Source organism: Streptomyces sp. NPDC048484 (assembly GCF_040651415.1).
In the GTDB taxonomy this organism is placed as follows: Bacteria; Actinomycetota; Actinomycetes; order Streptomycetales; family Streptomycetaceae; genus Streptomyces.
This window is the reverse complement of the sequence record NZ_JBEZJY010000036.1, coordinates 56318-105139: the sequence shown is the minus strand read 5'-3', so window position 1 is coordinate 105139 and position 48822 is coordinate 56318. Positions and strand designations below refer to the sequence as shown.

Genomic DNA, 48822 nt, shown 5'->3' with positions numbered 1-48822 from the left:
ACCCGCCGTCGACTATGCCGAGCACAACAGCCGCCGCGCAGCCCGCGATCACGCTTGCCGGCAGCCTTCTCGGCATAGTCGCGGTCTCGGCATAGGCCCATGAAGATCTTGGCGGGTGAGGTGTTCCACCACAGGAACCCGATGCAGGAACCCATGAGGGCGGAGGCGACGACGGCGAGGTCGAGCGGATCACGCACCTCGATGCAGGAGCCGGGGTCGGTGAGGTTCATCGCGTTGGCGCACGAGTTCTGGAACTGCCACAGACCGATGAAGGTGTAGCCGGCGAGCACCATGGCCGAGGCGCCGGTCGCCAGTCCGTCGAGTCCGTCGGCGAGGTTCACCCCGTTGGACATGGCCAGGATCATGAACAGGGCCCATACGACGAACAGCACCGGTCCGATGGTCCAGCCGAAGTCGATGACGAACGACAGCTTCTGTGAGGCCGGTGTCAGGCCGCGGGCGTCCGCGAACCGGATGGCCAGTACGGCGAACAGGATGCCGACGATCAGCTGGCCGGCCATCTTCGCGCCGGCCCGCAGCCCCAGCGAACGCCGCTTGACGATCTTGATGTAGTCGTCGAGGAAACCGACCACTCCCATGCCCGCCATCAGGAACAGCACCAGGACACCGGGGAACGTCGGACCCTCACCGGTGATGACCTTGGTCAGAACGTACGCGACGAGGGTGGCGAAGATGAAGGCGATGCCGCCCATGGTGGGTGTGCCGCGCTTGCCATGGTGGCCGCGGGGGCCGTCGTCACGGATGAACTGGCCGTAGCCCTTGCGGGCCAGCAGCTTGATCAGCAGTGGTGTGCTGCCGAGAGTCAGGAACAGGCCTATGGCCCCGGCGAACAGGATCTGGTTCATCGTACGGAGGTTTTCCCCTCGGTGCTGTCCCCGTGCGGGACTGCCCAACTGGCATGGGTGGTTGTCACAGCCCACACCTTATGCACAGGGACGATCTCCGTACGCCGGTGGGTAGTTGACACGAAACGACGTGAATCGAGCGGCTGTGCGGCTATGACGTCGTCGTGTCTGTGATGGTCGTGCACGTGATGTGCGCGGCAAGTGCGCCGAGGAAAACCACACGCTCGGCGTGCCCCCGGACACCTACCGCCGCAGCGCCGACGCCCTGGTCGATATCTGGTACTGCGACCACCTGGGCGAGTACTTCCTCCCGGCCGGCCCCAACTGCCGCCGGGGGGCTGCCAGCAGGGCGGAGCCGGGGGGCAGCCGGAGCGAGAAACGTCCGCCCAGCACCTAGCGTGCTGGTACATGACGTCGCAGGGACCGCACCGAACGGACCGGACCACCACCCCACGCCGCACCGTACTCGCGCTCGGCACCGCCGCGGCCGCCACGCCGTTGCTCGGCGGAGCGCCTGCCCAGGCTCACGCGCACAGCGCCGCACGGCATGCCTCGACCACAGAGCTCGACGAGCTGGGCATCAGCGAACTTCGCCGGCTGATGGCCGACGGACAACTCGACGCCGAACGGCTCACCCGCCACTACCTGGACCGCATCGAACGCGTCGACCCGCTTCTGCACGCGGTGATCGAGGTGAATCCCGACGCGCTGCGAGAGGCCCGGCGCCTGGACGCCGAGGGGGACCGCCGCAGACCGCTGCACGGCATGCCCATCCTGCTCAAGGACCTGGTGGAGACGGCGGACCGGATGCACACGACGGCCGGATCACTCGCCCTGCGGGGCCTGCGTCCGGCAGCCGACGCCACCGTCGCGGCCAGACTGCGCGCGGCCGGTGCGGTCATCCTCGGCAAGACCAACCTGAGCGAGTGGGCGGGCGGCATGTCCCTCACCCACCACGCGGGCTGGAGCGCCCGCGGCGGCCAGACCCGCAATCCGTACAAGCTCGACAGGTCACCGAACGAGTCGAGCTCCGGCAGTGCGGTCGCCGCCGCGGCCGGTCTGTGCGTGGCCGCGATCGGCACCGAGACCAACGGCTCGATCATCGACCCGGCCTCGGCCAACTGCGTCGTCGGGGTGAAGCCGACCGTCGGACTGGTCGGGCGCGGCGGCGTCATCCCCGGTGTGCCGAGCCAGGACAGCGTCGGCCCGATCGCACGCACGGTCCGCGACGCCGCCATTTTGCTCGGCGTCCTCGTCGGGGTCGACGACCGAGATGGGGCGAGCCGCGGCCACTTCCACCGCGACTACACCCGTTTCCTGGACTCCGACGGGCTCCGGGGAGCGCGTATCGGCGTACCTCGGACGGTGTACTTCGGCTACAGCCACCACGCCGACGACATCGCGGAGCGGGCGATCGCCACCCTGCGCGAGGCCGGGGCGACCGTGGTCGACCCGGCGGACATCCCGACGGCCGAGCAACTGGAGGACCTGCCCAGCTCGATGGTCGTCCAGGCGTACGAGATCAAGCGCGCGCTGAACGGCTACCTGGCCGGCGCCCCCGGTGACCACCCGCGCAGCCTGGCGGAGTTGATCGCGTTCAACCGCGAACACGCCGACCGCGAACTGCGCTATGTGCGGCAGGACGGGCTGGAGGCGGTGCAGCGACTGGACTTCAGCGAACGGGAGTACCGGGAGGCGCTGGCCACCAACCACCGGCTCTCGCGCGCCGAGGGCATCGACGCGGTGCTGCGCCGGTACCGCCTGGACGCACTGGTGATGCCGACCACCGGGCCGCCGGCCAAGATCGACCTGATCCGCGGGGATAGCTACGGCGGCGGCGCGTCGACGCCCGCCGCACTCGCCGGCTACCCCGCGGTCAGCGTTCCGGCCGGGTTCGCGTTCGGCCTGCCCGTCGGTCTGACGTTCATGGGCACGGCGTGGAGCGAGCCGGTCCTGCTCCGCCTCGCCCACGCCTACGAACAGGCCGGCCGGGTCCGCCGCCCGCCGACCTACCGACCGGCCGACGTCGGCTTCTGACCCGGCGGATGCCGGTTTCTGATCCGGCGGACACGGCTCGCCGTGCCGACGCCGGAGGGCGGGCGCGTGACACGGACTCTCAGTCGCGCAGGGTCGTCACCTTCAGGGACGGGTCGTTCGCTATCTCCGCCGCGGTGAAGCGTTCGGTGACCCACTGCTTGCGGGAGAACAGGCGGGTCTGGTCCGTGTAGTGGGGCGAGGCCGGGTTCGTCGACTGACCGTAGGTCAGGAGGGTGGTGGTGCGGGGGCCGTCGGGGGTCAGTTCGACGGCCATCAGGAAGCTGCTGCCGAAGGCCCCCGAGGGCGGTGTACCTGTGCCGGAGTCGGGGCCCGCCTCCAGGACGTTGAAGCAGCCCTCGTCGCCGTTGCAGCCGGGCAGCGGGATACCGGCCCACTTCTGTACGGTGCCGAGCTCGGCGTCGACCGGGATGTCACGGGCGGTGAAGTCCTGCACGGCGTCGGCCAGGGCGCGTCGGACGCGTTCGTCGTCGCCCTTGATACCGCGCGGCGTGGTGAGGGGCCGCGCCGGATCGTAGGGGACGCGGCGCCAGGTGTCGGACGGGCCGGCTCCGAGGAGATGGTCGAAGAAGGTGATCCACAGCGGGGCGCCCCGGCTGCCGGTGCCGGCGCGGGTGTCCCAGCGGGCGAGGGTCGCGCAGGCCTTCCTCACGTCGACCTCCTGGCCGTCCGTGGCGGTCAGGCGGGGCCGGGCGCGGCACATGCCGACCACATCGGCGCGGCCCGTCTCGGCCGACAGGACACGGTTGCCGAACATCGACGCGCGCAGGGTCCGCGCGGTGAAGCCCGGGGCACCGAGTCCGTCCGTACCGGCCATACGTTCCCCGATCATGCGCAGGCCGAGCTGGGCGCGCTGACCGAGACGGGGTTCACTGTCGTAGCTGCCCGGGAAGCCGGTGAGAGGGGCTTCGGGGTTGGTGTACCGGGGCCCGTTGTTGGAATTGGCGACATAGTCCGTGCGGGTCAGTTTCGGCTGGTGGGACGGGCCGTGCACGCCCGGCACGAGCGCGTCGGGATCACTGCCCCAGGCGCAGGCCGATGTCGAACCGTCCAGGGCGGTCGGCCCCTCCTCGCTGCTCGGGAGGGTGCACCGCGTGAGCTGTTCGTCGGTCAGGTGCGGGACGAGGGAGGAGTCGGTGAAGTACGTCGCGCCGCTGGTGTCGGCCGCGAGGGTGTAGGTCCAGGGCATGCCCTGATAGGTGTCCTGGGCGGCGCGCACCTGACCGAGGTTCCGGGCCTTGCCCATGGCCAGCCAGGTGTTCATGGAACGCAGGTTGTCGGCGTTGGCGTCCCGGACGGCGTAGGCGGTCTTCGCGGTCCAGCCCAGGGACAGGACTGGGCCGAAGCGTGAGGTGTACAGCGTCCGCTCGACGGTCGACAGCCCGCCGTTCTTGTCGCGGACGGTGACCGGGACCGTGCGGCGTTCCATCCGCTCGGTCCTGCCGTCGACCACATAGCTGGTCGGGTCACCGGGCACGAGCTTCAGTGCGTAGAAGGAGGCGTGCTGGGCGTCGCTCGCGGTCTGTGTCCAGGCGACGTTCCGGTTGTGGCCGATGAGGACCAGGGGCGTGCCGTACAGGCCGGCGCCGGACACGTCCAGGGTGCCGGGGATCGTCAGGTGCACCTGGTAGAAGTGGAAGTTCCCGCCGACCCAGGGGAGATGCGGGTTGGCGAGGACCATCGCGTTGCCGCCGCGGGTGGCGTCCCGGCCGAGTGCCCAGCCGTTGCTGCCGAAGTCGGCCGCCCCGGGGCTCTGTCCGCCCTGGGCGAAGGTCGCCGCGGTTTTCGGATCACGGGTGCCCAGGGCGGGGGCCTCCGAGGCCGCCGTGCCGTTGCCGCCCGCCGCCGCCGGCGGCTTCGCGTCCCCGACCGCCGGCGCCAGCGGCACCTCTCCGGTTGCCCTGTTGACGTCGTACACGAGGCCCCACAGGTCCAGCGGCGTGATCGACCGGACCCACGGCTCGCCCTTGCAGCGCGGGTCCGGCAGCCTGTCTGCGCCCGTGTCCCGCAGATAGCGGTTGTAGCCGGCGGCGTACCCCTCGACCATCCGGCGCAGCTCCGCCGTCGGCCCGAGCGGCGCCTTTCGATCGAGCAGCCGCCGCACGGTGCCTGCGCGCAGCTGCCCCTGGTAGTACGTGTCGCTCGCCAGGTTGGAGCCCTCGCCGGGCTCGTCCCCGTCGGCGCCGAAGAACCGGGACCGTTCACCTCGCAACGTGACCACCTGGTCGGCGAGTTCGCACACGTTGTCCTGAGCGAACGCGTAGCCGTAGCCGTATCCGAGCCCGTCGAAGTCCCGCGCCCGGATGTGCGGGATCCCGTACTCGGTTCGGCTGATGTGGGCCGTGCGCCCGCCCTCGGCCACTCTCTCGCCCGTCCCGGTCCCGGTCCCGGTCGCGGCGGACGAGGGGACGGGTTGCAGAGCCATGGTGGCCGAGGCGCATTCCCCGCCCGCCCCGCTGTCCGCCCCGCTGTCCGTCCCGTCACGACGGACCGTGTGTCCAGGCGCCGGCGAGCAAAGTGGCGTACACCGGCATCTCACGCAGCGTGCGGGCGTCCGCGGTGAGCGGGTCGGCGTCGGTCACCACCAGGTCGGCACGGTCGCCGACCCGGATCAGCCGCCGACCCTGGGACGAACCGGCGAGGGCGTCCGCCACCGGAATCCGCTGCTCCGGGTGCCACGGAGGGCGCTCGTCGCCGGTCCGGGTCACGGCGGATGCCAGGGTCAGCCAGGGATCGAGCGTTGCGACGGGGGCGTCGGAGCCCAGCGCCAGGACGGCCCCGGCGGCGAGCAGGTCGGCGAAGGCGTAGGCCCGGTGGGTCCGGCCCGCCCAGTGCCGGTCGGCGACATCCCGGTCGTCCACCGCATGGGTGGGCTGGACGCTCACGGTGACGCCCAGTTCGGCGAAGCGGGGGATGTCCTTGGGCGCGAGCAGCTGACCGTGCTCGATCCGGCCGTGGCAGCGCACCGCCTCGAAAGCGTCGAGGGTCATCTCGTTGGCGCGGTCCCCGATCGCGTGAATGGCGGGTTCGATCCCGTGGGAGGAGGCTCGGCGCAGCAGGGACACCAGCTCCCGCGGGGGCAGCATCTCCAGTCCGTGGGAACCGGGCTCGCCGGGCATCACGCCCGGGTACGCCTCGTGGCACAGCGCGGTACGGGTGTTGAGCGAACCGTCGGTGAGCAGCTTGAACGGCCCGACCTCCAGCCGCCCGCCGGGGTCCAGGGGCTGGCCGGTGCGGAGCCCGCGGTCGATCGCCGCCTCCAGGTGCTGGGGCCAGATGGAGGCCGACACTCGGAGCGGCACGGCGGCGCCGTTCATCCGGCGGGTCCAGTCCGCGATGTTGTCGGCGTACTCGAAGTCGACGATGCCGGTGATCCCCCGCGCGGCGGCGGCGACGCAGGCTTCCCGCACCCACTGGTCCGTCAACTCCACCGAAGCGATGGGGAGTTCGGCCACGGCCCGGATGCACTCGTCCTCGCGCAGCAGCCCGGTGGGGTGGTCGCCGCGGTCCACCAGGGCGAGTCCGGCCGAGTTGAGCCAGGCGGAGTGCAGATCCATGCTGATCAGCATGGAGGGGCGGTCCGGGACCAGGGCGTCGAGCAGATCCTTGTGGGGCGCGTCCGGCCACAGCCCGTCGCGGAAGCCGTGGCCGATCATCGGCTCACCGGGCGGCAGGGTGGCGGCCCGCCTGCCGGCCGCGTCCGCGGCCTCCCGCGCCGAACCGGCGCCCGACACGTCGAGCCGTCGACGCAGGCCCGCCCACTGGACCATGTGGACATGCGAGTCCCACAGCCCCGGGAGCAGGGTGCGGCCGTCGAGATCGAGGCTCTGCCCGTCGGCGCGCGGCGACTCGCCCGCCGGAAAGACAGCCCGGACGAGACCGGACTCGACACGGACATCGCTCAGCGGCCCGCCCGCGCCCAGGTGGACACGGCGCAGAGTGAGCGGCTCGGCGGCCGACGGGGTGCCGGATACTGCGGTGGTCGTGGTGGTCACGGCTTCCTCCGGATGTCGCGCATGGCGCGGGCGAGTTCGGGACTGGCGTACGGTCGGCCGGATTCGAGGGCCCTGGCAAGGCGGAGGACGACCTCCTCGCGCTCGTCCTGGCCGAGTTTCGCCTTGGCTGTCACCTTCGTGGCGGGCAACCGGAATCCGGTGACTGCGGCGGCGATCCGACGGGCGTGGCTCTCCACCCGGGCCAGCCGCCATGGCTCGGGAAAGCGGTCCTCGAAGTGGTCGACGGTGGCGGACAGTACACCGTAGGTGTCCGCCGGGCCGAGGACCTCGGGACGGCCGTGGACGTGCAGGACCGTGAAGTTCCAGGTCGGAACGTGAGGTGTCTCCTCGTACCAGACCGGCGAGATGTAGCCGTGCGGTCCCTGGAGCACGACGACGACCTCGTGGGAGCCCAGTTCGTGCTGTTCGGCGTCGGCCCTGGCGAGGTGACCGATGAGCGTGGGGCCGGCGCCCCCGGTGTCCCCGGTACCCCCAATGCCCCCGGTGTCCTGTCGTGAGTCGTCCACCAGGACCGGCAGGTGGGAGACGACCAGCCCGTGGCGGGCGGTGTGACTGACCAGGGTCGCCCAGGGATGGGCGCGCGCGAGATCACGGATCCACCCGGAGTCGTCCACCCGGAAGACCTCCTGCTGCAGCATGTGCTCTGTTCCGTCCTGTAAGTACTCGCCGGACTCACCAGCCGGTACTCGCCGGTCAGTTCTCGGGAAAGTGGCAGGAGACCTGCCGTCGTCCGTCGGCCGTCGGCGCGGTCGGCACCGGTCGTTCCGCGGCGCAGAGCTCCTGGCTCTTCCAGCAGCGGGTGTGGAAGGCGCACCCGGTGGGCGGCCGGGTCGGGCTGGGAGGGTCGCCCTGCAGCACGATGCGGCCGGCGGCGCCCCGACGGCGCGGGTCCGGATCGGGAACGGCCGAGAGCAGCGCCCGGGTGTACGGATGCGCGGGGCGGGAGTAGACGGTGTCGCGGTCACCGCGCTCGACGATCCGGCCCAGATACATGACGGCGACCTCGTCGGCGACGTGCCGGACCACGGCCAGATCGTGCGCGATGAAGACGTAGCTGAGCCCGAACTCGCGTTGCAGCTCCTTGAACAGGTTGATGACCTGCGCCTGCACGGACACGTCGAGCGCCGACACCGGCTCGTCGCAGACCAGGACCTTCGGGCGCAGCGCGAGGGCCCGGGCGATGCCGATGCGCTGGCGCTGCCCGCCGGAGAACTGGTGGGGATGGCGGTGCGCGTGCCCGGGGTCGAGCCCGACCATGTGCAGCAATTCATGGGTCCAGGAGGCGCGTTCCTGCTTCGGCATCAGGTCGCGGTGGATGTCGAGCGGTTCCCGGACGATCTCCAGCGCCGTCATCCGGGGATCGAGGGAGGTGTACGGGTCCTGCATGACCAGTTGGATGTCGCGTCTGCGGCGGCGCAGCTCGGCCGACGGCAGTGCGAGCAGGTCCTGGCCCTCGACGAGCACGGTGCCGGAGGTCGGCCGGTCGAGGGCCATCAGCAGGCGGGTGAGGGTCGACTTGCCGCATCCGGACTCGCCCACGAGGCCGAGGGTCTGGCCGCGCCGCAGGGTCAGGTCGACGCCGTCGACGGCCTTGACCGTGGTCCGGCGCCGGCCGCTGACGGGCAGCCCGCCGGACCGGTAGTGCTTGACCAGGCCGCGGGCCTCAAGCAGCGGGACACCGGGCGGGACGTCATCGGGCACCGGAGACCTCCAGTGGGTGGTGGCAGGCGACGAGGCGCCCGGGCGGGGCGGAGCGGGCCGGGAGCAGCATCGGCGTCTGCGTCGCGCACAGCTCACCGGCGTCGGGGCAGCGCGGATGGAAGGGGCAGCCGGAGGGCAGCAGGCCGGGTCCTGGCGGGCTGCCCGGGATGGGGGTGAGGTCGTCGGCGTCCCCGCCGAGGCGGGGTACGGCGGCGAGCAGCCCCCGGGTGTAGGGGTGCGCGGGCCGGTCGTAGAGCTCGTCGACCGGTGCCTGTTCCAGGATGCGTCCGGCGTACATGATGGAGACCCGGTCCGCGGTGCCCGCGGCGAGTCCCAGGTCGTGGGTGATCAGCAGCAGGGCGGAGCCCGTCTCCTCGCGGAGTTCGGCGAGCAGTTCCATGATCTGCGCCTGAACGGTGACGTCCAGGGCGGTGGTGGGTTCGTCGGCGATGAGGACGTCGGGGCTGAGGGCCACCGCCATCGCGATCATGATCCGTTGCCGCATACCGCCGGAGAACTGGTGTGGATGGTCGCGGTAGCGCCGGGCCGGGTCGGGGATGCGGACCCGGGCCATCAGCTCGACGGCCCTGGCACGGGCCTCGCGGCGGCCGACGCCCTCGTGGGCCCGGATGGTCTCGGCGATCTGGAAGCCCACGGTGAGGGTGGGGTTGAGGGCGGACAGGGCGTCCTGGAAGACCATCGCGATGCGCTTGCCGCGCAGGGCACGGAACTTGTCCGGAGGCAGCGTCAGCAGGTCCGTGCCCCGGTGGCGGACACTGCCGCCGACGCGGGCGGTGGTGGCGGGGAGAAGACCCATGACGGCCATCGCGGAGATGCTCTTGCCGGACCCGGACTCACCTATGAGCGCGAGGGTCTCCTCCTCGTGGAGGGCGAACGAGACTCCGTGGACGACTCGTTGGCCGGCGCCGGACCGGGACAGCACGTCGACGGTAAGGTCCTGGACGTCCAACAGCGGGGCGTTCAGCGGGGCTTTCACAGGCGTGTGGTCCATGGTCGTGTGGTCCATGAGGGAGTCACCGGCCTCTCGGATCCAGGGCGTCGCGCACGGTGTCGCCGAAGGTGATGAGCACGAAGACGGTGAAGGACAGGAACAGACCGGGGAAGATCAGCAGGTGCGGGTGGGTCTGGAAGGAGTTCTGGGCCCCCGCGAGCTGAAGTCCCCAGGAGATCGAGGGAGGTTGGAGCCCGACGCCGAGGAAGGTCAGCGCGGCCTCGGCGACGATCACACCGCCGACGGTGATGGTGGCGAGGACGAGGACCGGCGTGAGGGCGTTGGGCAGGACGTGCCTGCATACGATGTGCCACTGGCTCGCGCCGAGACTGCGGGCCATCACCACGTAGTCGGCTTCGCGCACCGATCGCACCGACGCCCGCACCACCCGGGTCATGGTCGGCCAGCCGAACAGGGCCAGTACCCCGGCCACCGTCGGCACGTCCCGGGTGGCGACGCTGTTGAGGACGACGATCGCGCCGAGCAGGAACGGGAAACCGAGGAAGACATCGGTGATCCTGGCGATCACGCTGTCGACGAGCCGCCCGGCCATCCCGGCGAGGCAGCCGAGGACCAGCGCGACGGCCAGCCCGAGACCGGTGGCGAGCAGACCGACACCGAGCGAGGCGCCCGCTCCATGGATGACGTTGGCGTACAGGTCACAGCCCTGGACGTCGTATCCGAAGGGGTGCCCGGAGGCCGGGCCCCCGGCGCTGTGGCCGAGGTCGCAGACCGTCGGGTCGCCGTGGCCGAACCAGCCCGCGAACAGCCCCGGCGCGGCGGCGAGCAGCAGAAGCAGCAGAGCGCAGCCGCCGGTGAGCAGGAACACCGGCCTGCGGCGCAGCTCCCGCCAGGTCCCGCGCCGGCCCCCGTACGAAGCCTCGGGCGAAGCCCCGTGTGTTCCGTGAGTTCCGTGTTTCTCAGGAGAGAGAGCGGTGTCAGTCATGGCGGATCCTCGGGTCCAGGAGGCTGTTGAGGAGGTCGACCAGCACGCTCGCGGCCAGGAAGATCAGGATCAGCGCCGTCGACACCCCCACCACCGTCGGCCCGACGTGCGCGCGGATGGCCTGGAAGAGCAGCTGGCCGATGCCGGGGAGGTTGAAGACACCCTCGATGATCACGGTGCCGCCGAGCAGGTATCCGAGGTCGATGGCGAGATAGGTGACGGCCGGGATGAGGGAGTTGCGCAGGACGTGGACGCCGACCACCCGGCGCCGGGTGAGACCCTTGGCGACGGCGGTGCGTACGTAGTCGGCCCGCAGGTTCTCGATCACTTCGGCTCTGACCAGCCGGGACACCGACGCCAGTCCGAAGGCCGCGACGCACAGCGCGGGCAGCAGATAGCTCGTCGGCCAGCCGTCGGTGTTCCCGGCGACCGGAAACCACCCCAGCCGCACGCCGAGGACGACCTGCGCGGTGTACGCGAGCACGAACACCGGTACGGAGGTGGCGCCGATCGTGAACGCGAGCACCGTACGGTCCGTCCAGGTCCCCTGGCGCAGCGCGGCGAGCACCCCGAGACCGATGCCGACGACCGCCTCGATCCCCCAGGCGGTCAGGGCCAGCTTCAGGGTGACCGGCCAGCGGTCGGCCATCTGCTCGGATACCGGGCGCCCGCTGAAGTCCGTCCCGAGGTCGCCGTGGAACAGACCGGCCAGATAGTGGCCGTACTGGACCAGCAGCGGATCGTCGAGGTGGTGCTGTTCGCGCAGGGCCCGCGCCACGCTCGGGGCGAGCGGCCGGTCGCCCGCGAGCGCGGCGATGGGATCGCCCGGCAGGACGTACGTCATCGCGTAGATGACCAGGCTGATGCCGAAGAAGACGAGCAGCGCCTCCAGCAGGCGGCGTATGAGGTACGTCATCCGGGGTCCCCCTCGAGGCCACGGGTGCGGGCGTGGTCCGCGGCGGCCAGCAGCGCCCCGTACTGGATCCCGGCCAGCGTCGAGATCGCGATCGGGTCGCCCGTGACCGGGCCGGCCTCGCGCTCCCATGTCTCGTACGTGGCCAGCAGCTCCCGGTGACACCGGCGCACCTCGGGCGTGGCGGTGCCCGCGACCACTTCCGCGTTCAGGGCGCGCAGCAGCATGCCCCCGAAGCGGACGCGGAGGCTGTGCACGCCGGCTTCGCAGTCGAATTGTTCGGACACCGTGGCGGCCCGGTCGGGCAGTTCGTCGGCGCGGGCCGACTCCATGGTGGCGAGTTCGGCCAGCGACGGTACGAAGTCGCGGACCGCCCGCAGGAAGGGGGACCGGATGGTCAGGTGCGGGTTCGCCGCGTCGAGGATGCCTCCCAGGAACGTCCCGGCCTCTCCCAGCGCCCGCGCCCGGCCCCGGACCGCGTCGGCGTGGCGCTGCTCGGTGGGCGTGTTGTCGTCGGCGTCGGGATGGCTCCAGTGCGGGACCTCGGTGACGAAGTAGAAGGTGCCGTGGCGCTCGGCGTACGCGGCGCTCGACGAGCCCGCGATCTTGGTGGCGGCGTCGACGCCGAGCCCTTCGAGATAGTCGTACGCGTCCTTCATGTCGATGCAGCCGTAGACGGCGGGGGCGTAGACCGGGGCGTGGGCGGCCTCGGGTTCGCCGGTCGCCAGCGGCATGCCCAGGGAGGTCGGGATCGCGGCCAGGACCTCGTACAGCTCGGGAGCCGGCCGGTTCATGTAGTAATAGACGCCGCCCGCCTCGCAGTTGTGCAGGGTGGTCAGGAAGCAGGGGCGGGTGGCGTCCAACAGCCGCATCAGCGCCAGGGTTTCGGGCAGTACGCGGTCGAACCACGCCTTCTTGTAGGCGAACGGGAACGTCCACTCGACCTGCTCGTTGCCGGCGGGCCGGTAGAAGTGGCGTCCGTAGTTGCGCTTGTCGGTCGGGGTGGCGAACCAGCCCTCGTTGAGGCGGGCCCCGTCCGGGTCGACGCAGGGCACGATGTGCCAGGCGCCGCCGAAGTGCCCGCGCAGTTCCGGGCTCTCGCACAGCGCCGTGGCCAGGTGCAGGGCGGTCACCGCGCCGACCGGCTCGTTGGGGTGCACCCCGCCGACGACGACGTATCCGCCGTCCTCGTCGCTCGCCGGGCTCGCGGGGCCCTCGCCCACCGTGAAGCAGCACAGGGGTTCGCCGAGGGTGGAGGTGCCGATCCGGCTTTCGGTCACCAGGTCGGGATGGGCGTCGGCCAACGTCCGGAAGGAGGCGAGGAGGTCGTCCACGGCCGGGTAGGCGCGGGTCTCGGGGACGGTCGACGCGTGCCGTACCCAGTCCCCGGGGGACGGCATGGCGGGGGCGGACTGCTCGGATGTCGCGGCGGTCATGCGGGTGCGTGTCTCCGGTGTATCGGGGGCGGGGGTACGCGTACGTGCCAGGGCCGGCTGGGCGGCGGTCAGCCGGTGACGGATATCCGGCTGAGTTCGACGTCGGCCGGGCCCACGGTCACCCCGGAAACCCTGTCGGTGCCGGCGTAGATGTAGCTGCCGTAGAAGAGCGGGATCACCGGGAAGTCCTGGAGGATGCGCTTCTGGGCATCGTTGTAGAGCTTCGCGGCCGAGGCGGTGTCGGCCGCGCTGTCGGCCTGCTGGAGCAGCTTGTCGACGTCGCCGTCGCTGTAGTGGCTGCACACCTGGCAGCCGCCGGCCTTGGTGAAGATGCCGCGCAGAGTCGCCTGCATGCTCGGATAGAGGGCGCCCCAGTGCGAGTGGTTGAGCCCGTCAATCTTCCCGGCGAACGCCTTCTCGCTGAACTCGGCCCAGTCGGCGGTCGGTTCGGCCTTGACGACGCTGATGTCCAGGTTCTGCCTGAGCTGGTTGGCGACCGCCTTGTAGAGCTCGTCGAGGCCGAGCCCGCCCGGGTAGGTGAGGGTCAGCTCCCCGGACCAGCCTCCCGCCTCCTTGAGAAGTTTCTTCGCCGCGGCGGGGTCGAACGCGCAGGCGTCGCAGATGTCCGTCTCGGCGCCGACCTCGGAGGGCGGGGTGAGGGAGGTGGCAGGGGTGTAGAGGCCGCCGAAGATGGCCTTGTTGACCGCGGACCGGTCGATCGCCATGGACAGCGCCTTGCGCAGTCGGACGTCGTCGAACTTCTTGCCCTGCAGCGGAAGGCCCATGAACTCCAGCGACGGCGCGTCGTAGGTGTACAGCCGGTCCCCGAAGTCGGCCTTGGCCTGGCCGTACTTGCTGACCGGTACGTAGGCCAGGTCGACGTTGCCGGCCTGCACGTCGGTGTACGCGGTGTTGAGGTCGGCGTAGCTCCTGAAGGTGATGGCGGACGACTTCGGCTTGGGCCCCCGGTAGGCCGCGTACGCGCTGACCGTGGTGCCCTCGTCGGCCTTCCAGGCGGAGGTCATCTTGAACGGGCCGTTGCCGACCGGCTTCCTGTCGTAGCTCTTGGGGTCCGTGAACGCAGCCTTCGGCAGCGGATAGAAGCCGAGCTGATTCGGGGTGAGCTGGAGCGGGAACTGGCTGTCCGGACTGGTGAGCGTGACCTCCAGCGTCGTGGCGTCGACGACCTTCAGGCCCGAGAGGGTCTTGGTCTTCGGCTTGCCCTTGGCCGGGTTCAGCGCCGCGTAGCCCTCGATGCCGGCGAGCTGGCCGTTGCCGGCCCAGCCGTTGGGGGCGTAGGCGGCGGCGTTCCAGCCGTCGGCGTAGCTCTGTGCGGTGACCGCCTCACCGTTGTGGAACTTCCAGCCGGAGCGGAGCTTGACGGTCCAGTGCCGGGCATCGGTGGAGGTCACCGATTTCGCCTGTACGTAACTGATCGCGCCCTTGGCGTCGACCTTGACCAGAGGGGCGAAGAGCACGCGCAGCTGATCCCAGCCGACGGTGCTGCGGCCCGGAGTGAGATGGTCGGGTTCGGCGACGGCGACCGTGAACCCGCCGCTCTTCGCCGAACCGCCGCTGTCTTTCGTGCCGCCGGAGCAACCGGCACCGGCCAGGGCGAGGACGAGTGCCAGCGATAGGCTCGCGGGGGCTGTGAACATGGGTGATCTGGGCAAGACGACTCCACGGGAGAGCAGGGGCGCGCCATGGCCCGGTGCCAGGGGAAGGACCTGGACGACGGGTGCTCACCAGGGCGCGTACCGGGATACTGGGCGTCACTGAGATGCCATGTCAATGCAAAGCTGTGAAACTTTTAAGATGAGATGAAAGTTTACGAGGGGGAATCAATGCCCGGCGAGGCTCCAGCCAGTACCGCGCACGACAGCTCCGGACGACACGACAGTTCCGGACGACACGACAGTGCCGACGACTGGAGCCGCGAGTCGTTCGTGGAGGAGGTCGGGCTGGTGTGGGAAGCGGCCGGGAGCAGCCGGATGGACGGCCGCATCATCGCCTACCTGCTCATCACGGACGTTCCGTACGTGTCGTCGGCGGAGCTGGCCCGCGCCCTGCTGGTCAGCGCCGGCTCCGTCTCGCTGGCGACCCGCCGCCTGGTCGAGGCGGGGTTCATCAGACGGCACGCCGTGCCGGGAGAGCGCAGCCACTACTTCCGCGTCGACGACGACGTATGGGGCAGCTTCCTGGCCGGTGAACGCCGCCATCTGGACCGGCAGGGAAAGCTTGCCGAGCGGGCTCTCGAACTGCTCGGCCCGGAGGAGGAAGCGCCTCGCCGTCGTCTGAGCAACATGCGCGACTACATGCGCTGGCTCCGGGGCAGCCACCACGAGCTGCTGGCACAGTGGCGGACCTACCGGTCCCAGGCCGCCGACCAGATCGCCGACCAGGCGACGGACCGGCTCACGGAACAGGCCACGCACCGGGCCGGCGGGCTCCAGGGCGAGGGCGACCCGGCGGTCGGGGAGCCGCCGTCGACGCCCGAGCCGACCGACACGGATGGCGAGGAGATGCGCGACCGCCTCTCCGCCACACTGAGTCCGGTCATGGCACAGCGTCTCGTACCGGACGCGCTGTGGGCCGCCGCCGAACCGCTGCTGGCCGCCGGCTCCGCGAACGAACGCGCCGCGTTCACCGCTGTCGTCTACGTGCTCACCTCGGGCTGCGGCTGGCAGCAGCTCCCGGCCCAGTTCGGGATCTCGCACTCCACCGCGCACCGGCGCTTCACCGCCTGGAGCAAGGCGGACCTCTGGCAGCGCTGGCTCGATGCCCTGACCGCGGCACCCGGCGACGCCGCGGACCTCGCGTGGTGCTCAGCGATCGTCACGACGGCCGCGAGCCGCCGGCCCGGCGGCGGAAGGTGACCGGCACGGGGCCGGCGGCTCGCGGCCGTGAGTGACCGCGCGTCGGCGCCGGAGGGAGCGGGGAACTGGTGATTCGTGCGGGTCCCGGGCTATGTGGTGCGGCAGGGGGCGAGGCAGACTGCATGCAGGCAATTCGACGATCAAGAGGACAGGCATGATCACGCTTACGAAGGAAGACGGCCCGGCGGATCTCGACGGAGTGACTCATCTGTCGATCGGGGTGTCCTGGGACCCGACCGTCGGCGCCAGCGGCGGACTGATCGGCAAGCTGCGCCAGAAGACCGGCACGGACCTCGACCTGATCGCCATCGCGATGCAGGGTTCGGACCCGGTGCGCCTGGCAGGTCTGGACTCCCTGGACCCGCTGGGCAACGGTGCGTTGGTGCACACCGGCGACAACCAGACCGGCAAGGGCGCCGGTGACGACGAGACGGTCACCGTCGAGTTCTCCCGCGTCCCGCAGAACATCACCGCGATCGTCTTCGTCGCCGCCGCGTACAAGAAGAGCAGCTCCTTCCAGAAGGCGCGGAACATCAGCTTCAAGGTGTACGACGCGAGCGGGGGCACCACGCAGCAGGTCGCGGACATCTGGCCGAGCCTGCTCAGCAACGACAACGGCTGCGCCGTGGCCAAGGCGATCCGGGCCGGCGGGGCCTGGAAGCTGCAGGTGATCAATGAGACCGGCAAGATCAAGCAGGGCGACGAGCAGGCCCTGATGCGCTTCGCCGCGAGCAAGTAGCTCACGTAGGGGCCACGTAGAGAACACGTAGGGACCAGGCGGGGCGGTACCGACACAGGGGTCGGCACCGCCCCGCCCTGCATGCCGCGACGGGGTGCACCCGGCGGCGCAGGCAAGTAGAACCGCCTGTGGGTCAGAACAGAGGGGCAGAGCAGAGGGCCAGAGCAGAGGGGCAGAGCAGAGGGCCAGAACAAGGAGGACAGGACCGATCAGGAATCGAGAAGCGCGGACACCTGCGCCGCGTCTAGCGTGAGGACCATGGACGTCACCATTCATGCGAGCTTCCTCCCGCACAACGACCCTGACGCCTCCCTGGCCTTCTACCGCGACACGCTCGGCTTCGAGGTCCGCGACGATGTCGGATACGACGGGATGCGCTGGATCACTGTCGGACCCGTCGACCAGCCTGGCACCTCCATCGTCCTCGAACCGCCGGTCACCGACCCCGGCGTCACCGACGACGAGCGCCGCACCATCGACGGGATGATGGCGAAGGGCGCGTACGCCTGCGTCCTGCTGGCCACCCCCGACCTGGACGCCACCTTCGAGCGGGTGCGGGCGGCAGGCAGCGGCGAGGTGGTCCAGGAGCCGACCGAGCAGCCCTACGGCGTGCGCGACTGTGCCTTCCTCGATCCCGCGGGCAACATGATCCGCATCCAACAGACGGAGACACGATGAGCATGGCCCCGAGGACGGGCGAGCAGTCGCCCGTGCCGCACGCCGCCGACAGTCACGACCTGATCCGCGTCCACGGCGCGCGTGAGAACAACCTCAAGGACGTCAGCATCGAGATCCCGAAGCGCCGCCTGACGGTGTTCACCGGGGTTTCCGGCTCGGGCAAGAGCTCGCTGGTCTTCAACACGATCGCCGCCGAGTCGCAGCGGATGATCAACGAGACCTACAGCGCCTTCGTGCAGGGCTTCATGCCGACGCAGGCGCGGCCCGATGTCGACGTGCTCGACGGGCTGACGACCGCGATCATCGTCGACCAGCAGCGTCTGGGCGCCGACCCCCGTTCCACGGTCGGCACCGTCACGGACGCCAACGCGATGCTGCGCATTCTCTTCAGCCGGCTCGCGGAGCCGCACGTCGGCCCGCCCGGCGCGTACTCCTTCAACGTGGCTTCGGTCTCGGCGAGCGGCGGGTTCAGGGTCGACCGCGGGGCTGAGAAGACGAAGACGGAGAAGGTGACCTTCAGCCGCACCGGCGGTATGTGCACGCGCTGCGAGGGCCGGGGTTCGGTCTCCGACATCGACCTCACCCAGCTCTACGACGACACCAAGTCGGTCGCCGAGGGCGCGTTCACCATTCCCGGCTGGAAGTCGGACAACGTCTGGACCGTGGGCATCTACGCCGAGTCCGGCTTCTTCGACCCCCACAAGCCGATCCGCGACTTCACCAAGAAGGAGATGCGGGACTTCCTCTACGGCGAGCCGACCAAGGTGAAGGTCAACGGCGTCAATCTCACCTACGAGGGACTGATCCCCAAGATCCAGAAGTCGTTCCTGTCCAAGGACAAGGAGGCGATGCAGCCGCACATCCGGGCGTTCGTGGAGCGGGCGGTCACCTTCACCGCCTGCCCGGAGTGCGACGGCACCCGGCTCAGCGCGGCGGTCCGCGAGTCGAGGATCAAGAAGCTCAGCATTGCGGACGCATGCACGATGGAGATCCGGGACCTCGCCGAGTGGGTGAGTGGGCTCGACGAGCCATCGGTGGCGCCGCTGCTCACCGCGCTGCGGCAGACCCTCGACTCGTTCGTGGAGATCGGCCTCGGCTATCTCTCGCTGGAGCGGCCCTCGGGCACGCTGTCGGGCGGTGAGGCACAGCGCGTGAAGATGATCCGCCACCTCGGCTCCTCGCTCACCGATGTCACCTATGTCTTCGACGAGCCCACCATCGGCCTGCATCCGCACGACATCCAGCGGATGAACAACCTGCTGCTCCGGCTGCGGGACAAGGGCAACACGGTGCTCGTCGTGGAGCACAAGCCGGAGGCGATCGCGATCGCCGACCACGTCGTCGACCTCGGTCCCGGCGCCGGTACCGCAGGCGGAACCATCTGTTTCGAGGGCACTGTCGAGGGGCTGCGCGCGGGCGGCACGCTCACCGGCCGCCATCTGGACGACCGGGCTGCGGTCAAGGAGACGGTGCGCGAGCCGACCGGCGCACTGGAGATCCGCGGCGCGAACACCCACAACCTGCGTGACGTCGACGTCGACATCCCGCTCGGGGTGCTCTGCGTGGTCACGGGAGTCGCGGGCTCGGGCAAGAGCTCGCTCCTGCACGGTTCGCTCCGGGCCGACGAGGCGGTGGTCTCGGTCGACCAGGGGGCGATCCGAGGCTCGCGCCGGAGCAACCCGGCGACCTACACCGGACTGCTCGACCCGATCCGCAAGGCCTTCGCGAAGGCCAACGGGGTCAAGCCGGCGCTGTTCAGCGCCAATTCCGAGGGCGCCTGCCCGAACTGCAACGGTGCCGGGGTCGTCTACACCGACCTGGGGATGATGGCCGGCATCTCCACCACCTGCGAGGAGTGCGAGGGCAGGCGGTACGACGCGTCGGTCCTCGAACACCGCTTCGGCGGCCGCGACATCAGTGAGGTGCTCGCGATGCCGGTGGCCGAGGCGGCGGAGTTCTTCGGCTCGGGTGACGCGCGTACGCCGGCCGCCCACAAGATCCTCACCCGGCTCTCCGACGTGGGGCTCGGCTATCTCACCCTCGGTCAGCCGCTCACCACGCTGTCCGGCGGCGAGCGGCAGCGGCTCAAGCTGGCCACCCAAATGGCGGGGCAGGGTGGCGTCTACATCCTCGACGAACCCACCACCGGCCTCCACCTCGCCGACGTCGAGCAGTTGCTCGGCCTGCTCGACCGGCTCGTCGACGCCGGCAAGTCCGTCATCGTCATCGAGCACCACCAGGCGGTCATGGCGCACGCCGACTGGATCGTCGACCTCGGCCCCGGCGCCGGCCACGACGGCGGACGGATCGTCTTCGAAGGCACCCCCGCCGACCTCGTCGCCGCCCGCTCCACCGTGACCGGCGAACACCTCGCGGCCTACGTCGGCGCCTGAGCGAGGCCTGCCTCCACACCGGAGTCCCGTGCCGCCCCTGTGAGCAGGAGCCCGGTCAGGCGGCCGTGGTGCGACGGGTGGTGGCGAGCGCCCGGTCCACCGCGGCGGCCGGTGCGGTGTCGTCCCTGTCCGCACCGGCCCGGGCGACGTGGTCGCCGGGGCCGGTGCAGTATGGACAAAGATCGCAGGATCGACAGACTTGACCCATGAACGTATCGGATCCCAGAGCCGACCTGCACTTCTACCTGCAGTCCGCCCGTGATGCCCTGCTGTGGAAGCTCGAAGGGCTCTCGGAATACGACATCCGCCGCCCGCTGACACCGACCGGGACCAACCTTCTGGGCCTGGTCAAGCACGTCGCGTGTGTGGAGTTGGGCTACCTCGGTGACACCTTCGGGCGGCCCTCCGGCGAGTTGCTGCCGTGGATGGAGGACGCCGCCGAGACCAACGGGGACATGTGGGTCACCGCCGACGAGTCACGCGAACAGATCGTGGAGCTCTACCGCCGGGCGTGGGCCTACTCGGACGCGACGATCGACGCGCTCGCGCTGGACACGGTCGGCACGGTGCCGTGGTGGCCGAGCAGCCGCAACGAGGTGACGTTGCATCATGCCGTCGTACGCGTGACAGCCGATACACACCGGCACGCCGGGCATGCCGACATCCTCCGGGAACTCATGGACGGTGCCGTCGGGATGAACGAGGGCAAAGACGCCATGACGTCGGGTGACGCGGAGTGGTGGGAGAGCTATCGAAGCCGACTCGAGAGCGCGGCACGGGAAGCCGACAAAGACGCGTAACGGACAAAGACGCGTAACGAATCTCGGACCCGGATCACCGCCGGGGAGGCAGCGCCTCGGGGCCGAGCACTGCGTTGCGGGACACGGCGACCCACGCCTCAGGGGGACCGGCGTAGCCCTGCGACAAGGATCTCCACCAGCCGGCGGGCGTCGTAGCGAAGATTGTTGCCGGCGCCCGCGCAGAGGCCACCGACGCCACGCATGAGTTCGTAGGCATCCATGCCGGTACGGATCTCCCCCGAATCGGCAGCGGCTTTCAGCAACTCGGTGCACACGGGCACGAGTCGCTCCAGGAAGTACGAGTGCAGGGGGTCGAAGTACGGGTCGTCGGACTGCAGCACGGAGGCGAGCCCCTGCTTGGTGACCACGAAGTCGACGAAGAGGTCGATCCACTGTCCCAGCGCGGCGTACGGAGTCGTGCCGGTTGCCAGCAGGGAAGGGCCGGCCTCCGCCAGGGCCTCCACCTGGTGCCGGTAGACAGCGACGATGAGGTCCGCCCGCGTCGGGAAGTGGCGGTAGATCGTGGCCGTCCCGACGCCGGCCTCGGCCGCGATGTCGCGGATCGGGGCCTCCACGCCCGACACGACGAAGACCGCCGCGGCCGAGTCGAGCAGGACCTCCTCGTTGCGTCGCGCATCCGCCCTTTTCGGCCGGGTTGGCCGGGGTGTACGTCCCGGGCCCTGATCGCTGCCGCTCACCGCACCGTTCCTTTCGCTGCCGGCTTTACTAAACGGGACGCTGTCCCGTATCTTCGGTCTCCGATACGGGACAGCGTCCCGTTTTCTCATGATGGCAGACCGGCGAGCCGGCGACCAAGTCGGCCGGAAGGAAGAAAACCCATGACCACATCCAAAGGGGCGACGACGGACGTCACCACCCCCGCACCCGTCCTCGCCTCCACCCCCGTCGTCTCGGTGAAACCGGTGGTGCTGGAAGCGCCGGGCCGCGGCGAAGACCTGCGGGTGAGGGTTTCCGCGCCGGCGACCGGGAGCGGGCTGCCGGTCATCGTCCTCTCGCACGGCTTCGGCTCGTCGTTGAACGGCTACGGCCCCCTGGCCGACTTCTGGGCCGCTCACGGCTTCGTTGTCCTTCAGCCCACCCACCTCGACTCCAGGACGGTGGGCCTCGCCCAGGACGACCCCCGCACGCCGCGCCTCTGGCGTTTTCGCGTCGAGGACATGAAGCGCGTCCTCGACCGGCTCGATCTGCTGGAAGCGGCCGTTCCCGGGCTCAGCGGCCGGCTGGACCGAAGCCGCATCGCCGCGGCCGGCCACTCCTTCGGGGGGGCAGACGGCGGGCAATCTGCTGGGCCTGCGGGTCCTGGATCCGGTGAGCGAGGAGGAGGAAGACCTGTCCGACGCGCGGATCAAGGCGGGCGTGCTGCTCGCCACGGCGGGAAAGGGCGGAGCCGACCTGACACCGTTCGCAGCTGAGCACTTCCCGTTCATGAACCCGAGCTTCGACCACATGAGCACGCCGGCCCTCGTGGTCGTCGGGGACCAGGACGACTCCCCGCTGTCCGTCAGAGGCCCGGAGTGGCTCGCGGACCCGTACCACCTGAGCCCGGGTGACAAGAGCCTGCTCACTCTGTTCGGGGCTGAACACTCGCTCGGCGGGATCGCCGGCTACGAGGTCCAGGAGACGACGGACGAGAACCCCGAGCGCGTTGCCCTGATCCAACGGGTCACCTGCGCTTACCTCCGCCACGCGCTCGGCATCGAGGACACCGGTTGGGCCGCGGCGAAAAAGGCCCTGTCGGACAGCGCCGCGCCGCTGGGCCGTATCGAGTCCAAGTAATCCACGTACACGCCGGCCCCCACGCCGGCTCCCTCATCGCCCCGGTCTCGATCCACCGCTTCCTGGCAGGCCGGCGGATGAAGGATGAGCTGGTGGAGACCGCCCACCGGCTGATGGTGTTCGGAATGGCCCTGCTTGCCCTGACCATCGGATCAACTCTGCTGCTGATACTGCGTGTTGTCCTGCCGGGCGTCATCGCGGAAGTCCTCGTCGCCGGGGTGATGCTGTACTTCGCCGTGTGCTGGTACGCGCTGCCGCTCTGGCTGCGACACCGCGCGTCCCGTGACGAAACCGGCTGAGAGCGAACTGGTGCCGCGACAGGCAGTAGGTTGGCTCGCTATGACGGTGCCGAGCCTGCTCGCGGTGTTCGCCCATCCGGACGACGAGTCACTGTCGGCGGGTGGAGTGCTCGCGCGGCACGCCGCCGCGGGCGCACGCGTGGCAGTGGTCACGGCGACCTGGGCCGCGGAGACCGAGCGCGCCGCGGAGCTGGCGGCAGCGCTCCGGATCCTCGGCGCGGACGCACCTTGGATGCTCGGCCACGCCGACGCCCGTGTCCCGCAGTCGGCCCCTGGCAGGGTCCGGTTCTGCGACGTGCCGCTCGACGACGTGGTGGGTGAACTGGTCGCGCATCTGCGGGAGTTCCGCCCGGAGATCGTGGTCACCCATGACGCGTACGGCGGACTGTCCGGTCATCCGGACCACGTCCATACCCACCGGGTGACCATGCTCGCAGTCCAGGCGGCCGGGCTCGAACGGCTCTACCCGGACGCGGGCGAGCCCTGGCGGCCAAGCGCCCTGTACCTGGCCACGCACCCGCACTCGGCCGTGCGGGCGTGGGGTGGACACCTGGCTCCGACGGGCAAGACGATGCGAAGCGTGCCGGACGACCTGATCACCGCGACCGTCGATGTCGGCCCCTGGCTGGAGCGGAAGGTGGCTGCCGTGCTGGCCCACCGCACCGAGGTGGAGCGGGGAGCCGTGCCGGCGCTGATCGCCGGCCTCCCGGCTTCCGACCGGGCTCTGCTGCTCTCCACCGAGTGGTACATCCGCCATGACCCCTCCACCACGGCGGCGCCGCAGACAGAGCTGACGACCTGAGACCGACCCGCCACCTACTTGCAAGTAGGCAGGCTGCTCCATGTAAGTACCGGCATGTCAGTACCCGTCACCCTCGGCAGAGATGTGGAACTCAAGCTCGGGCCGGTCCCACACCACGGCGGGCGGGGTCGCGGACGCGGTTCCGATGTGTACCGCGCCCACGCTGCGGTAGAACCCCTCGGCGGGGGGATGTGACACGACCCGGACGCGGCCGAGCCCGGCGGCACGGGCTTCGGACCGCATATGTGCGACGAGCAGCCGTCCGACCCCCCGCCCCTGTGCCTGGTCGGCGACGAACAGCAGGTCGAGCTCAGGCGGGGCGAGAACGAGCGAGTAGAACCCGAGGGTGGGTCCGTCGTGCCCGTCGGTGGCTACGAAGACGCGGTGGGTCTCGATGTAGTCCGGACCGACCCGGTAGCCCGCGACCATGGCCGCGTACTGCCCCTCGTAGGCGCGTGAGCCGCGCACGAGCCGTGTGAGCCGCTTGGCATCCCGCGCGACGGCCCGCCGGATCGAGACCGACCCGCCCTCACCTGTAATGCTCCGATTCATCAGGTGAGTATTACGTACGGGGGAACGCGGTCACACAGCGGTGTGCCGCTGGGCACCATCCGGATCGCCGTCGTCGACGTGGACCGGTTCGCCGTCGTGGGCGACTTCGCCCGGGAGGTACCCGCCCCGGCCGGGAACGGTTCAGCCGGCCCGGCAGAACGGGTCCCTGCCCATGGCGGACTCGATGCCGCCGAGGATCAGCTTCTGGAACTGTTCGGCACCGGGGAACGAGCCGTCGGTCGAGAAGGCCCTGGCATCATGGCCGAGGGTGGTGAGCCAGGCACGTCCGCCGTCGTAGTACTGGCACCAGGCGACCGGATGGTGCTTGCCGTGTCCGGGGTGGCCCTGGTTGCCCGCGACCCCCTCGGCGAGCGTGGACTCGTCGACGGTGGCCAGGAGGCGGACCTTCGAAGGCGCGGGGACGAGGTTGTACCACTCGTCGGTGAAGTCCCAGCGCGCCGGAAGACCGGAGGTGGAGGAGTCGTGGCGGTTCTGCACGACGACCCTGCCCCGTTGGTCGGGCCCGTGGTCGTAGAAGTTCGCGCCGCCCAACAAGCCCTCGTACCAGGGCCAGTTGTACTCCGTACCGAAGGCGTTGTGGACGCCGACGAAGCCTCCGCCGCCGCGGACGTACTGGCGCAGGGAGGTCTGCGCGGCATCGTCGAGAGTGTCGCGGCTGGTGGAGTAGAAGACGACCGCGTTGTACCGGAAGAGCCGTGAGGGCGTCGAGAGCTGGGTGACGTCTTCGGTCCAGTCGACGGTGAAGTTGTTCTCCGTGCCCATCTTGACGAGGGCGTTCTGTACGACATTGGTGTCGGCGAGCGCGGGGTTGAGTCCCGTGCCGAGGGCGGGGCCGAGATTCGCGTGGCGGGGTCCCGCGGTCCGCGTGTAGAGAAGCACCCGGTAGCCGTCGGTGGCCGGGGAGAAGTTGCCCCAGTCGTGGTAGCACTTGGCGCCGGTGCCGCGACAGACCCCGTAGTCCGGGTCGCCCAGCTCCTGGGCGCCCTGGGCCCCGGCTCCGGTCACTCCGCCTCCGCGTCCGCCTCCGCCCTGCGCGGACACCTGATGTTGCAGGCCGAAGAAGGCGGTCAGTGCGATGAGGAGCGTGGCGCTGACCGCGGCAAGCAGGGACACCGCCGTGCGCGCCGAATGTGCTCTGGCCGTATGCGTTCTGGCCGTGGGGGATCTGGACAACATGGCGGCCGGTCCTCTCACTGGACGACGATCTTGCCGGTGGACTGGGGGAAGACCGGATCGTTGTAGAAGTACTCGCCGGGCTCGCCGAAGGTGTATGTGTACGACTGGCCCGGCATCAGCAGTCCGGTGTCGAACTCCGCGTCGAAGAACGCGACCGCGCCGTGGCCCTGAGTGTTGCCGGCAGGATTGGTGAAGGTGACGGTGGTGCCGGCCGGGACCGTCAGGTGCTGGGGCGCCATCGCGTTCTGGGCGACGGTGTTCTCGGTGGCGCCGGGCGCGCCCGTGGAGGTGTTCCAGATACGGCCGAGGGTGACGGTGTTGTGTGCCGTCGCCCCGGTCACGGCGGCGGTACGGATCTGGTTGCGGCGGGACGGCGGTGTCGGCGCGGGGGACTGGGTCACCTTGCCGCCGAGCTTGAACGCCCAGAGGTGGTCGCCCCGCGGGATGTCGGGGAAGGGGAGCCCGTTGCCTCCAGCCAGTACGGCGATGTACTGCTCGCCGTCGATCTCGTAACTGATGGGGACGGTGTTGACCCCGGCGCCGCACTGCCAGGTCCACAGTGTCCTGCCGTCGGTGTCGTCCATCGCTTCGAGGACGCCGTCCGGGCGGCCCTGGAAGAGGACGCGGCCGGCGGTGGTGAGGACGCCGTTGCCGTGGGCCAGCGACCATGGGCCCTCCTTGCGCCAGGCGACCGTGTTGGTGCGGGGGTCCATCGCGACCAGGCCGCCGCCGAACAGTTCGCCGAGGGGCCGGGCCGTGTTGACGCGGCCGCCGCGGGCGTTGGAGTAGGAGGAGTTGACGAGCCCGTAGCCGACATAGACGCATTCGGTCTTCGGGCTGAAGGAGGGGAAGCCCCAGTCGGCGCCGCCGCCCGCTCCGGGGAAGAGGATGGTGGCCCGGTCCCAGAAGACGTCGTACAGACCGCCGGCCGGATAGAAGGGCACCGGCCGGGTCGTCTTGTCCAGCTCCGGATACGGGGACACGAACGGCTCGCCGCCGGGGAAGGGCTGGGTGGGTGACGTCTTCTGCAGGGTGTGCTGGGGGACCGGCCGCTCCTCCATGCCGTGGACGGCCTCGCCGGTGCGGCGGTCGAGGACGTAGTACCAGCAGGTCTTCGAACCGTAGACGACGACCTTGCGCTTCTTGCCGTCGACGACGAGGTCGGCGAGTACCGGCGCCATCACGTTGTCGGCGTCCCAGATGTCGTGGTGGACCGACTGGAAGTGCCAGCGCCGCTTGCCGGTCTTGGCGTCGATCGCGACGATCGAGTTGGCGAAGAGGTTGTCGCCGCCGCGCGAGGATCCGTCCGTACGGGGATACGGGTTGCCGAACGTCCAGTAGACGAGGCCGAGTTCGGGGTCGACGGCGGGGTGGATCCAGGGGACCGCGCCGCCGGTCTTCCAGGAGTCGCCCTCCCAGGTGTCGTGGCCGTATTCCCCGGGGCCCGGCGGGCCCCAGAAGGTCCAGGCGACGTCGCCGGTCCTGGCGTCGAGCGCGTATCCGCGGCCGCGTGCGCCGGCGGTCGAGCCCTCGGTGCCGATGTAGACCAGGCCGTCCCAGTGCACGACCGCGCCCGCGAGGCCGCCGCTGTTGCCGCCGCACTGGCCGCTTTCGTTGTCGCAGCCGTCGTCCCCGCCGTTGTCGTCGACGATCAGCGACTTCTGCCAGACGACCGCGCCGGTCTTCTGGTCGAGGGCGTACACGATGTTGGCACCCGAGATGGTGAAGACCTTGCCCTCCGCGACGGCGACGCCTCGCATGTTGGTGGTCTCGGTGCCGAGGCTGGTCTTCCAGATCACCTCGCCGGTCCTGCCGTTGACCGCGAAGACGTTCTGCTGGGTGGTCTCGACGTACAGCACACCGTTCTGCACGACGATCGTGCACTGCTGGTACGCGCCGGTGGAGCCGCCCTCCAGGTTGCTGTGCCAGGCCCCGCCGAGCCGCTTGACGCTGCGCGGGGTGATGTCCTGGAGCGTGGAGTGGTTCTGGTTGCCGTAGTTGCCGCCGACCTTGGGCCAGTCGGCGCCGGTGGTGCCGAGAGCTGCGGACTGTGGGGGCACCGGGAGCGCGAGGCCCGGGGACGCGCCGGAGGCGCCGGCCGAGGCCGCTTCGGCGGTGGGCGCCAGGGTGGAGACGGTGGCCGCGCTGCCCGCCGCGGCCGTCAGGAGGAAGGTGCGTCTTTCCATCGTTCAGTTCCCTCGATTCGATCAAGGTCCGCTGGATGGTTCGGATAAGCCGCAGGGTGGGTTCGCGTGATGGGAGGTCACGTTAGGGACGCCTATGGGTCCATGACAAGACGCGTGACAGGGGATTTTTGAGCAGGGAAGGTCAAGTGCGGGCTAGGCGCGCGCTGTTGGGTCCGTCAGGTGGACGGGCACCATGGAGGGGGGCATGGGGCTCTTGTTGCGGCGCCCCTGCCCGGTCTCCTCCCAGGCGTGCGCCAGGATGCCGACGCTGCGGCTGAGTACGAAGAGGCCGCGGGCCAGCGGCGCGGCGAAGCCCAGTTCGGCGTAGATGACGGCGGTGGCGCCGTCGATGTTCATGGGTACGGGCTTCCTGCCCTCGCGCCCCCGGTTGAGGTGCGCCTCCACGGCGCGGGCCGCCCGCAGGTGCGCGCCCTTCACCAGACCGTCCGCGACCGCCCGGTCCACCAGGGCGAGCAGCGGGTCACGGCGCGGGTCGTGGGGGTGGAAGCGGTGGCCGAAGCCGGGCAGATAGCGCGAGCGGCCCCGCCATTCGCCGACGACCTCCGCCGCCGCGAGGTCGAACTCCGCGTCCTGGTCGGGCTGTTGGGCGTCCTGGTCGGGTCGCTCAGCTCCGTGCTCGTGTCCGTGTTCGCGCTCGTGCCGTTCGGTGATCTCGCTGAGTAACTGCACGCACTGCTGTCCTGCCCCGCCATGCACGTCGCCGAGCATGTTCACGCCGGTGGCCATGGCGCTGTTGAGCCCCACCCCGCAGGTGGCGGCCATCCGGGCGGCGGCGATCGAGGGTGCCTGCGGTCCATGGTCGACGCCCGCCACCAGGGCTGCTTCCAGGAGCCTGGCCTGGCCGGCCCGCGGGAGTTCGCCCCGAAGCATCAGCCAGATCGTGTCGACGAAGGTCGCGTGGCCGATCAGGTCCTGTACCGGGTGTTCGCGCAGTTCGATGATGCCGGGTTCGACCCGGCTGACCGCGGTGGCCCACCACTGCGCGACCAGGCCGTCCTGCGGCCCGGTCGTCATGACGCCCGCGCCTCGGCGGCATGGCGGTGCTCGCGCCAGCGTGCGATCAGCCGGTCCCGCTCCTCGCCGTGCTGGTCGAGCAGTGGGGGCGGGGTGTCCGGCGAGAGGGGTTCGCCGTCCACCAGTACGCCGTTGCCGCTGACCCGCAGCACCCGGCCGGAGCCGTCCGGATACGGCAGATCGGTGAAGAAGCCGCGGTGCGCCAGTTGTTCCAGCTCAACGGCCTCGGGGACCGTCAGGACGCGGGCCGCCGGGACTCCGGCAGCTGACAGTGTGGCCTCCCACTCCAGGGCGGTCTTCTGCCGCAGCGCCGCGTTGAGCTCGGTGTTGAGCTCCGTGCGGTGCAGTTTGCGTGCCTCACGCTCGGTGAACCGTGGGTCGTCGATCAGGTGGGGCAGCCCGGCGAGACGGCAGAGCGTGACGAACTGCTCCTGCCGGTTGGCCGCGATGTTCAGTCCTCCGTCGGCGGTCTCGAAGGTCCCGGAAGGGGCCGCGGTGGCGTTCTGGTCGCCCATCGGTTCCGGATCCACGCCGCTGACCAGGTAGTTGGAGACGGCCCAGCCCATCGCGGAAAGGGAGACCTCCAGCATGGAGACGTCCAGCCGCGCCCCCTGCCCGGTCCTCTCCCGTCCCAGCAGAGCGGCGCTGATCGCGAGGGCCGCGCCGAGGCCGCCGAGCGAGTCGCACACGGGGAAGCCCACTCTGAGGGGCGCCGTGTCCGTGGTGCCGGTGATGCTCATCATCCCCGACAGACCCTGGATGATCTGGTCGTAGGCGGGGGCGGCGCTCATCGGTCCCGACTGACCGAAGCCGGTGATCGCGCAGCTGACCAGGCGCGGATTCAGCTCCCGCAGCCGGTCGGCGCCGTAACCCATTCGGGCCAGCACCCCCGCCCGGAAGTTGTCCAGGAGGACGTCCGCGCCGCGCACCAGTTCCTCGAAGTCGGCCCGGTCGCCGGGGTCCTTGAGGTCGAGTACGAGAGACGTCTTGCCGGCGTTCTGGGCGAGGAACGAGGCACCGATTCCTGCCTGGTTCAGCTCCGGATCAGGTCCGAGACTCCGTGCGAGATCGCCCCTGTCCGGTTGTTCGACCTTGACGACCTCGGCCCCGAGGAGCATGAGGTGGTAACTGCAGTACGGTCCTGCGAGCACATTGGTGAGATCCAGTACGCGGATTCCTGAGAGCGGTCGTTCGGGCATGCACCGGCTCCTTCTGCGGTTCCTGCGATTCGCGCGGTTTCAGCGGCTGCCGCGTCAACTCCTGCGCCGTGGTCACTTCGTCGGGCTGAGCGGGTGGTCGAAACCCTGCTCCGACATCTGCCGGGCGACTTCGGCGAGTGCGGTGGCGAACCGCTCGACGACGGACTCGGGGAAGCGGTGGCTGGGTCCGCTGAGCGACAGCGAGGCGACCACGGCCCCGCTGCGGCCGACGACGGGGACGGCGACAGCCGTCAGCCCTTCGTCGCGCTCGCCCCGGCTGACCGCGAAGCCCCGCTCCGCCGCCAGGTCCGCCCACACCCGCAGCTGCCTGGCATGCCCCTCGCCGTGCGGGGAGCCCGCCGCGATCCGGCGCAGCAGCGCGTCGGGAGCCGTACGCAACAGGATCTTGGACGAGGCGCCCGCCCACAGGGGGAGTTCGTCGCCGACCCGTACGACATGACGCAGCGGCTCCGGACTCTCCTGCTGGGCCACGCAGACACGGGACAGGCCGCGCAGCATGAAGAGGTTGGCGGTCTCCCGCTGTACTTCGGCCAGTTCGCGCATCAACTTACGGGTCTCACGCGGCAGTTCCCAGCTGGTGTGCGCGAGGTGGGCCCAGCGCCACAGGCCGGGGCCCGCGGTGTATCCGGCCGGGGTGTCCCACAGAAGACCGCACTGCTCAAGGGTCTGCACCATGCGGACCACCGTGGTCTTGGCCAGGCCGGTGGCGTCGACGATCTCCCGCAACGTGACCGTCGGCTGATCCTCGGTCAGCAGTGCCAGGATGTCCAGAGCTCTGCGCACACTGCGCACCCCGGTCCCCTCAGCCGCCTCGGCCGCTCGCTCCTGGTCGGTTCCGCTCACGCGCCCGCCCCCTCTGCTTCCTCTGCTTCGAAACTTCCTCGAACGGCCCTCTTGCCACCGCGAGTTGGCGCCCGTACGTTACACGCCGAACCACAGAGCAGTCCACCAGTACCACTGAGCGGTTTCCTGGGAGATCTCATGCTCGATTCCCTCCTCAAGGCCGGCCTGGACGCGGCGGTGGCCGAAGCCCCTCCGTACATCGCCGGCCAGTGGGGTGGCAACGGTCCTGCGGCAACCCGGACAGGCCCGTACCTGCGCCGGGTCGTCAGCCGCACCACCACGGCGACCGGGGAGGAGATCTCCCGCGCCCTCGCCTGCGCCCGTTCCTCGGCCCGCACGGTGGCCGGCCTCGCCCCCGCCCTGCGCGCGGACATCCTCGACCGAGCATCTCGCGCCGCCTCGGCCCACCGCGAGGGGCTGGCCCGCCTCCTCGCCCTGGAACTGGGCAAACCGGTCAAGGACGGGCTCGGCGAGATCGACCGGGTCGCGGACACCTTCGCGGTGTGCGCGTCGGAGGCACGTCACATCGGCGGCGAGACCCTGCCCGTCGCGGGTTGGGCACGCGGTGTCGGCAACACCGCCTTCACCTACCGTGCCCCGGCCGGGGTCGCCCTCGCCATCACCCCCTTCAACGCTCCCGCGAACCTTCTCGCACACAAGCTCGGTGCCTCCTTCGCCGCGGGCAACACCACTCTCGTCAAGTCCCCACCGCAGGCACCGGCCACCACCGCCGCGATCGTGGCGCTGCTCCTGGAGTCCGGGATGCCCCCGCAGGCCGTGCAACTGCTGCACGGCGGCGGCGACGTGGGCGCGCTGCTGTGCGCGGCCGACGAGGTGGCCGTCATCAGCTTCACCGGCAGCGCGGCGACCGGCCGGGCCGTCGCCCGTGCGGCCGGCGCCAAGCGTCTGGTCCTCGAACTGGGAGGCAACGCCGCCACGATCGTCTGCGAGGACGCCGACATCGGGCAGGCGGCGAAAGAATGCGCCCGCACCGGCTACAGCAACTCCGGCCAGAGCTGCATCTCGGTTCAGCGCGTCTACGTCCACCGCTCCCGCTACGACACCTTCCTCGACGCCTTCACCGCCGCAGTCGACACCCTGAAGGTCGGCGATCCGCTGGACCCGGCCACCGACGTGGGCGCGATGGTCGACGAGGAGGCCGCCGAACGGGTGGTGCGCTGGTCGGCCGAGGCCGCCGCCTCCGGCGCCCGGGTGCTGCGCGGCGGCACCCGCAACGGCGCCACCGCCGTGCCCACCGTCGTGGCGGGCCCCGCGCCGGACTCCTCGGTCGTGGTCCACGAGGTCTTCGGGGCGCTGGTCGCGGTGCTGCCGTACGACGACTTCGGTGCGGTCATCGACACCTGCAACAGCAGCCGCTACGGCCTGCAGGCAGGGCTGTTCACGCGTGACATGGGCCGCATCATGACCGCCTGGCGCGAGCTGGAGACCGGCGCGCTGATCGCCGGCGGCACCTCCAACTACCGCCTCGACCACGTCCCCTTCGGCGGGGTCAAGGACTCCGGCTTCGGGCGCGAGACACCCCGCTCGATGATCGACGACTACACGGTCGTCAAGACCCTCATGCTCCGCGGCCTGTCCGTATGGGGCGACACGACCTCCATCGACATGACCTCCGGCAACGCGACCGCCGGCAACGCCCCCTCCAGCACGTCCACCACCGACGGGGAGACCGACGCATGACCGTGACCGCCGCCGAAGCCCTGGTCGGCCAACTGGAGTCGTACGGAGTCGAGTACGTCTTCGGCACCTGCGGCCACACCAACATCGCCCTGCTGGACGCGCTCGGCCCCAGCCCGATCGAGTTCGTGATCGCCCGCCACGAACAGGCCGCCGCGCACGCCGCCGACGGCTACGCCCGCGCCTCCGGCAAGCCCGGCGTCCTGCTCACCCACGTCGGCCCCGGCATGATGAACGCGGTCACCGGAGTGGCCACCGCAGCCCTCGACTCGATCCCGCTGATCGTGATCTCCGGCGACATCCCCTCCTACTACGCCGGCCGACACCCGCACCAGGAGGTCAACCTCCACGCGGACGCCGACCAGACCGCCATCTACCGGCCCTTCACCAAGCGAGCCTGGCACGTGCACCGCGTCCAGGATCTGGCCCGTACGACCGAGCGGGCGTTCTGGACCGCCACCTCCGGGCGGCCGGGGGCCGTGCTCGTCAACGTACCGATGGACCTGTTCAACCGGCAGGTCGAGGAGTACGCCGATGAGTTCCCGCTGCCCAAGGGCGCCACATCCCCCGGTCTCGACCGGGACACCGCCGAGCGTATCGCCGGTGCACTGCTGGGCGCCGAACGGCCGCTCATCTACTTCGGCGGCGGACTGCGCGCACCGGCCGCCCGCCAGGCACTGCTGACTCTCGCCGAGCACCTCGACATCCCGCTCGCGCACTCCCTGATGGGCAAGGGCGTCCTGCCCGACAGCCACCCGCTGCTGCTCGGCATGCCCGGCTTCTGGGGCCTGGACACCACGCACGAGTACACCAAGGGCGCCGACGTCGTCCTCGCGCTGGCCACCCGGTTCGCGGAGACCGACGCCAGCTCGTGGGACCCGGCGTACACCTGGACCTTCGGTGACCGGCACAGCCCGCCCAGCAAGCTCATCCAGATCGACATCGACCCCGCCGAGATCGGCCGCAACTACCCCGTCGAGATCGGCGCCGTCGCGGATGTCTCGGACGCGGTACGGGCCATCGGCGCCGCCGTACGCTCCACCGGGCCGGAGCCTCTCGTGCGGGAGGGCCTGCGCGAGTCCATCGCCACCGCCCGCCGGGCCGTCTTCGACAGTGCCCGCGAGGACGGCCGCAGCGACAACTTCCCCCTGCGGCCGCAGCGCATCCTCGCGGACCTGCGCGACGCGCTGCCCGACGACGCGGTACTCGTCACGGACGTCGGCTGGAACAAGAACGGCGTCGCCCAGTGCTACGAACTCCCCGAAGCCGGCCGCTTCATCACCCCCGGCGGAGCCTCGACCATGGGCTTCGGCCCCGCCGCCGCGGTCGGGGTGCAACTGGCCCAGCCGGACCGCGTGGTGGTCGCCCTCATCGGTGACGGCGGGATGAGCGCGCAGCTGCCCGCCGTACCGATGGCCGTCGAACAGGGCCTGCCCGTCATCTTCGTGGTGATGAACAACCGGGCCCACGGCACCATCGCCGACCTCCAGGCCTCGTCGTTCGGCCGGTCCTACGGCTGCGAGTTCACGGACGCCGAAGGCCGGCCCTACAGCCCGGACTTCGCGGCCCTGGGCCGGTCCTGCGGAGCCGACGGACACACCGTCGCAGCCCCCGCCGACCTCGCCAAGGCTCTCGCCGACGCGGTGGCGCGGCGCAGGCCCGCCGTCATCGACGTACCCATGGTCAACGAACCCGTACCGACGCCGGGCCACTGGAACATCAAAGACATCTACCGCGGGTCCTTCGCCGACTGACCGACCTCCCCAGGCCTTCACAGGCCTTCCCGTCCGCTCACAACGAGGTGACCTCATGACCCGCAGCAGCACGCCACGACCCCACACCACCCCACGGCCCCACACCACCCACCGAGCCGCCGTCCGCACGGCCACCGCGCTGGCCGCCGCCCTCACCGTCCTCACCGCGTGCAGCGCACCCGGCGAATCGGCCGACGACACCAAGGACTCCTCCGGCCCCATCAAGGTCGCCGTCGTCAACGCGCAGAGCGGGCAGCTCAGTTCGCTCGGCGACTGGGAGTACAAGGGTGCCAAGCTCGCCATCGACGAGTGGAACAAGAAGGGCGGCGTCGACGGCCGCAAGATCCGGCTGAAGCTCTTCGACGACCAGGGCGACCCGACCACCGGAACGAACCTCGCCCGCCGGCTGATCAGCGAGAAGTACGTCGCGATGATCGGCACGGCGGAGAGCGCGGTGACCATAGCCATGGGTCCTGTGCTCCAGCAGGCGAAGATCCCGAACATCACCTCCGGCCAGTCCGACGGCCTGGTCGCTCTGAAGAGCCCGTACCTCTTCCTCAACGGGCCGACCAGCACCACCTACGACTCGACGCTCGCCCAGCACCTGGTGAAGGACAAGGGCCTCAAGAAGATCGCCATGATCACCAACAACGGTTCCTTCGGGAAGGGCGAGCACGACGCGTTCCTCAAGGCCGTGAAGGGGCTCGGGGTGACCCCGTCCACCGACCAGGTGGTCACCAGCGACCAGAAGGAGTTCAGCGCGGCTCTGACGAAGATCCGGTCCACGAAGCCGGACGTGATCTTCATAGGCTCGGAGGAGGTCGAAGCGGGCCTGATCGTCAAGCAGGCCCGGGACCTGGGCATCACTGCCCCCTTCGCGGGCGCGGCCCCGCAGGGCACTCCCGTCTTCATCGACACCGCGGGCAAGGCCGCCGCCGAGGGCACCATCGTCAGCTCTCCCTACCTCAGCAACGACGTCAGCGACGCCACGAAGAAGTTCGCCGCCGCGTACGAGGCCGCGTACGGCAAGGAGGCGGAACTGCACGGGGCCAAGGCCTACGACGGAGCGAACATCCTGCTGACCGCCCTGAAGTCCAGCGACGGCGCGAGCGGCGAAGAGCTCGCGGACGCCATCCGCGACACCCGTTACACGGGCCTGCTCGGCGACTTCCAGTACGACGGGACGGGCGTCGGCATCACCAAGACCACCATCGGCGTCATCCGCGACGGCAAACTCGTCCCGCAGCAGTAAGCACCGGGAGCACCGAAGTGCAGGAGACACTGCAGACACTCGTCGGAGGACTGAGCCTCGGAGCGGTCTACGCCCTGGTCGCCATGGGGTTCTCCCTGGTCTACCGCACCATGGGCCTGGTCAACTTCGCCCACGCCGACATCGCCATGATCGGCGCCTACGCGGCCTCCACCTTCTACCTGACGTCCAAACTGCCCTTCGCCGTCGCCATGGTCGTGGCCATCGCGGTCACCGCCGCGATCGGCCTCGTCATCGAACGGGTGCTGCGGCCTCTGGAGAACAAGGACTTCGACCTGATGCTGATCGGCACGATCGGCTTCGGTATCGTCCTGCAGGCCGTCGCCATCCTGATCTGGGGCACCACCGGACGGGCCGTCCGCTCGCCTGTCCCGGCCGCCCCGCTCGACCTGTTCGGGGTGCGGGTGCGCACCTACGACCTGCTGGTGATGGCCGTCGCGGCGCTCGCCGTGCTCGGCCTCGCCTGGTTCCTCGCCCGCACCAAACGCGGCGCGGCCATGCAGGCCGTCGCCATGGACCACGAGGCGGCCACCGCCGTCGGCATCAACGTCGGCCGCAGCAACGCCCTCGCCTTCTCCATCGGTGCGGGCCTCGCCGCCCTGGCCGGCGGCCTCGTCGGACCGATGCTGTACGTCGACGCCTCACTCGGCGGCGCGCTCGGCATCAAGGGCTTCGCCGCGGCGATGCTCGGCGGCTTCGGATCCATCCCCGGCGCTGTCGTCGGCGGACTGGCGATCGGCGTCCTCGACTCCTACGCGGCCGGCCACTTCCAGGGCTACTCGGTGCTCGTGACCTTCCTGGTCTTCACCGCTGCCATCATGATCCGCCCCATGGGTGTCTTCGGCGAGAGGACGGTGAGCCGCGCGTGAAGAGGCGGATGCGTACCGGAGGGCTGCCGGCCACCCGGATCGGGGTGCTCTCGGCGGTCGCGGTGGCCGCCTGGCTACTGCCGTACGGCCTCGGCGGCTACTCCATCCATGTGGTCAACATCGCCCTCATCTACGCCCTGTTGGCCATCGGCATGGGCCTGGCCATGGGCATCTCCGGGCAGATCAACCTCGCCCAGGTCGCGTTCTTCGGCGTCGGCGCGTACACGCTCGCCATCCTCACCACCGACTCCGGTTACGGGTTCTGGACGGCGGCTGTACTCGCGGTGCTCGCGACCGTGGCGACGGGCCTGTTCGTCGGCATACCGGCCCTGCGTATGCAGTCCCACTACCTGGGGATCGTCACGCTCGGCCTGGCGCTCGGCTTCATCAACTGGATCACCAACGCCTCGGTCACCGGGGGAGCCGACGGCATCTCCGGAATCCCGCTGCCCAGCCTGCCCGGGGTCGACCTCTCCAGCGAATACCTCTACTACTACCTGGAGTTGGTGGTCTGCGCGCTGGGCCTGGGCTTCGGGCTGTTCGTCGTCCGGACCCACCTGGGACGACGGCTGCGCGCGATGCGCGACGACTCCCTGGCCGCGGGCGCGATGGGCGCGCAGATCCCGCTGCTGCGCATGACCGCGTTCCTGCTCGCCAGCCTGTACGGGGGCCTCGCCGGAGTGCTGTACGCGGGGCTCATCCGCTATGTCGCTCCGGAGACCTTCTCCATCGGCAACATGTTCATTCTGCTGGCCATGGTCGTCATCGGCGGACGGCGGTCCCTCGTCGGCTGTGTGGTCGGCGCGGTCGGGCTGACCCTGATCCGCGAGTGGCTCTCCGACTTCTCGACGTACGCACAGCTCGGCTACGGCGTGGTGGTCGTCCTCATGGTCGTCTTCGCGCCGACCGGCCTCGCCGGAATCCCCTCCCGCGCAGGGGAGTTCGTGACCCGCCGACGGCGAAGGCGGAGCCAGGCGGAGGACCGTGCCCGGCTGCGCCCCTTCCAGCCGTACGAGCCGGTCGAGACCCCTGACGCCCCGGACGACCTGGGCACCCCAGATGAACCCCTCCTCGACATCCGGTCCGTCACCAAGGACTTCCGCGGCCTGCGCGCCCTGGACGACGTCTCCCTCACGGTCGGCCCCGGCGAGATCCGCGGCATCGTGGGACCCAACGGATCGGGCAAGACCACCCTGTTCAACGTGATCAGCGGGTTCTATCGGGCCACCTCGGGCCAGGTGCGGTTCGCCGGCCGCGCCACCACCACGGCCCGTCCCTACGCGCTCTCCCTGCTCGGCATGGCCCGCACCTTCCAGAACCTGCGTCTCTTCGGCCAGTTGACGGTCCGGGAGAACATCCTCGTGGCACTCGACCGCACCAGGACGCACACCATCTGGCAGTACGCGGTATGGCAGCCCGGCGTCGTACGGCGCGAGCGGCAGCTGCGCCGCCGGGCTCAGGAACTCCTGGAGCGCTTCGGGCTCACCGACTTCGCCGAGGCCGCGCCCGGATCCCTCCCCTACGGCATCCAGCGGCGCATCGAGATCGCCCGTGCCATGGCCGCCCGGCCCCGGCTGCTGCTGCTCGACGAACCGGCCGCCGGACTGAACGGGGAGGAGGTGCAGGAACTTGCCCGCATCGTGCGTTCCATCCGGGACAGCGGCACCACGGTCGTCCTCATCGAGCACAACATGGGCCTGGTCATGTCACTGTGCGAGCGCGTCACGGTGCTCTCCAGCGGCGGGGTCATCGCGGAGGGCACGCCCGCCGAGGTGGTCGCCGCTCCCGAGGTGATCGAGGCGTACCTCGGGGATTCGGCGATGGCCGAGGTTCCACGACCGGAGCCTGAGCCGCCCGGGGCACCCGACTCGCCCCTGGCACCCGCCTCGGCGCAGACACCCGCCTCGGCCCAGGATTCCGCTTCGGCCGAGGGGCCGGCCTCGGCCGAGACGCCCGCTTCGAAGGAGGCAACCCGATGAGGACGATCCCCTTCCGGCGAACGGCCGCACCCGGTATACCCGACACACTCGATACAAGCGCGCCGGCCACGCTCACTGTCGACGACCTGTCCGTGCACTACGGCGGGGTCCACGCGGTCAGTTCGATCAGCTTCAGCGTGGAGCCCGGGGAATCGGTGGGCATCATCGGTGCCAACGGCGCGGGCAAGACCTCCACCCTCAAAGCCCTGATGGGACTGGTTCCGCGCGGCGGCGGACGCATCACGCTGGGCGCGCGCGACCTGACCCGGGTGCGGGCCCGCGACATGGTGCGGCACGGCATCGGCTACGTACCGGAAGGCCGCCATGTGTTCCCCGGTCTGACCGTGGAGAAGAACCTGCTGCTCGGCGCGTATGCCCGCCGCTGGGACGCCGGGACGAGGGCCACGCTCGCCGAAGTGCACGAACTCTTCCCGGTGCTGGGCGAGATGGGGGAGCGGCTGGCCGGCGCGCTGTCCGGCGGACAGCAGCAGATGCTCTCCATCGGCCGCGCCCTGATGGCCGGGCCGCGCATCCTGCTGCTCGACGAGCCGTCCATGGGACTCTCGCCCAAGCTCGTCGGCGAGATCCTCAGCGCGCTGAAACGGCTGCGTGAAGAAGGACTGAGCCTGCTCCTCGTGGAGCAGAACGCCAAACTCACCTTCGGCGCGACGAGTCACTGCCTGGTCATGGAGAACGGCAGTGTCGCCATGACAGGAACCTCCGAGGAGCTGAGCCAGGACACCCGGGTGCGCCGGATCTACCTCGGACTGTGAACGGTGACGAACCGGCCGACCACGCCGACCGGGAGACTGTGCGATCCGGCATCGGCGTGTGGGCCCTCCGACATAGGCTGGCGCTCGTTGTCCGCCGAGGGAGTACGCATGGAGATGCGCAGCCTGACCCGTACCGAAGCGGCGCGGCGAGCTGTTGCAGGTCGAGCGGTACGACGTGCACATCGACCTCACCGGACTTCCCGACGGGCCCGAGGTGCGGTGCGTCTCCACCGTGCACCTGTCCTCGACCGCGACGCCGACGACATCTTCACCCTCACCCGCCAGGGCCGCGCCTTCTACAGCGAGGCATTCGCGATGCCGTTCCCGCAGCGCAGGTACGACCAGGTTCCCACAAGGCGGCCCGGTGGTCCGTAACACCGTCCTGGAACGCTCGGACGCGGTAAGGCGAATGCTCTACTCCCGCACCCGCCACGAATCGACGTCTTCGAGTACGTAGTCGGCGAGTCCGAGGCAGGGCGCCACCGAAGGGCGCATCGCATCGCTCGGCTACTCCGGCGTGCTGCGACTCCGGCGTGCTGCGCCAGGATCCCTTTCGGCCATTACCGTGTGCTCAACCAGCGGCTGTGCCGAACCACTTGGTCACATGGTCGAGCAGATCCCGCTGATCGTCACCGACCCATGCCACGTGGCCGTCCGGCCGCAACAGCACCGCGGGCACGTCCAGTTCCTCGCTGACGTCGACGACGTGGTCGACCCGGTCTGTCCAGCCCGCCATCGAAAGCCCGCCGGTCTGGTCGAGCAGCAGCCCGCGGCCGTCATGCATCAGCTCGTAGAGGCGACCCCGTTTCAGCCCCACGTCTCGCATCCGTCGGCCGAGCAGCTCGTGACCCTCGCCGAAGTCGTAGCGGATCGCTACCGCGGTGATCATCTCGGTCACGTACCGGTTCACCTCCTCGAAGTCCATCAGCTTCGAGAGCAGCTCCCGCAGCGCGATCGCACCTGGATCGGTCCCCAGCAGTGTGATCTGCGCGCGGGTGTTGGCCAGTACGCGGGCGCCCACTGGATGCCGCTCGTCGTGGTAGCTGTCCAGCAGCCCCTCCGGTGCCCAGCCGTTGACCGCGGCGGCCAGTTTCCAGCCCAGGTTGAAAGCGTCCTGTACGCCGAGGTTGAGTCCCTGCCCGCCGGTCGGCGGGTGGATGTGCGCCGCGTCGCCTGCCAGCAGCACCCGGCCGACCCGATAGCGCTCGGCCTGCCGGGTGGCGTCACCGAACCGGGACAGCCAGCGCGGCGAGTGCACGCCGAAGTCGGTGCCCGCGATCGCCCGCAACCGCTGCTTGAACTCCCCGAGGGCGGGCGCGGTCGTACGCTCCTCGGCCACACCGTCGGCGGGCACGATGACGCGGTGCGTGCCGTCCCCGTTGGGCATGGTGCCGAATCGCAGGTGGGTCTTGCGGACCTCCGCGACGACGGCGTCGACTGTCGCCGGATCTTCGGTCATCTCCATGTCGCCGAGCAGCGTCTCGACCTTCGCGGGCTCGCCGGGGAAACCGACGCCGAGCAGTTTGCGCACCACGCTGCGGCCGCCGTCGCACCCGACGAGATAGCGCGAACGCAGTCGCGTGCCGTCCGCCAGCTCGACGGTCAGCCCGCCCCGGCCCCGGCCCCCGTCCCCGCCCCTGTCATCAGCCTCGTCCTCGCCCTCGGCCCCATCGCCGTCCTGGCTCAGCCCGACCACTTCGCAGCCGCGCCGGATCTCGACACCGAGTTCGAGGGCACGCTCGTTGAGCAGTTGCTCGGTGACCGGCTGCAGGGTGGACAAACCGTACGGGTGAGCCGTGTCCAGCCGGTCCGGCCACGGCTTCATGATGCCGCCGAAGAACCCGCCGACCTGAAACTTCTCACTGACCGCGAGGAACCGGTCCAGCAGGCCGCGCTGATCCATCATCTCGACGCTGCGCGTGTGCAGTCCGCGCCCGCGGGTCTCCGCGGTGGGCTCGGACAACTTCTCCACCACGACCACGCGCACACCGTGCAGTCGCAACTCGCCGGCCAGCATCAGGCCGGTCGGTCCGCCGCCGGCCACGATCACGTCAATCATCAGAACCCCAACTCGCCAATCATCAGAACCTCAACTGAACGACGTCACATCTCGAAGCCGATTCGGTGAATTCAGGCTTCGACCGGTGATTCTGCGGCACGACCGGGGCCTTGCCGCAAGCCCCCCGGTGCCCTATAAATTAAGAGTGGCAAGGAGTGGTTTAACTCCTTGCCTTTGTTTATGGCGTGCCTTTGTTTATGGCGTGCGCCGGGTGTCGTACCGCTGGGCGGAGCGGGCCCCTGGCCGGTCGCCCGGACCCGCGCACCTTGGCGCTACGGCTGCGGCTGCGGCTGCGGCGCCAACGCGGCGAAAGCCTCGTCGAGAAGTGCGATGAGGTCCAGTCGTCCGTCCGACTCGATCCAGTAATCCTGCGTGACATTGAGGCAGTCCAGCGCGGCCGCGGCCCGTACCGACTGAGCGAGTGTCGGATCCCCGGAGGTGTCCTGGCGGTCGGCCAGGGCCTGGGCCAGCGCGGGTCGCCAGCGGTGCTGCTTCTCCAACTGCCGGGCGCGCAGGCCGGGGTGGTCGCCGACAAGCCGGGCCGTGGCCAGGGCACCGGCCGGATCACGTCGATGGCGCTCCAGGAGGACGTTCATGGCGTGACGCAGTGCCGACCAGTCGTCCTCGTCGGCGGGCCGGTCGCGAAGAGCCGCTGCGACCTTCAACTCCAGCCCGTCGTACGCTGCGAGAACCGCGTCCTCTTTGGTGTCGAAGTAGCGCAGCAGGGTGCTGCGCGAGACGCCGGCGGCTTGAGCGAGGTCGTCCAGTGTGACCCGGTCGAAGCCCTGGCGACGGAACAACTCGAAGGCCACCTGCGCCAGTTCGGCTCGTACGGCTGCCCTTGCGATGTCCCTGGTCCTGCCCCGTCCGCCCGTGTTCACGCGATGATCCTAGCCGTGTGTCCGCTTGCCTAGAAGGAAGGTCAGTCTCTAACCTGACGCTGAGTATCAGGTATGAATATCAGATGTGGTTCGACGTCGCACTGACTGCTGCGTCGACGTCCCACCCCAGGAAATGAGCCCTGCCACCCATGACCTCGACACTGGGATCGACCGTCCACGTCCCGACCCCGGACGGCACGGCCGACGCCTACCTGAGTCACCCCGACGACGGCGCACCGCACCCGCCTGTCCTGCTGTACATGGACGCTTTCGGCCTGCGGCCGCACCTCGAAAGCATGGCGGACCGGCTGGCCGGGGCGGGCTACACGGTCCTCGTCCCGAACGTCTTCTACCGGCACGGGCCGGCCCCGGTCGTGCCGCTGCCCGAGTTCATCAACCCCGCCGAACGACCGGAGATCTTCCGCAGCATCGGCGTCGCCGCCCGGACACTCACCCCCGAGGGGGCCATGCGCGATGCGGCCGCCTACCTGGACTGGCTCGCGGTGTCGCCGCTGACCGCCGACGGGCCTGCGGGCATCACCGGGTACTGCATGGGAGCCGGCTTGGCGCTTCGTACGGCAGGTACCTACTCGGACCGTGTCGCCGCCGCGGCCGGATTCCACGGCGCCCACCTCGCCACCGAGGAACCGGACAGTCCCCACCTCGTCGCCGACCGCATCACGGCCGAGGTGTACTTCGGCCACGCCGACCAGGACTCCACCAACCCCGCAGAGCAGATCGAGCGCTTGGAGAAGGCGCTCAGCGAAGCCGGAGTCCGGCACCGCACCGAGGTGTACGCCGACGCTCATCATGGATTCACCCAGGCCGATACCGCCATGTACAGCGCCGAGGCGTCCGACCGGCACTGGACAGCACTCCTCGACCTCCTGGCGCGCCGTCTGTAGCGCGTGGGGAGCGCCGGACCGACTGTGCCACAGGCGGAAGGCGTGCCCGTACAGGCGTCAGGCGCGTCCGTACAGGCGGAAGGCCCGACCGGGTGTCCTGTCGTAGCGACGCCTCCGGTCGGGCCCTCTGGCTGTTCGTCAGATCACCGAGCCCAGTGGGCGTGCTCACCGACGGCCAGGGTGATGCGTCTCGCAACAAGAGCTGCTAGCCGATGTTGAAGTCGAGATTCGTCACGTACCAGACATCTTTGATCTTGCTGGACTCGACCTTGATGTCCAGCTGGTCCGCGGTCACTCCGGTGGAGTGGGACAAGACGATCTTGTCGAGGGTCTGGCCGTCGACAGTGATCTTGTCGGCAGGTACCTCCACCTTGTCACCGGTGGCCGGGGGCTGCGTGACTTCCACCTTCGGGTCGTCCGTGGGCGGCTTGGGCGTGAACGATTCACGGAACTGCCCGAGGGTGGCCTCCATCTCCTTTCTCTCGGGCGCGTCCTCGCCACACTTGGCCTCACTGCCGACCTGCGCGGGCTTGGAGCCGGTCGCTGGTTCGGCCATCAGCAGACACGCCTCCTCCGGCTGGCCCTTGATGACTGCCGTGACCCACCCAGCGACAGCCCCCTCGGCTGTGGACTGGTCCGCGTCCGAAGCCGACGAGGACGCCGAGGCGTCGTCGCCGGGCTTCTCCGCGTCAGCTGTGGGCGAGCTGTTCGCGGACGACTTCTTGTCCGCGGCAGGGTCCGCGTCGTCCGAGCAGCCTGCAAGACCCACGACCGCCGCCACTGCGGCCCCCGCGATCGAGCCGACCCTTCTCGCCCTCTGATTCACTAACACCACTCCGACAGCCTTCCTGGAAACGTTCATGCGCCTCAACGGCACCACGAGTTGTCTCACGTCGCAGTGCCGCCTCAACCACCAGGACGAGGCGGACGGTGCAATGGTTCAACTTTTGGAAAAGTTGTCAGAGAGTCCCGACTTCTCACCGAGAGCCATGGGCAAGCGGTAGACGGAGACGTGAGAACGTGACTCGGCGGTGAACGCGGAGCCGTCCCAGTCCCCGTGCCTGGTCTCCAGCTCGAAGCCGGCCAGCGGTGCCATGAGGTCGAGTTCGGCGGGCCAGATGTAGCGTTGAGGAGTGCGGAACAGCTGCGCCTGCTCGGTCTCGTCGAACCGGAAATAGTGCGACACGACCTGCTGGCGCAGGACGTCATAGGTGTCCAGACAGATGTAGCCGGGCTCGGACTGGCAGACGATGGCCCGCTGGCCTGGCGGAAGCCTGCGCAATTCGGGTACCCAGAGTTCGATCACGAACCGGCCACCCGGCGAGAGGTGCCGGGCAGCGTTGCGGAAACACTCGACCTGCTCAGCCTGTGTGAGCAGGTTCGAGATCGTGTTGTAGACGAGATAGACCAGGCTGTACTCACCTGGGACGACAGTCGTCGCCATGTCACCCATGATCACCGGGATCGTCGCCTCGTCCGCCTTGGTGCGCAGTTGCTGCACCATCGGCAGTGACAACTCGACGCCGGTGACAGGGACTCCCCGCTCGGTGAGCGGGATGGCCACCCGACCGGTCCCTACGGCGAACTCAAGGGCTGCCCCTTCCCCCGCGAGGTGTGCGAGGCGGTCCAGGGTCGGACCCAGAGTCTCGGGCGAGAACATGCCGGCGCCGGGCGTGTCGTACCGCTGGGCAGCATCGGCGTTCCAGATCTTCTCCTGTTGCATTGCGTCAACGTTCGCCGCCGGCCCAGATGTTGTTCAACGAATTTCCGCACCAGCACGTGCGTGGCCTGTGGCGGATCGGCAGGATGCCGGGCATTGGATGCGGTTCGAGGCGGATGATGGCTTCGGACGTCGTGTGCGAGTGAGCCGAGGTGGGGTTGAGCTGTGCGGGCGATCGTTGTGGGGGCGGGAATCGGTGGACTGGTGGCGACGCTGAGCCTGCGCCGGGCCGGTCATGAAGTGACACTGGTCGAACAGATGCCGCGGTTCACCGAGGGCGGTGCCGGGATCCAGCTCGCGCCCAACGCCACGCGAGTGCTGCGCCGGCTGGGCGTGCTGGATGCGGTGTCCGCATGGGCCGTCCACCCCTCCCAGGTGTGCTTCCGCACCTGGTCCGACGGGGCCGACATCTGCCGCTACCTGCTGGGACGTGCGGTGGAGGACGAGTTCGGGGCGCCCTACCTGCTCCTCCACCGGGCCGACCTGCACGAGGTGCTGGCAGCCGTGGTACCGACCGAGGCGGTGCGCCTGAACACCACGATCGTGGGAATCGACCAGGACGACAAGACCGCCTGGGTGACCACGGCGAGCGGCGAGCGTCTCAGCGCGGACCTGGTCGTGGCCGCCGACGGGATACGGTCCGCGGCACGCCAGTGGCTCTTCGGCGCGGACGAGGCGCTCTTCTCGAAGACCGCTGCCTACCGGACGCTGCTCCCGGCCGGCAAGGTGGCTGATCTGGACCTTCCAGAACTTGCCGTCTGGATGGGTCCGAGCCGGCACTTCGTCCACTACTGGGTACGTTGCGGAGAACTGCTCAACGTGGTGGCCGTATTCACGGCGGAGGCGGCGCGGGAGTCGTGGACCGCCCGGGCCGAACCGGGGGAGCAGTTACGCGAGTTCGAGGGGTGGGACTCTCGGGTGCTCAGCATCCTGGAGCGCGCGGGGCAGGTGTTCCGCTACGGGATCTACACGCGTGCCCCGCTCGCGCGGTGGAACGTCGGGCGGGTGACCCTGCTGGGCGACAGCGCCCACGCGATGGTGCCCTTCCTGGCCCAGGGCGCGGCCCAGGCGATCGTGGACGCGGCCGTGCTCGGCGACGTCCTCACAGGTGCCACACCGGCCGAGGTGCCTGACGCGCTCGACCGGTATGTGCGCACACGGCTGGCCACCGCTACGAGCGTGCAGACCGGCGCCGCGCGGGCGGGCGGTGAGTTCCACCTGCCGGACGGACCCGAGGCCCTGACACGCAACGCCCGGATGGCCGCGCACGCGGCCGGGAACAGGTTCATGCCGCAGGCGGCCGGGTGGGCTCTCGACGCGGGTGACGAACCGGCGGAGTCGTGAACGGCCCGGCGGCGGGGTCGGCAAGCCCGCGTTCGTCATCGTGACGAGCCCGCCGCCGTAGTCGGTGTGGCTCACAGACCTCGACTGGTCAGGCGATACGTGCGATACGTGCGACACGAAGGGGCAAAGCCATGGACGACTACGTCTCGGCACTCCGTCAGGCGGTGGGTACGAGGCCGCTGGTTCTCCCCGGAACCTCGGTACTGGTCACCGATCCTGAGGGCAGGGTCCTGCTGCTGACCCGGGCCGACACCGGTGGCTGGGGCCTTCCCGGCGGAATCATGGAGCCCGGCGAGTCCTTCGAGGAGACGGGCAGGCGCGAAGTGCTGGAGGAGACGGGGCTGGCCGTCGGGCAGCTGGAACTGCTCGGCATCTACTCCGGGGCTTCCTGCTACTACCGCTACCCCAACGGTGACGAGATCTACAACGTCACCGCCGCCTATCTGACCGCGCTCCCGGAAGGTGCAGTGGTGTCCCTGGACGTAGGGGAGAACACGCACTGGCGATTCTTCGCACCGGACGACGTCCCCGCAACCTTGATCAGTCCGGAGCGGCCGATCCTGGCGGACTATGTGCGCCACCTCGGGGATCGGCGCCAGACCTGAGTACGGAGACTTCCGGGTGACGGGTGACGGGTGACGGGTGACGGGTGACGGGTGACGGGTGACAGATGACGGGGGCGTCGGTGAGACGGGTGAGGGTTTCGGCGAGTGCCGGGCCGGGGCCGGGGCCGGGGTGCCGTTCGGTCAGGCGGACCGGAGGTTCTCCATCGTCGACCGGGTGTCGGTCTTCACCCACCGCGAGACCTCGCCGATCGCGGGCGGAGTGGCTGTCTCGTAGGACGACGGATAGACGCTCCAGCTCATCTGGTACGTCATCCAGCCGTCGCGTACCGCCAGGATCACCGCCCGGCTGCCGCTGGTCCCCGAGCCGGACGTGGTGTCCTCGGTCACGAGATAGGCCTCGTCCCCGAAACCGGACACCTTCTCGACGTCGTAGTCCTCGTATCGCTGGCTGTACTCGGACCACAGAGCGGTGAACTCGACGCCGGGGTCGGTCTCCTTGTGGAGTTCCATCTGCACCGACAGGTACGCGTCGGAGTAGGAGGAGCTGGAAGATTTCTTCAAGGAGATGCTGCAGTAGCTCTGATCGATGGCCTTGTGTTTGAGCGAGTTGTGCGTGGGAGCGTTGTCCTCTTCGGCGTACTCGGTCCTGAGGGCGGTGTAGTCGACCGCGGAGCAGAGATTGGCCTTGGCCCGGTACCCCCTCAGATCCGGGTCGTCGCCGAGCGGGTCGAGAAGGAAGAGGGCGCCCGCCCACAGCGCGGAGGCGACCACGGCACCCACCGCCGCCCACAGCACCGCGCGTCCTGCGGTGCCCTTGCCGCCGGCCGGCGGCGGGAAGCCCGACGGTTGTCCGTACGCGTAGTGCTGGGCCGGGGGATAAGCCGGAGGCGGTCCGTAACTGTTCCCCGGGTGCGGGTACGGATTGGGAGCGGGCTCGGGCTCGGGTCTCGGCGTCGATGACGGCTGTTGGTGTGCCTGGGGTTGGGGTTGGGATTGAGGCTGCGGCTGGGACTGTGATTCAGGTTGCGCCGGGATGTCTTCGGGCCGATCCTGCATCGTGTGCTCCTTCGACAGCGTTCAACAGCGGGCTGTGCCACCGGACGACGGGATCGGGCTACCGCGGCAGGTTGGTGAAGCAACAGGTCAAATTCTAAAGGGCAGTTGCGCGGGTTGGACATTCCTGCACCGAGGTGACGTCGTAGGTCCAGAACGGTCGTACGAGCAGTGCGCCGAGGAGGACGACGACGATGCAGAGCAGTGCGCTGCCTGTCCACGCGAGGCTGAGTCCGGTGGCGGCGGCCATCGCTCCGGCGCGCATGTCTCCGAGAAGGGGACCGCCCGCGACGACGACGGTGAATACGCCCTGCAGACGGCCGCGCAGCGCGTCGGGCGCGTAGGTCTGCAGGATCGTCTGGCGATAGACCGCGCTGACCAGGTCCGCCGCGCCGGCAGCGGCCAGGAGGACCACGGCGGCGAGGAGATGGTGGACGGTGCCGGCGAGGGCGATGGCCCCCGCCCAGACGATGACGGCGATGGCCAGCGCCCGGCCTTGACGGCGTACGCGGCCGATCCATCCGCTGAACAGTCCCGCCGAGACGGATCCGATGGCGATGGCCGAGTACAGCAGTCCCGCTCCTCCGCCGAAGCGCACCTGTGCGGCTTCCGGGAACAGGGCGGTGGGCATGGCCAGGGTCATCGCCGCGATGTCGACCGCGAAGGACATCCAGAGCACGGGGGCCGCCGCGATGAACCGCACCCCGTCCAGGACCGAGCGCAGCCCGCCGGTCCGGTCCCCTGACCCGTTGGCCCCGTTGGACCCGATCGACTCCTTCGATCCGGTCGGCATGATCGAGGGCAGGCGGAGGGCCGAGTACAGCAGGAGAGAGAAGAGCAGGGAGTCGGCCCCGTAGGCCCAGCAGTAGCCGTTCGGCAGGGAGATGAGGATGCCTGCCACCAGCGGTCCGGCGACCTGGCCGACATTGCCGGCGGTGAAGTACAGCGTGTTCGCGGCGGGCACCAGATGGGTGGGAACGACGCGGGGGATGATCGCCCCTCGGGCGGCGGACGACATGGCGAACGCGCCGGCCTGGACGGCCACGAGACCGAGGATGACGGGGACCGAGCGCAGCTCGGCCACCGCCTGGAACAGCAGGGCCAGGGTGGTCACCCAGGTGACGAGGGCGGAGGCCAGGTACACCGCACGGCGGTCGAACCGGTCGGCGACGACACCCCCGTACAGGCCGAAGAACACGAGTGGTGCGAGCCCGGCCAGTCCCGTCAGGCCCACGGACAGCGACGAGTGGGAGAGCGCGTACACCTGTATCGGGATGGTGACCGCGGTGACCATGGTCCCGACATAAGCCGCGCTCTGCCCGAGCAGCAGGCGCCGGAAGACGGGGAGTGCCAGCGGGCGGGTGTCGAGTGCGACGCCGCGCAGAGCGGAGGTCATCCGGGACTTCGACCTGGGCGGGACGACAGGCGGAAGGCCGGGCGGGGTGTGAGGCGTGGTGGGCATGGTCCTTACGCTGGCAGGACCATGCAGTGTGCCGCTTCCGTTATTCTGCCGTCATATGTCGGAGAACAGCCAGGCGGAACCGATGGTGGCGGAACCCAGGGACAGCACTCACGCGCACCTCGCGGGT

Annotated in this window: 42 protein-coding genes and 2 pseudogenes (1 of these 44 running past the window's edge); 21 read left to right on the top strand and 23 right to left on the bottom strand. The window is 69.8% G+C overall.

Annotated features, from left to right (window positions below):
• Window positions 1–866 (bottom strand): phospho-N-acetylmuramoyl-pentapeptide-transferase (locus AB0D14_RS31595; RefSeq protein WP_362785980.1); only part of this gene is annotated, 866 nt, incomplete at its 3' end.
• Between the two features lie 190 nt (window positions 867–1056).
• Between AB0D14_RS31595 and AB0D14_RS31590 the strand changes: the two genes are divergently transcribed.
• Both AB0D14_RS31590 and AB0D14_RS31585 read left to right on the top strand, forming a co-directional pair.
• Entirely contained in the window at window positions 1057–1263 is a 207-nt protein-coding gene (locus AB0D14_RS31590; RefSeq protein ID WP_362785978.1) for a hypothetical protein, read from the top strand.
• A gap of 11 nt (window positions 1264–1274) precedes the next feature.
• Entirely contained in the window at window positions 1275–2903 is a 1629-nt protein-coding gene (locus AB0D14_RS31585) for an amidase (protein WP_362785977.1), read from the top strand.
• Between the two features lie 79 nt (window positions 2904–2982).
• Here the strand turns inward: AB0D14_RS31585 and AB0D14_RS31580 are convergent, their stop codons facing one another.
• From AB0D14_RS31580 to AB0D14_RS31540, 9 genes are all read right to left on the bottom strand, one after another.
• Window positions 2983–5346, bottom strand: a complete 2364-nt coding sequence (locus AB0D14_RS31580) for a penicillin acylase family protein (protein WP_362785975.1) — start codon at window positions 5344–5346, stop codon at window positions 2983–2985.
• Window positions 5347–5401: 55 nt separating this feature from the next.
• Window positions 5402–6916 (bottom strand): amidohydrolase family protein, encoded by a 1515-nt coding sequence (locus AB0D14_RS31575; protein WP_362785974.1) that lies wholly within the window; start codon window positions 6914–6916, stop codon window positions 5402–5404.
• Window positions 6913–7575 (bottom strand): FMN-binding negative transcriptional regulator, encoded by a 663-nt coding sequence (locus AB0D14_RS31570; protein WP_362785972.1) that lies wholly within the window; start codon window positions 7573–7575, stop codon window positions 6913–6915. The genes AB0D14_RS31575 and AB0D14_RS31570 overlap by 4 nt, the downstream gene beginning before the upstream one ends.
• Before the next feature lie 55 nt (window positions 7576–7630).
• Entirely contained in the window at window positions 7631–8638 is a 1008-nt protein-coding gene (locus tag AB0D14_RS31565; RefSeq protein WP_362785970.1) for an oligopeptide/dipeptide ABC transporter ATP-binding protein, read from the bottom strand.
• A complete protein-coding gene (locus tag AB0D14_RS31560) occupies window positions 8628–9665 on the bottom strand; it encodes an ABC transporter ATP-binding protein (protein ID WP_362785969.1) in 1038 nt (345 codons plus the stop codon). The genes AB0D14_RS31565 and AB0D14_RS31560 overlap by 11 nt, the downstream gene beginning before the upstream one ends.
• A gap of 7 nt (window positions 9666–9672) precedes the next feature.
• Window positions 9673–10596, bottom strand: a complete 924-nt coding sequence (locus AB0D14_RS31555; RefSeq protein WP_362785967.1) for an ABC transporter permease — start codon at window positions 10594–10596, stop codon at window positions 9673–9675.
• Window positions 10589–11512 carry an ABC transporter permease gene (locus AB0D14_RS31550; protein WP_362785965.1) on the bottom strand — a complete coding sequence of 308 codons (924 nt, stop codon included), beginning with the start codon at window positions 11510–11512 and terminating at the stop codon, window positions 10589–10591. The genes AB0D14_RS31555 and AB0D14_RS31550 overlap by 8 nt, the downstream gene beginning before the upstream one ends.
• A complete protein-coding gene (locus AB0D14_RS31545; protein WP_362785963.1) occupies window positions 11509–12945 on the bottom strand; it encodes a M14 family zinc carboxypeptidase in 1437 nt (478 codons plus the stop codon). The genes AB0D14_RS31550 and AB0D14_RS31545 overlap by 4 nt, the downstream gene beginning before the upstream one ends.
• A 68-nt stretch (window positions 12946–13013) precedes the next feature.
• The gene (locus AB0D14_RS31540; RefSeq protein ID WP_362785961.1) at window positions 13014–14618 is read right to left on the bottom strand and encodes an ABC transporter substrate-binding protein; all 1605 of its coding nucleotides are present in this window, start codon (window positions 14616–14618) and stop codon (window positions 13014–13016) included.
• 171 nt (window positions 14619–14789) lie between these two features.
• On the opposite strand from AB0D14_RS31540, the gene AB0D14_RS31535 reads away from it, so the two are divergent.
• The 5 genes from AB0D14_RS31535 to AB0D14_RS31515 all read left to right on the top strand — a co-directional run bounded on the left by AB0D14_RS31535 (window position 14790) and on the right by AB0D14_RS31515 (window position 20431).
• Window positions 14790–15821, top strand: a complete 1032-nt coding sequence (locus AB0D14_RS31535; protein ID WP_362785959.1) for a transposase — start codon at window positions 14790–14792, stop codon at window positions 15819–15821.
• 154 nt (window positions 15822–15975) lie between these two features.
• Window positions 15976–16560: a TerD family protein gene (locus AB0D14_RS31530; RefSeq protein ID WP_362785958.1), complete on the top strand. Its 585-nt coding sequence runs from the start codon at window positions 15976–15978 to the stop codon at window positions 16558–16560.
• 258 nt (window positions 16561–16818) lie between these two features.
• Entirely contained in the window at window positions 16819–17238 is a 420-nt protein-coding gene (locus AB0D14_RS31525; RefSeq protein WP_362785956.1) for a VOC family protein, read from the top strand.
• The gene (locus tag AB0D14_RS31520; protein ID WP_362785954.1) at window positions 17235–19631 is read left to right on the top strand and encodes an excinuclease ABC subunit UvrA; all 2397 of its coding nucleotides are present in this window, start codon (window positions 17235–17237) and stop codon (window positions 19629–19631) included. Before AB0D14_RS31525 ends, AB0D14_RS31520 begins: the two co-directional genes overlap by 4 nt.
• A 206-nt stretch (window positions 19632–19837) precedes the next feature.
• Window positions 19838–20431, top strand: coding sequence for a DinB family protein (locus AB0D14_RS31515; protein ID WP_362785952.1), 594 nt, complete (start codon window positions 19838–19840; stop codon window positions 20429–20431).
• A 98-nt stretch (window positions 20432–20529) separates the two neighbouring features.
• Here AB0D14_RS31515 and AB0D14_RS31510 read toward each other — a convergent pair whose 3' ends face one another.
• Window positions 20530–21129 carry a TetR/AcrR family transcriptional regulator gene (locus tag AB0D14_RS31510; protein WP_362785950.1) on the bottom strand — a complete coding sequence of 200 codons (600 nt, stop codon included), beginning with the start codon at window positions 21127–21129 and terminating at the stop codon, window positions 20530–20532.
• A gap of 141 nt (window positions 21130–21270) precedes the next feature.
• Here AB0D14_RS31510 and AB0D14_RS31505 point away from each other — a divergent pair.
• The 3 genes and pseudogenes from AB0D14_RS31505 (at window position 21271) to AB0D14_RS31495 (ending at window position 23329) form a co-directional block, all read left to right on the top strand.
• Window positions 21271–22228 (top strand): annotated as a pseudogene (locus tag AB0D14_RS31505) (chlorophyllase).
• 26 nt (window positions 22229–22254) lie between these two features.
• Window positions 22255–22527, top strand: a pseudogene (locus tag AB0D14_RS31500) (DUF6328 family protein); the annotation flags it as partial.
• Window positions 22528–22567: 40 nt separating this feature from the next.
• Window positions 22568–23329, top strand: a complete 762-nt coding sequence (locus tag AB0D14_RS31495; protein WP_362785948.1) for a PIG-L family deacetylase — start codon at window positions 22568–22570, stop codon at window positions 23327–23329.
• Between the two features lie 57 nt (window positions 23330–23386).
• On the opposite strand, the gene AB0D14_RS31490 is transcribed toward AB0D14_RS31495, so the two are convergent.
• The 6 genes from AB0D14_RS31490 to AB0D14_RS31465 all read right to left on the bottom strand — a co-directional run bounded on the left by AB0D14_RS31490 (window position 23387) and on the right by AB0D14_RS31465 (window position 30362).
• Window positions 23387–23881, bottom strand: a complete 495-nt coding sequence (locus AB0D14_RS31490; protein WP_362785946.1) for a GNAT family N-acetyltransferase — start codon at window positions 23879–23881, stop codon at window positions 23387–23389.
• A 141-nt stretch (window positions 23882–24022) separates the two neighbouring features.
• Entirely contained in the window at window positions 24023–25078 is a 1056-nt protein-coding gene (locus tag AB0D14_RS31485; RefSeq protein WP_362785945.1) for a ThuA domain-containing protein, read from the bottom strand.
• 14 nt (window positions 25079–25092) lie between these two features.
• On the bottom strand, window positions 25093–27264 hold the full coding sequence (locus tag AB0D14_RS31480) for a PQQ-binding-like beta-propeller repeat protein (RefSeq protein WP_362785943.1): 2172 nt from the start codon (window positions 27262–27264) through the stop codon (window positions 25093–25095).
• A 153-nt stretch (window positions 27265–27417) separates the two neighbouring features.
• Window positions 27418–28299: a citryl-CoA lyase gene (locus tag AB0D14_RS31475; protein WP_362785941.1), complete on the bottom strand. Its 882-nt coding sequence runs from the start codon at window positions 28297–28299 to the stop codon at window positions 27418–27420.
• Entirely contained in the window at window positions 28296–29498 is a 1203-nt protein-coding gene (locus AB0D14_RS31470) for a CoA transferase (RefSeq protein ID WP_362785939.1), read from the bottom strand. Before AB0D14_RS31470 ends, AB0D14_RS31475 begins: the two co-directional genes overlap by 4 nt.
• A 72-nt stretch (window positions 29499–29570) precedes the next feature.
• A complete protein-coding gene (locus AB0D14_RS31465) occupies window positions 29571–30362 on the bottom strand; it encodes an IclR family transcriptional regulator (RefSeq protein ID WP_362785937.1) in 792 nt (263 codons plus the stop codon).
• Window positions 30363–30500: 138 nt separating this feature from the next.
• On the opposite strand from AB0D14_RS31465, the gene AB0D14_RS31460 reads away from it, so the two are divergent.
• From AB0D14_RS31460 to AB0D14_RS31430, 7 genes are all read left to right on the top strand, one after another.
• Window positions 30501–32063, top strand: coding sequence for an aldehyde dehydrogenase family protein (locus AB0D14_RS31460; protein ID WP_362785935.1), 1563 nt, complete (start codon window positions 30501–30503; stop codon window positions 32061–32063).
• Entirely contained in the window at window positions 32060–33814 is a 1755-nt protein-coding gene (locus AB0D14_RS31455) for a thiamine pyrophosphate-binding protein (RefSeq protein WP_362785933.1), read from the top strand. Before AB0D14_RS31460 ends, AB0D14_RS31455 begins: the two co-directional genes overlap by 4 nt.
• A gap of 55 nt (window positions 33815–33869) precedes the next feature.
• The gene (locus tag AB0D14_RS31450; RefSeq protein WP_362785932.1) at window positions 33870–35066 is read left to right on the top strand and encodes an ABC transporter substrate-binding protein; all 1197 of its coding nucleotides are present in this window, start codon (window positions 33870–33872) and stop codon (window positions 35064–35066) included.
• A 17-nt stretch (window positions 35067–35083) separates the two neighbouring features.
• A complete protein-coding gene (locus AB0D14_RS31445; RefSeq protein ID WP_362785930.1) occupies window positions 35084–35953 on the top strand; it encodes a branched-chain amino acid ABC transporter permease in 870 nt (289 codons plus the stop codon).
• An 8-nt stretch (window positions 35954–35961) separates the two neighbouring features.
• Entirely contained in the window at window positions 35962–37932 is a 1971-nt protein-coding gene (locus tag AB0D14_RS31440) for a branched-chain amino acid ABC transporter ATP-binding protein/permease (protein ID WP_362785929.1), read from the top strand.
• Complete coding sequence (locus AB0D14_RS31435; RefSeq protein WP_362785928.1) at window positions 37929–38705, top strand: ABC transporter ATP-binding protein; 777 nt, start codon at window positions 37929–37931, stop codon at window positions 38703–38705. Before AB0D14_RS31440 ends, AB0D14_RS31435 begins: the two co-directional genes overlap by 4 nt.
• 219 nt (window positions 38706–38924) lie before the next feature.
• The gene (locus AB0D14_RS31430; RefSeq protein WP_362785926.1) at window positions 38925–39080 is read left to right on the top strand and encodes a hypothetical protein; all 156 of its coding nucleotides are present in this window, start codon (window positions 38925–38927) and stop codon (window positions 39078–39080) included.
• Window positions 39081–39276: 196 nt separating this feature from the next.
• On the opposite strand, the gene rox is transcribed toward AB0D14_RS31430, so the two are convergent.
• Both rox and AB0D14_RS31420 read right to left on the bottom strand, forming a co-directional pair.
• A complete protein-coding gene (gene rox / locus AB0D14_RS31425) occupies window positions 39277–40764 on the bottom strand; it encodes a rifampin monooxygenase (protein WP_362785924.1) in 1488 nt (495 codons plus the stop codon).
• Window positions 40765–41036: 272 nt separating this feature from the next.
• On the bottom strand, window positions 41037–41645 hold the full coding sequence (locus AB0D14_RS31420; RefSeq protein WP_362785922.1) for a TetR family transcriptional regulator: 609 nt from the start codon (window positions 41643–41645) through the stop codon (window positions 41037–41039).
• 149 nt (window positions 41646–41794) lie between these two features.
• Here AB0D14_RS31420 and AB0D14_RS31415 point away from each other — a divergent pair, with 149 nt between their 5' ends.
• Window positions 41795–42550: a dienelactone hydrolase family protein gene (locus AB0D14_RS31415; RefSeq protein WP_362785920.1), complete on the top strand. Its 756-nt coding sequence runs from the start codon at window positions 41795–41797 to the stop codon at window positions 42548–42550.
• Between the two features lie 205 nt (window positions 42551–42755).
• Here AB0D14_RS31415 and AB0D14_RS31410 read toward each other — a convergent pair whose 3' ends face one another.
• Together AB0D14_RS31410 and AB0D14_RS31405 are read right to left on the bottom strand one after the other, a co-directional pair.
• Window positions 42756–43412, bottom strand: a complete 657-nt coding sequence (locus tag AB0D14_RS31410) for a hypothetical protein (RefSeq protein WP_362785918.1) — start codon at window positions 43410–43412, stop codon at window positions 42756–42758.
• A 78-nt stretch (window positions 43413–43490) separates the two neighbouring features.
• Window positions 43491–44273, bottom strand: coding sequence for a class I SAM-dependent methyltransferase (locus tag AB0D14_RS31405; protein WP_362785916.1), 783 nt, complete (start codon window positions 44271–44273; stop codon window positions 43491–43493).
• A 162-nt stretch (window positions 44274–44435) separates the two neighbouring features.
• Between AB0D14_RS31405 and AB0D14_RS31400 the strand changes: the two genes are divergently transcribed.
• Complete coding sequence (locus AB0D14_RS31400; RefSeq protein WP_362785915.1) at window positions 44436–45614, top strand: FAD-dependent monooxygenase; 1179 nt, start codon at window positions 44436–44438, stop codon at window positions 45612–45614.
• A gap of 131 nt (window positions 45615–45745) precedes the next feature.
• On the top strand, window positions 45746–46219 hold the full coding sequence (locus tag AB0D14_RS31395) for an NUDIX hydrolase (RefSeq protein WP_362785913.1): 474 nt from the start codon (window positions 45746–45748) through the stop codon (window positions 46217–46219).
• Window positions 46220–46360: 141 nt separating this feature from the next.
• Here AB0D14_RS31395 and AB0D14_RS31390 read toward each other — a convergent pair whose 3' ends face one another.
• Both AB0D14_RS31390 and AB0D14_RS31385 read right to left on the bottom strand, forming a co-directional pair.
• Window positions 46361–46975, bottom strand: a complete 615-nt coding sequence (locus AB0D14_RS31390) for a hypothetical protein (protein ID WP_362785911.1) — start codon at window positions 46973–46975, stop codon at window positions 46361–46363.
• Window positions 46976–47330: 355 nt separating this feature from the next.
• Entirely contained in the window at window positions 47331–48695 is a 1365-nt protein-coding gene (locus AB0D14_RS31385; protein ID WP_362785909.1) for an MFS transporter, read from the bottom strand.
• 55 nt (window positions 48696–48750) lie between these two features.
• Between AB0D14_RS31385 and AB0D14_RS31380 the strand changes: the two genes are divergently transcribed.
• Window positions 48751–48822: the beginning of an AraC family transcriptional regulator gene (locus AB0D14_RS31380; RefSeq protein ID WP_362785908.1), read on the top strand. 690 nt of this gene lie beyond the right edge of the window; 72 of the gene's 762 nt are visible here — the first part of the coding sequence; the start codon lies at window positions 48751–48753; the stop codon falls past the right edge of the window.

What these genes read in the sequence shown, in the direction of transcription:
- AB0D14_RS31585 (WP_362785977.1), top strand. Translation starts at nt 1,275, where the DNA reads ATGACGTCGCAGGGACCGCACCGAACGGACCGGACCACCACCCCACGC.
- AB0D14_RS31580 (WP_362785975.1), bottom strand. Translation starts at nt 5,346, where the DNA reads ATGGCTCTGCAACCCGTCCCCTCGTCCGCCGCGACCGGGACCGGGACC.
- AB0D14_RS31570 (WP_362785972.1), bottom strand. Translation starts at nt 7,575, where the DNA reads ATGCTGCAGCAGGAGGTCTTCCGGGTGGACGACTCCGGGTGGATCCGT.
- AB0D14_RS31560 (WP_362785969.1), bottom strand. Translation starts at nt 9,665, where the DNA reads ATGGACCACACGACCATGGACCACACGCCTGTGAAAGCCCCGCTGAAC.
- AB0D14_RS31555 (WP_362785967.1), bottom strand. Translation starts at nt 10,596, where the DNA reads ATGACTGACACCGCTCTCTCTCCTGAGAAACACGGAACTCACGGAACA.
- AB0D14_RS31550 (WP_362785965.1), bottom strand. Translation starts at nt 11,512, where the DNA reads ATGACGTACCTCATACGCCGCCTGCTGGAGGCGCTGCTCGTCTTCTTC.
- AB0D14_RS31545 (WP_362785963.1), bottom strand. Translation starts at nt 12,945, where the DNA reads ATGACCGCCGCGACATCCGAGCAGTCCGCCCCCGCCATGCCGTCCCCC.
- AB0D14_RS31535 (WP_362785959.1), top strand. Translation starts at nt 14,790, where the DNA reads ATGCCCGGCGAGGCTCCAGCCAGTACCGCGCACGACAGCTCCGGACGA.
- AB0D14_RS31530 (WP_362785958.1), top strand. Translation starts at nt 15,976, where the DNA reads ATGATCACGCTTACGAAGGAAGACGGCCCGGCGGATCTCGACGGAGTG.
- AB0D14_RS31525 (WP_362785956.1), top strand. Translation starts at nt 16,819, where the DNA reads ATGGACGTCACCATTCATGCGAGCTTCCTCCCGCACAACGACCCTGAC.
- AB0D14_RS31520 (WP_362785954.1), top strand. Translation starts at nt 17,235, where the DNA reads ATGAGCATGGCCCCGAGGACGGGCGAGCAGTCGCCCGTGCCGCACGCC.
- AB0D14_RS31515 (WP_362785952.1), top strand. Translation starts at nt 19,838, where the DNA reads ATGAACGTATCGGATCCCAGAGCCGACCTGCACTTCTACCTGCAGTCC.
- AB0D14_RS31495 (WP_362785948.1), top strand. Translation starts at nt 22,568, where the DNA reads ATGACGGTGCCGAGCCTGCTCGCGGTGTTCGCCCATCCGGACGACGAG.
- AB0D14_RS31490 (WP_362785946.1), bottom strand. Translation starts at nt 23,881, where the DNA reads ATGAATCGGAGCATTACAGGTGAGGGCGGGTCGGTCTCGATCCGGCGG.
- AB0D14_RS31485 (WP_362785945.1), bottom strand. Translation starts at nt 25,078, where the DNA reads ATGTTGTCCAGATCCCCCACGGCCAGAACGCATACGGCCAGAGCACAT.
- AB0D14_RS31480 (WP_362785943.1), bottom strand. Translation starts at nt 27,264, where the DNA reads ATGGAAAGACGCACCTTCCTCCTGACGGCCGCGGCGGGCAGCGCGGCC.
- AB0D14_RS31475 (WP_362785941.1), bottom strand. Translation starts at nt 28,299, where the DNA reads ATGACGACCGGGCCGCAGGACGGCCTGGTCGCGCAGTGGTGGGCCACC.
- AB0D14_RS31470 (WP_362785939.1), bottom strand. Translation starts at nt 29,498, where the DNA reads ATGCCCGAACGACCGCTCTCAGGAATCCGCGTACTGGATCTCACCAAT.
- AB0D14_RS31460 (WP_362785935.1), top strand. Translation starts at nt 30,501, where the DNA reads ATGCTCGATTCCCTCCTCAAGGCCGGCCTGGACGCGGCGGTGGCCGAA.
- AB0D14_RS31455 (WP_362785933.1), top strand. Translation starts at nt 32,060, where the DNA reads ATGACCGTGACCGCCGCCGAAGCCCTGGTCGGCCAACTGGAGTCGTAC.
- AB0D14_RS31450 (WP_362785932.1), top strand. Translation starts at nt 33,870, where the DNA reads ATGACCCGCAGCAGCACGCCACGACCCCACACCACCCCACGGCCCCAC.
- AB0D14_RS31440 (WP_362785929.1), top strand. Translation starts at nt 35,962, where the DNA reads ATGCGTACCGGAGGGCTGCCGGCCACCCGGATCGGGGTGCTCTCGGCG.
- AB0D14_RS31435 (WP_362785928.1), top strand. Translation starts at nt 37,929, where the DNA reads ATGAGGACGATCCCCTTCCGGCGAACGGCCGCACCCGGTATACCCGAC.
- rox (WP_362785924.1), bottom strand. Translation starts at nt 40,764, where the DNA reads ATGATTGACGTGATCGTGGCCGGCGGCGGACCGACCGGCCTGATGCTG.
- AB0D14_RS31415 (WP_362785920.1), top strand. Translation starts at nt 41,795, where the DNA reads ATGACCTCGACACTGGGATCGACCGTCCACGTCCCGACCCCGGACGGC.
- AB0D14_RS31410 (WP_362785918.1), bottom strand. Translation starts at nt 43,412, where the DNA reads ATGAACGTTTCCAGGAAGGCTGTCGGAGTGGTGTTAGTGAATCAGAGG.
- AB0D14_RS31405 (WP_362785916.1), bottom strand. Translation starts at nt 44,273, where the DNA reads ATGCAACAGGAGAAGATCTGGAACGCCGATGCTGCCCAGCGGTACGAC.
- AB0D14_RS31395 (WP_362785913.1), top strand. Translation starts at nt 45,746, where the DNA reads ATGGACGACTACGTCTCGGCACTCCGTCAGGCGGTGGGTACGAGGCCG.
- AB0D14_RS31385 (WP_362785909.1), bottom strand. Translation starts at nt 48,695, where the DNA reads ATGCCCACCACGCCTCACACCCCGCCCGGCCTTCCGCCTGTCGTCCCG.